This is a genomic window from Streptomyces boetiae (assembly GCF_031845405.1).
In the GTDB taxonomy this organism is placed as follows: Bacteria; Actinomycetota; Actinomycetes; order Streptomycetales; family Streptomycetaceae; genus Streptomyces; species Streptomyces boetiae.
Genome location: NZ_JAVREN010000032.1, coordinates 1 through 57,057, shown reverse-complemented (window position 1 = coordinate 57,057; position 57,057 = coordinate 1). Strand labels below are relative to the sequence as shown.

At 74.6% G+C, this 57,057-nt stretch carries 51 protein-coding genes and 1 pseudogene; 14 read left to right on the top strand and 38 right to left on the bottom strand.

The window, feature by feature from the left end; genetic code table 11:
- Positions 1-123: 123 nt before the first annotated feature.
- Both RM780_RS19925 and RM780_RS19920 read right to left on the bottom strand, forming a co-directional pair.
- Complete coding sequence (locus tag RM780_RS19925) at positions 124-330, bottom strand: DUF397 domain-containing protein (RefSeq protein WP_311632165.1); 207 nt, start codon at positions 328-330, stop codon at positions 124-126.
- Positions 331-607: 277 nt separating this feature from the next.
- Positions 608-1,402 carry an SDR family NAD(P)-dependent oxidoreductase gene (locus RM780_RS19920; protein ID WP_311632164.1) on the bottom strand — a complete coding sequence of 265 codons (795 nt, stop codon included), beginning with the start codon at positions 1,400-1,402 and terminating at the stop codon, positions 608-610.
- 150 nt (positions 1,403-1,552) lie between these two features.
- On the opposite strand from RM780_RS19920, the gene RM780_RS19915 reads away from it, so the two are divergent.
- Positions 1,553-2,131: a TetR/AcrR family transcriptional regulator gene (locus RM780_RS19915; RefSeq protein WP_311632163.1), complete on the top strand. Its 579-nt coding sequence runs from the start codon at positions 1,553-1,555 to the stop codon at positions 2,129-2,131.
- A gap of 816 nt (positions 2,132-2,947) precedes the next feature.
- On the opposite strand, the gene hisF is transcribed toward RM780_RS19915, so the two are convergent.
- The 7 genes from hisF to hisD form a co-directional block, all read right to left on the bottom strand.
- A complete protein-coding gene (hisF, locus tag RM780_RS19910) occupies positions 2,948-3,718 on the bottom strand; it encodes an imidazole glycerol phosphate synthase subunit HisF (protein WP_311632162.1) in 771 nt (256 codons plus the stop codon).
- Complete coding sequence (gene priA / locus RM780_RS19905; RefSeq protein WP_311632161.1) at positions 3,715-4,479, bottom strand: bifunctional 1-(5-phosphoribosyl)-5-((5-phosphoribosylamino)methylideneamino)imidazole-4-carboxamide isomerase/phosphoribosylanthranilate isomerase PriA; 765 nt, start codon at positions 4,477-4,479, stop codon at positions 3,715-3,717. The genes hisF and priA overlap by 4 nt, the downstream gene beginning before the upstream one ends.
- A gap of 8 nt (positions 4,480-4,487) precedes the next feature.
- The gene (gene hisH / locus RM780_RS19900; protein WP_311632176.1) at positions 4,488-5,114 is read right to left on the bottom strand and encodes an imidazole glycerol phosphate synthase subunit HisH; all 627 of its coding nucleotides are present in this window, start codon (positions 5,112-5,114) and stop codon (positions 4,488-4,490) included.
- An 80-nt stretch (positions 5,115-5,194) separates the two neighbouring features.
- Positions 5,195-5,353 carry a hypothetical protein gene (locus RM780_RS19895; protein ID WP_311632160.1) on the bottom strand — a complete coding sequence of 53 codons (159 nt, stop codon included), beginning with the start codon at positions 5,351-5,353 and terminating at the stop codon, positions 5,195-5,197.
- Positions 5,354-5,356: 3 nt separating this feature from the next.
- The gene (gene hisB / locus RM780_RS19890; RefSeq protein ID WP_311632159.1) at positions 5,357-5,947 is read right to left on the bottom strand and encodes an imidazoleglycerol-phosphate dehydratase HisB; all 591 of its coding nucleotides are present in this window, start codon (positions 5,945-5,947) and stop codon (positions 5,357-5,359) included.
- The gene (locus tag RM780_RS19885; RefSeq protein WP_311632158.1) at positions 5,944-7,071 is read right to left on the bottom strand and encodes a histidinol-phosphate transaminase; all 1,128 of its coding nucleotides are present in this window, start codon (positions 7,069-7,071) and stop codon (positions 5,944-5,946) included. Before RM780_RS19885 ends, hisB begins: the two co-directional genes overlap by 4 nt.
- Positions 7,072-7,076: 5 nt before the next feature.
- On the bottom strand, positions 7,077-8,426 hold the full coding sequence (hisD, locus tag RM780_RS19880) for a histidinol dehydrogenase (protein WP_311632157.1): 1,350 nt from the start codon (positions 8,424-8,426) through the stop codon (positions 7,077-7,079).
- Positions 8,427-8,518: 92 nt separating this feature from the next.
- Between hisD and RM780_RS19875 the strand changes: the two genes are divergently transcribed.
- Complete coding sequence (locus RM780_RS19875; protein ID WP_311632156.1) at positions 8,519-9,262, top strand: LON peptidase substrate-binding domain-containing protein; 744 nt, start codon at positions 8,519-8,521, stop codon at positions 9,260-9,262.
- 42 nt (positions 9,263-9,304) lie between these two features.
- Complete coding sequence (ybaK, locus tag RM780_RS19870) at positions 9,305-9,796, top strand: Cys-tRNA(Pro) deacylase (protein ID WP_394813024.1); 492 nt, start codon at positions 9,305-9,307, stop codon at positions 9,794-9,796.
- Between the two features lie 317 nt (positions 9,797-10,113).
- Here ybaK and RM780_RS19865 read toward each other — a convergent pair whose 3' ends face one another.
- From RM780_RS19865 to RM780_RS19850, 4 genes are all read right to left on the bottom strand, one after another.
- A complete protein-coding gene (locus tag RM780_RS19865; protein ID WP_311632155.1) occupies positions 10,114-10,791 on the bottom strand; it encodes an ABC transporter permease in 678 nt (225 codons plus the stop codon).
- Positions 10,792-10,923: 132 nt separating this feature from the next.
- Complete coding sequence (locus tag RM780_RS19860; protein WP_311632154.1) at positions 10,924-11,709, bottom strand: ABC transporter permease; 786 nt, start codon at positions 11,707-11,709, stop codon at positions 10,924-10,926.
- Positions 11,706-12,668 carry an ABC transporter ATP-binding protein gene (locus tag RM780_RS19855; protein ID WP_311632174.1) on the bottom strand — a complete coding sequence of 321 codons (963 nt, stop codon included), beginning with the start codon at positions 12,666-12,668 and terminating at the stop codon, positions 11,706-11,708. Before RM780_RS19855 ends, RM780_RS19860 begins: the two co-directional genes overlap by 4 nt.
- A gap of 276 nt (positions 12,669-12,944) precedes the next feature.
- The gene (locus tag RM780_RS19850) at positions 12,945-14,240 is read right to left on the bottom strand and encodes an NYN domain-containing protein (RefSeq protein ID WP_311632153.1); all 1,296 of its coding nucleotides are present in this window, start codon (positions 14,238-14,240) and stop codon (positions 12,945-12,947) included.
- 179 nt (positions 14,241-14,419) lie between these two features.
- On the opposite strand from RM780_RS19850, the gene RM780_RS19845 reads away from it, so the two are divergent.
- Positions 14,420-14,569, top strand: a complete 150-nt coding sequence (locus tag RM780_RS19845) for a hypothetical protein (protein ID WP_311632152.1) — start codon at positions 14,420-14,422, stop codon at positions 14,567-14,569.
- Between the two features lie 97 nt (positions 14,570-14,666).
- Here RM780_RS19845 and RM780_RS19840 read toward each other — a convergent pair whose 3' ends face one another.
- Together RM780_RS19840 and dnaE are read right to left on the bottom strand one after the other, a co-directional pair.
- Entirely contained in the window at positions 14,667-14,831 is a 165-nt protein-coding gene (locus RM780_RS19840; protein ID WP_311632151.1) for a hypothetical protein, read from the bottom strand.
- 227 nt (positions 14,832-15,058) lie between these two features.
- On the bottom strand, positions 15,059-18,601 hold the full coding sequence (gene dnaE / locus RM780_RS19835; protein ID WP_311632150.1) for a DNA polymerase III subunit alpha: 3,543 nt from the start codon (positions 18,599-18,601) through the stop codon (positions 15,059-15,061).
- Between the two features lie 251 nt (positions 18,602-18,852).
- Here dnaE and RM780_RS19830 point away from each other — a divergent pair, with 251 nt between their 5' ends.
- The 3 genes from RM780_RS19830 (at position 18,853) to RM780_RS19820 (ending at position 22,180) form a co-directional block, all read left to right on the top strand.
- Positions 18,853-19,548: a hypothetical protein gene (locus tag RM780_RS19830; protein WP_311632149.1), complete on the top strand. Its 696-nt coding sequence runs from the start codon at positions 18,853-18,855 to the stop codon at positions 19,546-19,548.
- A 63-nt stretch (positions 19,549-19,611) separates the two neighbouring features.
- Entirely contained in the window at positions 19,612-20,457 is an 846-nt protein-coding gene (locus RM780_RS19825; protein WP_311632148.1) for a thioredoxin domain-containing protein, read from the top strand.
- A 115-nt stretch (positions 20,458-20,572) separates the two neighbouring features.
- The gene (locus RM780_RS19820; RefSeq protein ID WP_311632147.1) at positions 20,573-22,180 is read left to right on the top strand and encodes an alkaline phosphatase D family protein; all 1,608 of its coding nucleotides are present in this window, start codon (positions 20,573-20,575) and stop codon (positions 22,178-22,180) included.
- Between the two features lie 35 nt (positions 22,181-22,215).
- Here RM780_RS19820 and RM780_RS19815 read toward each other — a convergent pair whose 3' ends face one another.
- The gene (locus RM780_RS19815; protein WP_311632146.1) at positions 22,216-22,839 is read right to left on the bottom strand and encodes a dienelactone hydrolase family protein; all 624 of its coding nucleotides are present in this window, start codon (positions 22,837-22,839) and stop codon (positions 22,216-22,218) included.
- 80 nt (positions 22,840-22,919) lie between these two features.
- Here RM780_RS19815 and RM780_RS19810 point away from each other — a divergent pair, with 80 nt between their 5' ends.
- On the top strand, positions 22,920-24,098 hold the full coding sequence (locus RM780_RS19810; RefSeq protein ID WP_311632145.1) for a mechanosensitive ion channel family protein: 1,179 nt from the start codon (positions 22,920-22,922) through the stop codon (positions 24,096-24,098).
- 42 nt (positions 24,099-24,140) lie between these two features.
- On the opposite strand, the gene RM780_RS19805 is transcribed toward RM780_RS19810, so the two are convergent.
- The 3 genes and pseudogenes from RM780_RS19805 to RM780_RS19795 form a co-directional block, all read right to left on the bottom strand.
- Complete coding sequence (locus RM780_RS19805; protein WP_311632144.1) at positions 24,141-25,085, bottom strand: RluA family pseudouridine synthase; 945 nt, start codon at positions 25,083-25,085, stop codon at positions 24,141-24,143.
- A 64-nt stretch (positions 25,086-25,149) separates the two neighbouring features.
- Positions 25,150-25,764 (bottom strand): signal peptidase II, encoded by a 615-nt coding sequence (gene lspA, locus RM780_RS19800; protein ID WP_311632143.1) that lies wholly within the window; start codon positions 25,762-25,764, stop codon positions 25,150-25,152.
- A gap of 53 nt (positions 25,765-25,817) precedes the next feature.
- Positions 25,818-26,210: pseudogene (locus RM780_RS19795) on the bottom strand (TraR/DksA family transcriptional regulator); the annotation flags it as partial.
- Between the two features lie 587 nt (positions 26,211-26,797).
- On the opposite strand from RM780_RS19795, the gene ileS reads away from it, so the two are divergent.
- On the top strand, positions 26,798-29,956 hold the full coding sequence (gene ileS / locus RM780_RS19790) for an isoleucine--tRNA ligase (RefSeq protein WP_311632142.1): 3,159 nt from the start codon (positions 26,798-26,800) through the stop codon (positions 29,954-29,956).
- 84 nt (positions 29,957-30,040) lie between these two features.
- Here the strand turns inward: ileS and RM780_RS19785 are convergent, their stop codons facing one another.
- The 16 genes from RM780_RS19785 to rsmH all read right to left on the bottom strand — a co-directional run bounded on the left by RM780_RS19785 (position 30,041) and on the right by rsmH (position 48,092).
- The gene (locus tag RM780_RS19785) at positions 30,041-31,228 is read right to left on the bottom strand and encodes a DivIVA domain-containing protein (RefSeq protein ID WP_311632141.1); all 1,188 of its coding nucleotides are present in this window, start codon (positions 31,226-31,228) and stop codon (positions 30,041-30,043) included.
- A 49-nt stretch (positions 31,229-31,277) separates the two neighbouring features.
- A complete protein-coding gene (locus RM780_RS19780; protein WP_311632140.1) occupies positions 31,278-31,562 on the bottom strand; it encodes a YggT family protein in 285 nt (94 codons plus the stop codon).
- A gap of 72 nt (positions 31,563-31,634) precedes the next feature.
- Positions 31,635-32,258, bottom strand: coding sequence for a cell division protein SepF (locus tag RM780_RS19775; RefSeq protein WP_311632139.1), 624 nt, complete (start codon positions 32,256-32,258; stop codon positions 31,635-31,637).
- A gap of 122 nt (positions 32,259-32,380) precedes the next feature.
- A complete protein-coding gene (locus RM780_RS19770) occupies positions 32,381-33,121 on the bottom strand; it encodes a YggS family pyridoxal phosphate-dependent enzyme (RefSeq protein ID WP_311632138.1) in 741 nt (246 codons plus the stop codon).
- Positions 33,118-33,903, bottom strand: a complete 786-nt coding sequence (pgeF, locus tag RM780_RS19765) for a peptidoglycan editing factor PgeF (RefSeq protein WP_311632137.1) — start codon at positions 33,901-33,903, stop codon at positions 33,118-33,120. The genes RM780_RS19770 and pgeF overlap by 4 nt, the downstream gene beginning before the upstream one ends.
- Complete coding sequence (ftsZ, locus tag RM780_RS19760) at positions 33,900-35,144, bottom strand: cell division protein FtsZ (RefSeq protein WP_311632136.1); 1,245 nt, start codon at positions 35,142-35,144, stop codon at positions 33,900-33,902. The genes pgeF and ftsZ overlap by 4 nt, the downstream gene beginning before the upstream one ends.
- A gap of 282 nt (positions 35,145-35,426) precedes the next feature.
- Positions 35,427-36,242 (bottom strand): cell division protein FtsQ/DivIB, encoded by an 816-nt coding sequence (locus RM780_RS19755; RefSeq protein ID WP_311632135.1) that lies wholly within the window; start codon positions 36,240-36,242, stop codon positions 35,427-35,429.
- A gap of 25 nt (positions 36,243-36,267) precedes the next feature.
- The gene (gene murG, locus RM780_RS19750) at positions 36,268-37,359 is read right to left on the bottom strand and encodes an undecaprenyldiphospho-muramoylpentapeptide beta-N-acetylglucosaminyltransferase (RefSeq protein WP_311632134.1); all 1,092 of its coding nucleotides are present in this window, start codon (positions 37,357-37,359) and stop codon (positions 36,268-36,270) included.
- Positions 37,360-37,365: 6 nt separating this feature from the next.
- On the bottom strand, positions 37,366-38,727 hold the full coding sequence (gene ftsW / locus RM780_RS19745; RefSeq protein ID WP_311632133.1) for a putative lipid II flippase FtsW: 1,362 nt from the start codon (positions 38,725-38,727) through the stop codon (positions 37,366-37,368).
- Between the two features lie 138 nt (positions 38,728-38,865).
- Entirely contained in the window at positions 38,866-40,305 is a 1,440-nt protein-coding gene (murD, locus tag RM780_RS19740) for a UDP-N-acetylmuramoyl-L-alanine--D-glutamate ligase (protein WP_311632132.1), read from the bottom strand.
- Complete coding sequence (gene mraY, locus RM780_RS19735; RefSeq protein WP_311632131.1) at positions 40,302-41,366, bottom strand: phospho-N-acetylmuramoyl-pentapeptide-transferase; 1,065 nt, start codon at positions 41,364-41,366, stop codon at positions 40,302-40,304. Before mraY ends, murD begins: the two co-directional genes overlap by 4 nt.
- Entirely contained in the window at positions 41,363-42,793 is a 1,431-nt protein-coding gene (locus tag RM780_RS19730) for a UDP-N-acetylmuramoyl-tripeptide--D-alanyl-D-alanine ligase (protein ID WP_311632130.1), read from the bottom strand. Before RM780_RS19730 ends, mraY begins: the two co-directional genes overlap by 4 nt.
- Entirely contained in the window at positions 42,790-44,532 is a 1,743-nt protein-coding gene (locus RM780_RS19725; protein ID WP_311632129.1) for a UDP-N-acetylmuramoyl-L-alanyl-D-glutamate--2,6-diaminopimelate ligase, read from the bottom strand. The genes RM780_RS19730 and RM780_RS19725 overlap by 4 nt, the downstream gene beginning before the upstream one ends.
- 76 nt (positions 44,533-44,608) lie before the next feature.
- Positions 44,609-46,480 carry a peptidoglycan D,D-transpeptidase FtsI family protein gene (locus RM780_RS19720; protein WP_311632128.1) on the bottom strand — a complete coding sequence of 624 codons (1,872 nt, stop codon included), beginning with the start codon at positions 46,478-46,480 and terminating at the stop codon, positions 44,609-44,611.
- Positions 46,477-47,118 carry an FtsB family cell division protein gene (locus RM780_RS19715; RefSeq protein WP_394813022.1) on the bottom strand — a complete coding sequence of 214 codons (642 nt, stop codon included), beginning with the start codon at positions 47,116-47,118 and terminating at the stop codon, positions 46,477-46,479. The genes RM780_RS19720 and RM780_RS19715 overlap by 4 nt, the downstream gene beginning before the upstream one ends.
- Positions 47,115-48,092: a 16S rRNA (cytosine(1402)-N(4))-methyltransferase RsmH gene (gene rsmH, locus RM780_RS19710; protein ID WP_311632127.1), complete on the bottom strand. Its 978-nt coding sequence runs from the start codon at positions 48,090-48,092 to the stop codon at positions 47,115-47,117. The genes RM780_RS19715 and rsmH overlap by 4 nt, the downstream gene beginning before the upstream one ends.
- 211 nt (positions 48,093-48,303) lie before the next feature.
- Here rsmH and RM780_RS19705 point away from each other — a divergent pair, with 211 nt between their 5' ends.
- The 4 genes from RM780_RS19705 to RM780_RS19690 all read left to right on the top strand — a co-directional run bounded on the left by RM780_RS19705 (position 48,304) and on the right by RM780_RS19690 (position 54,172).
- Entirely contained in the window at positions 48,304-48,819 is a 516-nt protein-coding gene (locus tag RM780_RS19705) for a beta-class carbonic anhydrase (RefSeq protein WP_311632126.1), read from the top strand.
- A gap of 156 nt (positions 48,820-48,975) precedes the next feature.
- The gene (locus tag RM780_RS19700; RefSeq protein ID WP_311632124.1) at positions 48,976-49,977 is read left to right on the top strand and encodes an AAA family ATPase; all 1,002 of its coding nucleotides are present in this window, start codon (positions 48,976-48,978) and stop codon (positions 49,975-49,977) included.
- 420 nt (positions 49,978-50,397) lie between these two features.
- A complete protein-coding gene (locus RM780_RS19695) occupies positions 50,398-51,702 on the top strand; it encodes a DUF58 domain-containing protein (protein ID WP_394813025.1) in 1,305 nt (434 codons plus the stop codon).
- Between the two features lie 91 nt (positions 51,703-51,793).
- A complete protein-coding gene (locus RM780_RS19690) occupies positions 51,794-54,172 on the top strand; it encodes a transglutaminase family protein (RefSeq protein WP_311632123.1) in 2,379 nt (792 codons plus the stop codon).
- A 160-nt stretch (positions 54,173-54,332) separates the two neighbouring features.
- On the opposite strand, the gene RM780_RS19685 is transcribed toward RM780_RS19690, so the two are convergent.
- The 3 genes from RM780_RS19685 to RM780_RS19675 all read right to left on the bottom strand — a co-directional run bounded on the left by RM780_RS19685 (position 54,333) and on the right by RM780_RS19675 (position 56,244).
- Positions 54,333-54,728: a DUF3040 domain-containing protein gene (locus RM780_RS19685; RefSeq protein ID WP_311632122.1), complete on the bottom strand. Its 396-nt coding sequence runs from the start codon at positions 54,726-54,728 to the stop codon at positions 54,333-54,335.
- A gap of 204 nt (positions 54,729-54,932) precedes the next feature.
- A complete protein-coding gene (locus RM780_RS19680) occupies positions 54,933-55,730 on the bottom strand; it encodes a methyltransferase (protein ID WP_311632121.1) in 798 nt (265 codons plus the stop codon).
- 43 nt (positions 55,731-55,773) lie between these two features.
- The gene (locus RM780_RS19675; RefSeq protein ID WP_311632120.1) at positions 55,774-56,244 is read right to left on the bottom strand and encodes an SAV_6107 family HEPN domain-containing protein; all 471 of its coding nucleotides are present in this window, start codon (positions 56,242-56,244) and stop codon (positions 55,774-55,776) included.
- Positions 56,245-56,396: 152 nt separating this feature from the next.
- Here RM780_RS19675 and RM780_RS19670 point away from each other — a divergent pair, with 152 nt between their 5' ends.
- Positions 56,397-57,014, top strand: coding sequence for a TetR/AcrR family transcriptional regulator (locus RM780_RS19670; protein ID WP_311632119.1), 618 nt, complete (start codon positions 56,397-56,399; stop codon positions 57,012-57,014).
- The last annotated feature ends 43 nt before the right edge of the window (positions 57,015-57,057 follow it).

The following is a 57,057-nucleotide window of genomic DNA, read 5'->3' as shown; positions in this document are numbered from 1 at the left end:
CCCTTGCGCCTAAGCGCGCGTCGGGGCCCCCGGCGGAAGCGCCCCCGCCGCCGTCCGCAACCTGATGGTCATGCCGTTCCTTGGATGCGGCGTCGCAGCCCGTGGCCGGTCGCATGCCCTCGCTCACCGCTCCGCTCCCCTCAACAGTCTTCCGCGCACCGCGGCCTGGAACTCCTGCCACGCCTCCGGGTGGAAGCGGATGACCGGGTCCGGGCGCTTGGTGTCACGGGCGAGTACCCCCTGGCGCGTGATCGCCACCTCGACGCATTCCTCGGGAAGGCAGGCGCTGCTTCTGCGCCATAACCACCCCGATCCCTCCCCCTCGCGCACCGTCGTCTCCTCCACGCACGCTGCGACCGCGCCGACGCGTTCCCCGAGATCATCACCGTGCCGCCGTAGCGTACCTCTGCGAGGAGCCGAGCTTCGACCAAATCGCTGGATTCACAGGGGAGTTGGCGACGTCTGCGCGGGTCGTTCCACGGATGTGCACACTTCCGTCTGCAGGCTTACCCCGGCTCCGCCCCCCTGATGCCCGGAAAACGCCCGGGATTCGGCCAACATGAGGCCGCTTCCCGGGCGTTGCCCGCTGGGTTCAGGTACGCGCTGTTCAGAAGGCGGACTTGACGATGCCGCCGTCGATGAGGATGTCGGCGCCGTGGACGTTGTTCGGGGCGGTGGCGAAGACGACGAGGCGGGCGACCTCCTCGGGGGTGGTGACGCGGCCGGTGGTGGCGCCCATCTCGCCCAGGAAGCGCTCCACGAACTCCTGGTGGCCCAGGCCCTCGGCAGCGGCCAGGCGGCCCATGGCCCCGTCCGGGTCGGTCCACACGCCCGTGGAGACGGGGCCGGGCGAGACGCTGAGGACGCGCACGCCCTTCGGGCCGAACTGCTCGGCGAGGACCTTGGTCAGGGAGTTGAGCGCCGCCTTGGAGACGTTGTAGTCGAACGGCCCCTGGCCGGCGAGGCGGGCGGCGATCGAGGAGACGTTGACGACGACGCCCGAGCGCTCCACCAGGCTCGGCAGGGCGGCCCGGGTGACCCGCAGGGCGCTGTAGAAGTGCAGGTCGAAGGTGTGCTGCCAGGCGCTGTCGGGCAGGTCGAGGAACCCGGTCAGCGCGCCGCGCGTGATGTCCTCCGGGTCCCCTACGCCCACGTTGTTGATCAGTATGTCGATGCCGCCCAGCTCCTCCAGAGCGCGGTCGACCAGGGCCGTGGCGCCCTCGGCGGTGGTGAGGTCCACGGGAATGTGCACGGCGCCGGTCTCCTTCAGCTCCGGCGTCGGCCGGCGCGAGGCGGCGACCACCCGCACGCCCTCCTCCTCCAGCAGGCGGACGACGGCCAGGCCGATCCCCTTGCTGCCCCCGGTGACGACGGCGGTCTTGCCGGTGAGTCCGAGCTGCATGGCGTTCTCCTCGGGTCGCGAGTGTGGTGGACCGATTGGTCCGGGACCGATCGGTCCGTATCCTTGCGAAGAGAGGAGCCCGCTGTCAACCGCGGTGGACCGCCCGGTCCGCTACTCTCGGGCGGAAGCGGGCGGAAGGAGGTGCGCGCCATGGCGAGGAAGCCCGATCCGGGCACGCGCGACCGCATCCTGGACGCGGCGTGCCGGCTGTTCGACGAACGCGGCGTGCGGGCCGTGGGGATGCAGCAGATCATCGACGCGGGCGGCTGCGGGAAGAACCTGCTCTACCGGGAGTTCCCCAGCAAGGACGAGCTGGTCGTGGCCTGGCTCGAACGCTGCTCGCAGGGCTGGCCGCAACTGCTGGAGGAGGCGGAGCGGCGGGCGCCGGGGGACCCGGCCGAGCAGCTCGCCACGGTGATCGGCCTGGCCGTCGAGGGCATCTCCGGGCCGGGCTTCCGCGGCTGCGCCCTGCGGAACGCGCACGCCGAGTTCCCCGACCCCGAGCACCCCGCCCACCGCTTCGTGGTGGAGCACTACGGGCAGCGCCGCGCGGACCTGTGCGCGCTGGCGGAACGCGCCGGAGCGGACGACCCCGAGGCCCTGGCCGACCGCCTCTCCCTGATCCTGGACGGCGCCTCCGCCAACGGCGCCATCCTCGGCCCCACCGGCGCGGCCCCCACGGCCACGGCCTTCGCCCGCGCGGTCATCGCCTCCGCGACGGAGGCCTAGCCGGCCGGTCACCTCCACGGACGGCGGATGGCCGCGAGGGGCGGGCCGCGCCGGGGCCGCCTTGTCCCCCTGGTCACGGGCGCCTGACGGCGCGGTGCGCCGTAACGCTGGGCGTTCGGATGGCGCCGCAACCTGGAGGCGGTGTTTCCGGCTCGGCGTCCCTCGGGCCTCGGGCGGAGACCGGCGTTGTCCCGGCGGGCCCGCTCGCGCGGCGGGCTCGTGCGCCGGTGGAGTCCTGGGCGTTCGCGCGGGGGCGCGATCCAGTGGCCGTCTGCGCGGCTTGCGCCGCGTGCCCGGTACGACGGCCGCCGGGCGGTCGTTGCACCGTCCCACCCGGATGGGCGCGGGAGCCCCAGCGGCCTTACCCGCCCGGGCCTTCGAGGGCTCTTGGCGCTCGGCGCGGAGATGGCGCGCGGCCCCTTGCGCAGTCCGGGCCGGCCGTCCGGCGGAAAGGGCCCGCGGGTCCGTGGCCCGTCCGCCCCGGCCAGGCGCCGGGCGGCCGGCAGCGGCGCGAGCCCGCGCGGCGGCGCTCAGGGGGCGGGGCGCCCGGATTCAGCCATGCGCGGCGCTCTCGGGCCGAAGGCCCGTCGCACCCGCCCCGCGGCGAAGCCCCCGAGTGCAGCCGCACGGCGACGCCCTCGGGCCGAGGGCCCGCCGCACCCGGCCGGGGGCGAACTCCCGCGCGCAGCCGCGCCACAGCGCGGCGCTCCGGGGCCGAGGGCCCGCCGCACCCGCCCGGGGCCGAGCCCCCCGCGCGCCGCCGCGCGGGGGCCCCGCAGGGCAGACGCCGTCGGTCCCCGCCCAGGGGAGCGACGGTCAGCGGACGGGGTGGCCCGAGTCGCGCAGGGCCGTCTTGACCTCGCCGATGCGGAGGTCGCCGAAGTGGAAGACGGAGGCGGCCAGGACCGCGTCCGCGCCCGCCGCCACGGCGGGCGCGAAGTGCTCGCGGCGGCCCGCGCCGCCCGAGGCGATCACCGGGACCGTGACGCGCGCCCGCACGGCCGTGATCATGGCCGTGTCGTAGCCGTCCTTCGTGCCGTCCGCGTCCATGGAGTTGAGCAGGATCTCCCCCGCCCCCAGCTCCGCGGCCCGGTGCGCCCACTCCACCGCGTCCAGGCCCGTCCCGCGCCGCCCGCCGTGCGTGGTCACCTCGAAGCCGGAGGGCGTGCTCGTCCCCTCCGGGGTCCGCCGCGCGTCCACCGAGAGCACCAGCACCTGGCTGCCGAACCGCTCCGCGATCTCCCGGATCAGCTCCGGCCGGGCGATGGCCGCCGTGTTCACCCCGACCTTGTCCGCGCCCGCCCGCAGCAGGCGGTCCACGTCCTCGGCCGAGCGCACCCCGCCGCCGACGGTCAGCGGTATGAACACCTGCTCCGCCGTGCGCCGCACCACGTCGTAGGTCGTCTCGCGGTTCCCCGAGGAGGCCGTGATGTCGAGGAAGGTCAGCTCGTCGGCGCCCTCCGCGTCGTACACCCGGGCCATCTCCACCGGGTCGCCCGCGTCCCTGAGATTCTGGAAGTTGACGCCCTTGACCACCCGCCCGGAGTCCACGTCCAGGCAGGGGATCACCCGCACCGCCAGGCTCATGCCGCGCCCCCGGCTCCGGCCCCCGCCACCACGGCCAGCGCCTCCTGGAGCGTGAACGCCCCCGCGTACAGCGCCTTGCCCACGATCGCGCCCTCGACGCCCTCCGGCACCAGGCCGGCCAGCGCCCGCAGGTCCTCCAGCGAGGAGACGCCTCCGGAGGCCACCACGGGCCGGTCCGTGGCGGCGCAGACCTTGCGCAGCAGCTCCAGGTTGGGGCCCTGGAGGGTGCCGTCCTTGTTGATGTCGGTGACCACGTACCGCGCGCAGCCCTCGCGGTCCAGCCGCTCCAGCGTCTCGAAGAGGTCCCCGCCGTCCCGCGTCCAGCCGCGCCCGCGCAGCGTCGTGCCGCGCACGTCGAGCCCGACCGCGATCCGGTCGCCGTGCTCGGCGATCACCCGGGCCACCCACTCGGGGGACTCCAGCGCCGCCGTGCCGAGGTTGACCCGGGTGCAGCCGGTGGCCAGGGCCGCGGCGAGCGAGGCGTCGTCGCGGATACCGCCGGACAGCTCGACCCGGATCTCCATGGCCCGCACGACCTCGCCGATGTGCTCCCGGTTGTCCCCGGTGCCGAAGGCCGCGTCCAGGTCCACCAGGTGCAGCCAGGCCGCCCCGGCCCGCTGCCAGGTCAGCGCGGCCTGGAGGGGGTCGCCGTAGGAGGTCTCGGTGCCGGACTCCCCGTGCACCAGGCGCACGGCCTGGCCGGCGCGGACGTCGACGGCGGGGAGGAGTTCGAGCTGCTCGGGCTTCACGGCGGGCTCCACGGCGGGCATCACAGGGTCTCGATCCAGTTGGTCAGCAGGCGGGCACCGGCGTCGCCGGACTTCTCGGGGTGGAACTGCGTGGCCCACAGCGGGCCGTTCTCCACGGCGGCGACGAACGGCTTGCCGTGCGTGGCCCAGGCCACCCGGGGCGCGGCCAGCGCGCCGCTGCCGCCGGGGGCGGGCAGCTCCCAGTCGTGGACGGCGTAGGAGTGGACGAAGTAGAACCGCTCCTCCGGGCCCAGGCCGGCGAAGAGCGCCGAGCCCTCGGGGGCCTCCACGGTGTTCCACCCCATGTGGGGAACGATGTCGGCCTGGAGCGGCGCGACCGTGCCGGGCCACTGGTCCAGGCCCTCGCAGGAGACGCCGTGCTCGATGCCGCGCGCGAAGAGGATCTGCATCCCGACGCAGATCCCCAGCACGGGCCGGCCGCCGGCCAGCCTGCGCCCGACGACCCAGTCCCCGCGGGCCTCGCGCAGCCCCTTCATGCAGGCGGAGAACGCGCCCACGCCCGGCACCAGCAGCCCGTCCGCCGCGAGCGCGGCATCCAGGTCGCGCGTGATCTCCACCCGCGCCCCGGCGCGGGCCACGGCGCGCTCGGCGGAACGCACGTTGCCGAAGCCGTAGTCGAAGACCACGACGCTCTTCGGGCGCGCGCCCGAGCCCGCGGCGCCGCCACCGTCACCGAGGCCGTTACCCCTGCCGTTGTCCGTCACGCTCACCACTCCAGCCTCAGCACGCCCGCGAGCAGGCACAGGGCGCTGGCCACGGCCAGCAGGACCACCACGCCCCGCGGCAGGCCCTGCTTGTGGAACGAGTACACACCGGCGCCCAGGAAGAGGCCGGCGGCGATCAGCAGCGTCGACGCGCCGTTCACCGGCTACAGCGCTCCCTTGGTGGAGGGCACGCCGGTCTGCCGCGGGTCGATCTCGCTGGCGTACCGCAGGGCGCGGGCCAGGGCCTTGAACTGGCACTCCACGATGTGGTGGGCGTTGCGCCCGTAGGGGACGTGGACGTGCAGGGCGACCTGGGCCTGGGCGACGAAGGACTCCAGGATGTGCCGGGTCATGGTGGTGTCGTAGGAGCCGATCATCGGGGCCATGCCCTCGGGCTCGCGGTGCACCAGGTAGGGGCGCCCCGACAGGTCCACGGTCACCTGGGCGAGGGCCTCGTCCAGCGGCACCGAGGCGTTGGCGAAGCGGACGATGCCGCGCTTGTCCCCCAGCGCCTGGCGGAACGCCGCGCCCAGGGCGAGCGCGGTGTCCTCGATGGTGTGGTGGCTGTCGATGTGCAGGTCGCCCTCGGTCTTGGCGGTGAGGTCGAACAGGCCGTGCCGCCCGAGCTGGTCCAGCATGTGGTCGAAGAAGCCGACGCCGGTGGCGACGTCGACCCGTCCGGTGCCGTCGAGGTCGATCTCGACCAGCACCGAGGTCTCCTTGGTGGTGCGCTCCACGCGGCCCACGCGGGTCATTCGGCAATCTCCTTCATCACTGCGCGTACCGCGTCCAGGAACGCGTCGTTCTCCGCCCGGGTCCCGGTGGTGACCCGCAGGCGGCCGGGCACGCCGTTGTCGCGGACCAGGACGCCGTGGTCCAGCAGCCGCCGCCACACGGCCTGGGCGTCGGCGAAACGGCCGAACTGCACGAAATTCGCGTCGGATTCGGTCACGTCGCAGCCGAGCGCGGTCAGCTCGGCGACGATCCGGTCCCGCTCGGCCTTCAGCTCCTCCACGTACCCCAGCAGCGTATCCGCGAACTCCAGCGCGGCGTGCGCCGTGGCCTGGGTGATCGCGGAGAGGTGGTAGGGCAGGCGCACGAGCTGGACGGCGTCCACCACGGCCGCGTCGGCGGCCAGGTACCCCAGGCGCAGCCCGGCCGCGCCGAAGGCCTTGGACATGGTCCGGGTGAGGACGAACGTCGGGCGGCCCTCGATCAACGGCAGCAGCGAGGGCCGGTGGCTGAACTCCGCGTACGCCTCGTCCACCACGAACAGCGCGCCGCGCCGGTCGCGGGCCGCCTCCTGCGCCGCCTCGTAGAGGGCGAGGACGGTCTCGGGCGAGACGGCGGTGCCGGTGGGGTTGTTGGGCGAGCAGACGAACACCACGTGCGGGCGGTGCTCGCGGATCGCGGCCACCGCCGCGTGCGTGTCGATGGCGAACTCCTCGGTGCGCGGCCCCGAGACCCAGCCGGTGCCGGTGGACCGGGAGATGAGGGCGTGCATCGAGTAGCTCGGGTCGAAGCCCAGGGCGGTGCGGCCGGGGCCGCCGAACGCCTGGAGGAGCTGCTGGAGGACTTCGTTGGAGCCGTTGGCGGCCCAGACGCGGTTGGGCCCCAGGCGCAGCCCGGCGGTGCGGCTGAGGTAGTCGGCCAGGCGGGTGCGCAGGACGACGGCGTCGCGGTCGGGGTAGCGGTTGAGGCCGCGGGCGGCCTCGGAGACGCGCTCGGCGATCCGCCGGACCAGGTCCTCGGGGGCGGGGTAGGGGCTCTCGTTGGTGTTCAGCCGCACGGGCACGTCGAGCTGCGGGGCGCCGTAGGGGCTCTTGCCGCGCAGCTCCTCGCGCAGGGGCAGGTCGTCGATGCGGGTGGTGGTGCTCACGGGCGTCACCGCTCCCCCGCCGCGGAGGCGGCTTCCGGCCCGGCGCCGGGCGCAGGGAAGCGCACGCTGACGGCGGTGCCGTGCGCGGGCAGGTCCTCGGCCTCGGCCAGCGTGACCACGTGGTCGGCGACCCCGGCCAGCGCCTCGCGGTCGTAGTCCACGACGTGGATGCCGCGCAGGAAGGACTGCACGGACAGGCCGGAGGAGTGGCAGGCGCAGCCGCCGGTGGGCAGGACGTGGTTGGAGCCGGCGGCGTAGTCGCCCAGGGAGACGGGCGCCCAGGGGCCGACGAAGACCGCCCCGGCGTTGCGCACGCGGGCGGCCAGGGCGGGGGCGTCCGCGGTGAGGATCTCCAGGTGCTCGGGGGCGTAGGCGTCGGTGACGGCCAGGCCGTGGTCGAGGTCGTCCACGAGCACGGCGCCGGACTGGCGGCCGGTGAGCGCGGCGGTGATCCGCTCGTGGTGCTTGGCGGCGGCGGCCTGGACGCGCAGCTCGGCCTCGACGGCGTCGACGAGCGCGGGCTCGGGGGTGACGAGGACGGCGGCGGCCAGGACGTCGTGCTCGGCCTGGCTGACGAGGTCGGCGGCGACCAGGCGGGGGGCGGCCGTGGCGTCGGCGAGGACGGCGATCTCGGTGGGGCCGGCCTCGGCGTCGATGCCGACGATGCCCTTCAGCAGCCGCTTGGCCGCGGCCACGTAGACGTTGCCGGGGCCGGTGACCAGGCGGACCGGGGGGCACTCCTCGGTGCCGTGGGCGAACATCGCCACGGCCTGGGCGCCGCCGGCGGCGTGGACCTCGGTGACGCCGAGCAGGGCGCAGGCGGCCAGGATGGTGGGGTGGGGCAGGCCGCCGTGCTCGCGCTGCGGCGGGGAGGCGACGGCCAGCGAGCCGACGCCGGCCTCCTGGGCGGGGACGACGTTCATCACCACGGAGGAGGGGTAGACGGCCCGGCCGCCGGGGACGTACAGGCCCACCCGCTCGACGGGGACCCAGCGCTCGGTGACGGTGCCGCCGGGCACGACGCGGACGGTGGAGTCGGAACGCCGCTGGTCGCGGTGGACGAGCCGGGCGCGCCGGATGGACTCCTCCAGGGCGGCCCGCACGGCCGGGTCCAGCTCCTCCAGCGCGGAGGCCAGGGCCGCCTCGGGCACGCGGATCCGCTGGATGTCGGCGCCGTCGAACCGCCGCGCGTACTCGATCAGCGCCGCGGTCCCGCGATGGCGCACGTCGTCGCAGATGGGCCGCACCTTCTCCAGGGCGGCCTCGACGTCGAACTCGGCGCGGGGCAGCAGGCCGCGGTCCACGACGCCGCCGGTGGCGGGCGAGGAACCGCGCAGATCGATTCGGTTCAGCACGCCCCCAGTCTCGCAGACGGCCGTCACCGGCCGGGTCCCCGTTTCACGATGCGGGCCCGGTACCAGGGCGCGGGCGGATAGGCTGACCGGCCGTGACGACCACGCGCCTGCCGCTGTTCCCGCTGAATACCGTGCTGTTCCCCGGGCTGGTGCTGCCGCTGAACGTCTTCGAGGCGAGATACCGGGCGATGATGCGGGACCTGCTGGAGCTGCCGGCCTCGGGGCCGCGGCCGTTCGGCGTGGTCGCGATCCGGGACGGGCACGAGGTCGCGCCGCGCGGGCTGGGCCTGCCGGACGGCTCGGGGCCGCCGGAGGCCGGGCCGGGCTCGGGCTTCGCGCCGGACCCGAAGGACTCCTTCCACCCGGTGGGCTGCATCGCGGACGCCTCCACCATCCGGCCGCGCCGGGGCGAGGAGAGCTACGAGGTGCTGGCCACGGGCACGACGCGGTTCCGGCTGCTGTCGGTGGACAAGAGCGGGGCCTACCTGACGGCGGAGGTGGAGCCGCTGCCCGAGGAGTCCGGGGAGGGCGCGGGGGCGCTGGCGGCGGGCGTGCTGCGGGCGTTCCGCGCCTATCAGAAGGTGCTGGCGGGCGCGAACGAACGCACGCTGGCCCCGGGCCAGGACCTGCCGGACGACCCGTCGGTGGTCTCGTACCTGGTGGCGGCGGCGACGATGCTGTGCACGGCGGACAAGCAGCGGCTGCTCCAGGCCCGGGACACCGCGACGCGGCTGGCGGAGGAGCTGAGAATTCTGCGGCAGGAGACCGCCCTGATCAGTAAGCTCCCGTCGGTGCCGGGCGCCGAGTACACGATCCGCCCCACCAGCCTGAACTGACTCGGCAGCAGGACCGAGCACGAGCCGACGGAGGGGCTGCCCGTGGGGAGGAAGCGGGACGCGGGGGGCGCAACGCCCGCGACGGTGGCCGCGAGCCGGGCGGGAGTGGCGTTCACCCTGCACTCCTACGAGCACGACCCGGCCGCCGCCTCCTGGGGCGAGGAGGCCGCCCAGGCGCTGGGCGCGGACCCGCGGCGGGTGCTGAAGACGCTGGTGGTGTCCGTGGACGGGGAGCCGGCGGTGGCCGTGGTGCCGGTGTCCTCCTCGCTGGCGCTGAAGGCGGTGGCCGCGGCGGCGGGAGGCAAGCGGGCGGAGCTGGCGGACCCGGCGGCGGCCGAGCGGACCACCGGCTACGTCCTGGGCGGCATCTCCCCGCTGGGCCAGCGCAAACGCCTGCGAACGGTGGTGGACGCCTCGGCCGCGGGCCACGAGACGGTCTTCGTCTCGGCGGGCCGGCGCGGCCTGGAGATCGAGCTCTCCCCCGCCGACCTGATCGCCCTCACCTCCGCGGTCACGGCCCCGATCGCCCGCTGAGCACCGCCCTGCCGGGGGAAGCCGCACGGCAGGAGGGCGACGGCCGGCCGCCGGGTCCCGCGCCCCGCGGTGCCGCCCCGTCCGAGCCGGGCGCACGGCCTGGGGCCCGCCCGTCACGCGGGACCGGCCACGGTCGGCGGGCGGCGCCCGTCCCGGCGAAGCCGGGCGTGGGGCGCGGTCTCGGCGCCGGTTCGCTCGCGTGCGGCGCGAACGCGGCGGGTACGCCCCGTCCGAAGGGCGTCCTGGCGCCGGGGCGCGAGCCGAGGGGCAACGTCCCCGGCGCAGGCCGTCACGCTGGGGCCGTCAGGCGCGGGCCGTCACGCGGGGGGCGGGCCGCCCGGCTCGTTCGCGGCCGGGGCCTGGCCCCAGGGCAGGGCAGCGGGCGGGACGGGGCGCGGCTCGCGGGGACCGAAGAGGGCGACGCAGATCAGGTGGGCGGCCACGGCGGCGAACGGCAGCCCGAGCAGGACGCCGCGGGCGCCGAGGTCGAGGGGGCCGTCGAAGATCTCGCCCTCGCCGGCCTCGCGGGCGTGCGCGGCGACGTCGTCGGTCGGGCCGAGCCACACGCCCAGGCGCCAGGCAAGCCAGGAGCCGAGCAGGGCCCCGGCCGCCAGGCCCAGCACGGTGCCGAGGCCCCCGGCACGGCGCAGCAGGAAGACGGCCACGCCCGCGAGGGCGCCCGCCCCGAGGCCCAGGAGGAGGAAGGTGCCGTCGGCGCCGATGGCCTGCTGCCCCTCGGAGTTGGCCAGGAGCACGGCCTGCCCGTCGGAGACCAGCGGGACGCGCGGGGCCAGCCACAGCCACAGCAGCCCCACGGCCAGGGCGGTCGGCGCGGCGGCCACGGCCAGGGCGAGCAGCCCGTCGCGTATCTCCCGTCCCCAGGGCCGGGGGGTCGGCCCCTCCTCCGCCGGGGTCAGGGGCGGGGCCGCCCACGGGTCGTGGCCCGCGGTCGAGTCGGCGGCGCGGTGGTCCGGTGCGGGCTGGGGAACGGTCACCCCGTCATCCTGCCAGGTCCGCCCGGGTGTTCGGCTCACGGCACGGCCGTTCGGGCGTATGAGCGTATCGACATACGGACACGGGCCGTCTCACGCCCGCGGGCCCGCCCGGCCGGGCGGCGGCCGTCGAGCTCAGGCCCGGGCCGCGCGGCGGTACGCCCAGGTCGCCAGGGCCAGGGCCGCGGCTCCGACCGCCCCGCAGACGGCGAGGTCCGCGGCGGCGGCGGCCCAGTCGGGGGCGGGGGCGAGGGCGGCGGCCAGCGCGTCCACGCCATAGGTGGAGGGCAGCAGCTCGCGGGCCCAGCGCACCGGCTCGGGCAGGCGGCCCGGCGGCAGGACGCCGAGCAGCAGCGCCGCGGACATGCCGAGCTGCCCGCAGAGGGTGGCCAGCTCGGGCCGGGGCGCCAGCAGCCCGAGCGCGGCGCCGAACCCCGCGAGCGCGGCCCCGGCCAGCGGCAGCACGGCCGCCAGCACCCACAGCCCGCCCAGCGGCAGCTCATAGAGCAGGGCGCCGGTCACGGCCGTGACCAGCACGCCGGGCACGGTGAACGAGGCGTACGCCGCCGCGGTCCCCAGCGCGACCGCCGCGGCGGGCACCGGGAGCGTGGCGTAGTGGTCCAGGCCGCCGCCGGCGCGCAGGGCGCCGAAGTACTGGGCGAGGAGGTTGAGGCCGACGAACGCCACCACCAGCACCGCGGACCCGGCCACCACGGCGCGGGCCTCGGCGCCGTCGCCCGCGTCCACGACCCCGCGCATCAGGACCATGATCCCGATGGACTGGAAGGTGGCGACGAACAGCAGCGGGATGCGCGCCACCCGGGCCCGGGAGAGCTGGGCGCGGTAGACGGCGGCCAGCGCCCCGGGCAGGGGCGCGGCCGGGGCGAGGGGCGCGGGCAGTGGCGCGGCGGGGGCGTTCACGAGCGCTCCAGGCCGGGGCCCCGGCCGCCGAGCGCGAGGTAGACGTCCTCCAGGCTGGGGGTGGCGAGCGTGAAGTCGTCCAGCGCGGCGAAGGCGGGGCCGTGGGTGACGGCGGCGACCAGGTCGCGGGCGCGCTCGGGGGGCAGGCGCAGCGTCCAGCGGCGGCCGGAGACGGTGGCGCCGGAGCGCAGGGCGGCGATCTCGGGCACGTGCACGGGCGGGTCCTCGCGCCAGACCAGGTCGAGGCGGACGTCGGAGCCGACCATGCCCTTGAGGCCGCCGGGGGTGTCGCAGGCGATGACCCGGCCGCTGTCCAGGACGGCGACGCGGTCGAGGACGGTCTCGGCCTCGGTGACGTTGTGGGTGACCAGGACGACGGTGGTGCCCTCGCGGGTGCGGCGGCGGTCGATGGCGGACCAGACGGCGCGGCGGGCCACGGGGTCCATCCCGGCGGTGGGCTCGTCGAGGACGAGCACGGGGCGGCGGCCGGCGAGGGCGGCGGCCACGCAGGCCAGGCGGCGCTGCCCGCCGGAGAGGCGCTTGAGGGGGCGGGCGGCGAGCGGGGTCAGGCCCAGCTCCTCCAGCACGGCGTCCCGCTCGGCGCGGGCGGCCTGCGGGCCCAGGCCCCGCAGGCGGGCGGTGGTCTCGGCGGCGAGGGCGACGGTCAGCTCGTCCAGGGCGGTGGACTCCTGGCCGAGGTACGCCAGGAGCCGGGCGGCGCGGCGCGGGTGGCGCACGAGGTCGTGGCCGAGGAGGGTGATGCTTCCGGCGTCGGGGCGCAGCAGGCCGGTGAGCTGCCGCACGAGGGTGGTCTTGCCGGCACCGTTGGGGCCCAGCAGGCCGAAGATCTCGCCGGGGGCGACGTCCAGGGCGATCCCGTCGCTGGCGCGGACGGGCCGCGGGGCGGGGTCGCGGCGACGGCCGCGGCGGGCGGGGTAGGTCTTGGTCAGGCCGCGCACGGTGAGCGCGGGGCGGGCGGCGGCGGTGCTCTCCGGTCCGAGCGGCGCCGAGGTGGTCCGGGACCCGGCCCGTGCGATGGATGAGGCCACGGTGGTGAGCCTACGCGGCGCGGCGGCGAGCCGGGGTGCCGGGGTACGTTTCGGACACCCCGCCGCCGGGAAGGAACGGCCTTCCGCCCGGGTCCCCCGGCGCGGGAACGCCCTCGCCCCGGCGGCCCGGAAACGGGCCGGGACCTGCGCGGCCCGCGGTCGCGCGGCGGGCTCCCGGCCGGCGTTTCAGGAGGCGCGTTCGGTGTCGGTCCTGGCGTCCAGCTCACGCCAGAAGCCCGCCCGGATGGCGTACCTGTCCTGCTCGTCGATCTGGTCGTCCTTGTGGGCGAGGAGGCCGAACCGGGCGGCGTAGCGCAGCAGTTCGCCGTCGATCCGGTGCGGGATGCGGGGGTACTCGGCGGAGAGGCGGTCCAGGTGGGCCGTGGTGCCCAGGCGCTCGGCCCAGCGGCGGGCGAAGACCTGGCCGACCTCGAAGGGGTCGCCGCTGACGGCGGTGATGTCCTCCTCGCGGTCGGCCCAGCGCTGCTCGGCGGTGGTGAGCTGGGAGAGCATCGGCAGGGAGGCGATCTCCGGGGGCTCCTCGGGGGCACCGCGGTCCACCCAGCCTCGGTCGGAGGACCAGCGCAGGGTGGCGGTGGGGGCGGAGACGGAGCCGCTGTGGCCGGAGGGGGCCGGGCGGCCCAGGGAGGCGAGGTCCTTGGGGGTGGGGACGCCGCGGGGGGCGGGGGCCGCGCCGTCGCGGGGGGCGGGCGGCGCGTCGGGGTCCTCGGCGGAGCGGGCGGCGCCGTTCCGGGTCCCGGCGGCCGATCCGCCCTCGGGCGCCGGCCCCTCGCCGACGCTCTCGACGGCCGTGACGGGCAGGGGGCGTGCGGCGGGGCCGGGGCGGCCCCCGGGGCCCTCGCGGTGCGGGGCGGCGAGGATGGCGGCGATCTCGGGGCGGGTGGCCACCCGGGGGGCGTCGCCGGGCGGGGCGTCGGAGAGGCGGACGGCGCGGGTGATCCAGGCGCGGTCCAGCACCCGGCGTTCGTCGGCCTCGGCGACGAGGTCCTCGGACTGGTTGTAGTCGCCGTCGGCGGCCTGGACGGCCCAGAGGTGGACGGCGACGCCGTGCTCCTTGGCGGACATCAGGCCGGGCAGCAGGTCGCCGTCGCCGGTGACGAGGACGATGTCGGCGCAGGCGCGATTGCGTGCCAGCTCGGTGAGTTCGGCGTGCATCGCGGCGTCCACGCCCTTCTGCGCCCAGCGCCCGTCGCTGCGGGTGAGGGCGCCGAGGCGGACGGTGACGCGGGGCATGACGCGCAGCCGCCGGTGCTCGGGCTGGGGAACGCGGTCGGGGGCGCCGTCGAACCAGTAGATCCGCAGCAGATCGCAGCCCGTGTCCGCCTCGGCGCGCTCGCGCAACGCCTGGATCAGCGCGGCGTGGTCCACGGCGATGCGGGGGCGGGAGGGCTCTCCGGCGAGCAGACTCGCGGCGGCGCCCAGCAGATACCCGGCGTCCACCAGGACGACGCAGCGGTCCACGTTGCACCTTCTTTCACCGGAGCGTTTCCTGTGAGTCTGCCCGACCCTGCGGCCGTTATCTGTGCCAACTCGATCTTCGGCGTGGCGAGTCCACCCACGGCGCCGCCCGGAATGCGAACTATGGTGCGGCGTGCGAATCTGGTCGCGAACCGGCCTTCCGCAGCCCCCAGGAGGCGATCATGGCCAAGAACAGGAACCGCGGCGACTCGCAGGAGCGGCAGGACGCGGGGCGGGAACGACAGGAGCGGCCTCCCGAGCGGACCGCGGCCGACGTCCCGGCGGACCAGCAGAAGTCGAAGAAGCGCGAACGGCGCTTCGGCCACAACTGAAGTCCCCGGCCCGGGGCCACGGGCCCGGCACGACGGAGGGCGCGCCCGACCGGGGCGCGCCCTCCGCGCGTTGTGTGCCGAATTCCTTCAGGTGCCCTCAGGTCCTGTGGAGTTCCCGCTGGCGCACGATGTCCCACGCCTCATGAACACACCGCAGCCGGTCCTCGAACGCGGCCCCCGGGAAATAACTCTCCAGGGCGTGCACGGCCTCCTGGCGGGAGGCGTGCACATAGCGCAGAAGAAAGACGGCTTTCTCTACCATCCGGACGTCCACAACAGCCACCCCTCTTGCGGCGGATTGGCTTTGTTCCCTCGTTGCCGAAGGTAGTGGCGGCCGGGCCTTATTCGGGTAAAGCGCCTGCCATCTTCGGGCCAATAGGCCCCATCATCCGGCCAAGGCCCCCGGTGAGCGCGTGGTAACCGCCCCGACACGCAACCCGGCCAAAGCCCCGGCGCCGGGCCCCGCGAGGGGCCCGGCGCCCGCCCCGGTCAGCCCGCCGCCAGGCAGGCCGGCCCGAGGAGGGCCTTGAGGTCGCCGAAGAGCGCGGGGTCGGCCTGGACCCGGTGCCGGTCCAGCCGCAGCAGGGTGGTGGTCCGGGTGCCCTGGAGCCGGACGCGGACCTCGGTGGGTCCGCGGTGCTGCCCCAGCACCTCGCCCAGCCGCTCCACCAGCGGCGGGGTGACCTTCACGGTCGGGATGGTGATGGTCACGGGCGCGTCGGAGGCGGCATCGGAGAGGTCGGGCACCATCAGCTCCATCGCCACCAGGCGCGGGACGTCCTCCCGCTTGTCCAGCCGTCCCTTGACGAACACCACGGCGTCCTCGAGGAGTTGGGTGGAGACGAGCTGGTAGGTGGCGGGGAAGAACATGCAGTCGATGGAGCCGGCCAGGTCCTCGACGGTGGCGATGGCCCAGGGGTTGCCCTGCTTGGTCATCTTGCGCTGGAGGCCGGAGATGATGCCGCCGATGGTGACGATCGCCCCGTCCGAGTGATCGCCGCCGGTCAGCGCGGAGATGGCGGCGTCGGCCTTCTCGTCCAGCACGTGCTCGATGCCGAAGAGCGGGTGGTCGGAGACGTAGAGGCCGAGCATCTCCCGCTCCTGCGCGAGGAGATACGTCTTCTCCCACTCCTCCTCGGAGAAGATCACGTCCATGCCGAAGCCGGGCGAGTCCCCGCCCGCGCCGTCGTCCAAGCCGCCGAAGAGGTCGAACTGTCCCTCGGCCTCCTTGCGCTTGACCTGCACGACGTTGTCGATCATGGACTCGAAGTGCGCGGTCAGGCCCTTGCGGGTGTGGCCCAGGGTGTCGAACGCCCCCGCCTTGATCAGCGACTCGACGGTCCGCTTATTGCAGACCACGGCGTCCACCTTGTCGAGGAAGTCGGGGAAGGAGGCGTACTTCCCCTTGGCCTTGCGGCAGGCGACGATCGAGTCCACCACGTTCTGGCCGACGTTGCGCACGGCGGTCAGGCCGAAGACGATCGTGTCGTCGCCGCGCGGCGTGAAGTGCGCCTCGGATTCGTTGACGTCCGGCGGCAGCACCTTGATGCCCATGCGGCGGCACTCGTTCAGGTAGACGGCGGACTTGTCCTTGTCGTCCCGGACGGAGGTGAGAAGGGCCGCCATGTACTCGGCCGGGTAATTCGCCTTGAGATAGGCCGTCCAGTAGGTGACGAGGCCGTAGGCGGAGGAGTGCGCCTTGTTGAACGCGTATCCCGAGAAGGGCACCAGAACGTCCCACACGGCCTGGATCGCCTCGTCGGAATAGCCGCGCTCCCGCATTCCCTTCTGGAACGGGACGAACTCCTTCTCCAGAATCTCCTTCTTCTTCTTGCCCATCGCCCGGCGCAGCAGGTCCGCCTGTCCCAGCGAGTACCCGGCGAGCACCTGCGCGGCCTTCTGCACCTGCTCCTGATAGACGATCAGGCCGTAGGTGACGTCCAGCACGTCCTTGAGCGGCTCCTCCAGCTCGGGGTGGATCGGGGTGATCTCCTGCTGGCCGTTCTTCCGCAGCGCGTAGTTGATGTGCGAGTTCATGCCCATCGGGCCCGGCCGGTACAGGGCGCCGACGGCGGAGATGTCCTCGAACTCGTCCGGCTTCATCATGCGCAGCAGCGAACGCATCGGGCCGCCGTCGAACTGGAAGACCCCCAGGGTGTCGCCGCGGCCCAGGAGTTCGAAGGTCTTCTTGTCGTCCAGCGTCAGGTCGAGCAGCTTGATCTCGACGCCCTTGTTCCGCTTGATCAGCTTGACGGCGTCGTCCATGATCGTCAGGTTCCGCAGGCCCAGGAAGTCCATCTTCAGCAGGCCGAGCGCCTCGCAGGTGGGGTAGTCCCACTGCGTGACGACCACCCCGTCGTTCTTCGGGGCGAACAGCGGCACGTGGTCCACCAGCCGCTCGCTGGACATGATCACGCCGGCGGCGTGCATGCCCATCTGCCGGACCAGGCCCTCCAGGCCCTTGGCCGTGTCGATCACCTTGCGGACGTCGGGCTCGTTCTCGTACATGCCCCGGACCTCGGCCGCCTCGCTGTAGCGCGGGTGGTCCTTGTCCGTGATGCCGGAGAGCGGGATGCCCTTGCCCAGGACGTCGGCGGGCATGGCCTTGGTGATCCGGTCGCCCATGGCGTAGGGGTAACCCAGCACGCGGGAGGCGTCCTTGATGGCGGCCTTCGCCTTGATCGTTCCGTAGGTGCCGATCATGGACACCTTGTCGGCGCCGTACTTCTCGGTGACGTACCGGATGACCTCGCCGCGCCGGCGCTCGTCGAAGTCGATGTCGACATCGGGCATGGAGACGCGCTCGGGGTTGAGGAACCGCTCGAAGATCAGCCCGTGCTCCAGGGGATCGAGGTCCGTGATGCCCAGGGCGTAGGACACGATCGAGCCGGCCGCCGAGCCTCGGCCCGGGCCCACGGCGATGCCCTGCTCCTTGGCCCACATGATGAAGTCCGCGACCACGAGGAAGTACCCGGGGAACCCCATCTGGATGATGACGCCCATCTCGTACTCGGCCTGCCGCTGCCGGTCCTCCGGCACCCCGCCCGGCCAGCGGCGGGCCATGCCCTTGCGGACCTCCTCCTGGAACCAGGTCACCTCGGTGTACCCCTCGGGCACGTCGAAGCGCGGCATCAGGTCCCGCGCCTCGAACCAGCCCGTGGTGTCCACCTGCTCGGCCACCAGCAGGGTGTTGGCGCAGCCCTCCTGCCAGGCGTCGGAGGAGTCGATGGCGTACATCTCCTGCGGCGACTTCAGGTAGTACCCGGTGCCGTCGAAGCGGAAGCGGTCGGGGTCGGAGAGGTTCTTGCCGGTCTGCACGCACAGCAGCGCGTCGTGCGCCCCGGCCTCGTGCGCGTGCGTGTAGTGGCTGTCGTTGGTCACGATGGGCCGGATGCCGAGCTTGCGGCCGATCTCCAGCAGCCCGTCCCGCACGCGCCGCTCGATGTCCAGGCCGTGGTCCATCAGCTCCAGGAAGTACCGGTCCCGGCCGAAGATCTCCAGGTACCCGGCCGCCGCCTTCAGGGCCTCCTCCTCCTGCCCCAGCCGCAGCCGGGTCTGCACCTCGCCCGAGGGGCAGCCGGTGGAGGCGATCAGGCCCTCGGACCACTGGGCGATGGTCTCCTTGTCCATCCGGGGCCACTTGACGAAGAAGCCCTCGGTGTAGGCGTCCGAGGAGAGCCGGAAGAGGTTGTGCAGACCCGTCTTGTTGTACGCCCAGATCGTCTTGTGCGTGTAACCGCCGGAACCGGAGACGTCGTCCTTCTTCTGGTGCGGCTGGCCCCACTGCACGCGCCGCTTGTGCCGCCGCGACTCGGGAGCGACGTACGCCTCGATGCCGATGATCGGCGTGATCCCCGCGCCCGTGGCCTGCTGGAAGAAGTCGTACGCCCCGTGCAGGTTGCCGTGGTCGGTCACGGCGATGTGGCTCATCCCCATGTCCTGGCAGGCCTTGAACATGTCCTTCAGCCGTGCCGCTCCGTCCAGCAGCGAGTACTGAGTGTGCACGTGCAGGTGGGTGAAGGGCTGGGTCACTCCACGGGCCTTTCGCAGCAGGGGCGGGATCACCCCAGACCCTACATCCGCACCGGCCGCCCCGAGGGGCCCTTCCCACGCCTCGCGCACCGGACGTTTCCCCAGGTCACAGGGGGTGCGCGGGGCAACCTCCAAGGTCAGCGCCGTCCCGTTTTTCCGCGCCCTTCGCTGGCCGGGCACCGCACGTTTTCCGCCGTCCGCGCACCCCGCCCTTACCGCCGCCTTATCCGGGCGTGGCACACTCGGCGGCGATGGGCAGATGGGGTGCCGGATTGGCCGGCTCGTTCTCCGGGATACGCGTGGCGCGCGCGGCGGTGTTCGCCGCGCTCACCGTCACGCTCTCCGCCGGTGCCCACGTCCTGCTCTCCGGCACACCGCTGCCGCTGCCCGCGGTCGCCGCCGTGACCGCCGCGGTCTTCGCCCTCGCCTGGTCCCTGGCCGGCGAGCACGAGCGCGGGTACCGCGCGATCGCCGCGCTGCTGCTGCCGCTCCAGCTCGGCGCCGACACTGTCTTCACCACCGGCCAGGAGACCTGCTACGGCCCCGGCGGGGGACCGGTCACCGGCCCGCTGCGGCTGATGGGCGTGGACCTGCTGTGCGCCGGCGGCGACGTCGGCACTCCGCTGGCCGGCCTGGCCGCCCCGCACCAGGCCGCCGACCCGGCGGGCCCCTGGCTGCTGCTGTCCGCCCACCTGGTGGCCGGCCTGGCCGCCGCCGCCTGGCTGCGCTGCGGGGAGCGCGCCCTGGCCCGCCTGCTGCGCTCGGCCGCGGCGGCGACGTTCCGCCCGCTGCTGCTGGCCGTGGCCGCGCTCGGCGCCGCCCGCGCCGCGCACCCCGCGCCGCGCCTGCCGCGCCCCCGCGCCTCGCGCGCCGCCCTCCCCGGGCTTCCGCTGCTCAGCCACTCCGTCCTGCGACGCGGCCCTCCGGCCCCGGTGCCCGCTCGCTAGGACCACTCCCCCGGGCCGGTCCCCCGGAACTCACCCCTTTTCTCACGGAAGACGAAGACCACCATGAGCAAGCGCAACTCCGCCGAGGCCAAACGCGCCGCCCGCGAGCGCCTGCGCGCCGAGCGCGAACGCCAGGCCCGCCGCGACAAGATCCGCCGCCAGCTCGTCGTCGGCGGCTCCGTCCTCGCCGTCCTGGCCCTCGCCGCCGGCATCGGCGTGGCCGTGGCCAACCGCGACAGCGGCGGCGAGGGCGACTCGACGGACTGGGAGGCCGTCCTGGCCCAGGTCACCGAGGACGCCGACGAGGGCTTCCCGACCGCCGCCCCCGCCAACACCTCGGGCGAGAACGGCCGCACCATCCGCATCGGCCCCGAGGACGCGGCCAACACCGTCACCCTCTACGAGGACCCCCGCTGCCCGATCTGCGCGCAGTTCGAGCAGCAGGTGGGCGAGGCGATCCAGCAGGGCGTGGACGACGGCGACTACGCCGTGGAGTACGTCTTCGGCACCTTCCTTGACCGCGCCGGGGCCACCGGCTCCAAGAACGCCCTCAGCGCGCTGGGCGCCGCCCTGGACGTCAGCCCCGAGGCGTTCCTGGGTCTGCACGAGCAGCTCTACTCCGAGGAGAACCACCCGCCGGAGACCCTGGACGAGTACGCCGACGACGAGCGGCTGATCGAGATCGCCCAGTCGGTCCCCGAGCTGGAGGGCAACGACCAGTTCGCCGCGGACGTCCGGGACAGCACCTTCGCGGTGTGGGCCCTCCAGATGTCCGCGTACTTCAACTCGGCCGAGGATGTCGAAGGCACCCCCGCCGTCCGCTTCAACGAGGACATCGTGGACACGCCGCGCTCCCCGGCCGACTGGGAGGACATGGTCGAGGCCAACAGCGAGCAGGCCGCGGAATAACGACCGGCCCGGCGAGGACGCCGGGGTCCCGCGGGGGAAGCGGTGGGCGACGAAACGGCGAACTCTCGTCCGTGGCCTACCGCTTTCCCCGTTGTTCTCCCTAGCATCAGCGGTCGTGACGCACACCGCACCCACCCGACGCACCGTGGTCACGGCCGCCGCCGCTGCCGCCGCCGTGCTGCCGATGGCCGCAGCGACCACGGCGAGGGCCGCCGACGGGCCCGCCTTCCACCACGGGGTGGCCTCCGGCGACCCGCTGCCCGACGGCGTCCTGCTGTGGACGCGGGTGACCCCGACCCCGGCCGCCGTGCCGGGCTCCGGGGAGGGCCCGGACACCGAGGTGACCTGGGAGGTGGCCCGGGACGCGGAGTTCCGCACGGTCGTGGCCTCGGGCAGCGTCACCGCGAGCGCCGCCTCCGACCACACGGTCAAGGCCGACGTGCGGGGGCTGGAGGCCGACACGGCCTACCACTACCGTTTCGCCGCCGGGGGCGCGCAGTCCCCCGCCGGGCGCACCCGCACCGCGCCCGCCACGGGAGCGGCCCCGGCCGGCCTGCGCCTGGGCGTCGTCTCCTGCTCCAACTACGAGGCGGGCCACTTCGCCGCCTACCGGCACCTGGCCGCCCGCCGGGACCTGCACGCCGTGCTGCACCTGGGCGACTACCTCTACGAGTACGCCACCGGCTCCTACCCCGCCGACCCGGTCCGCCCCCACCGGCCCGCCCACGAGATCGTCACCCTGGCCGACTACCGCGTCCGCCACGGCCACTACCGCACCGACCCGGACCTGCGGGCCCTGCACGCCGCCCACCCGGTGATCGCCATATGGGACGACCACGAGACGGCGAACGACGCCTGGCGCGAGGGCGCGCAGAACCACACCCCCGGCGAGGAGGGCGACTGGGCCGCCCGCCGCTCGGCCGCCGTGCGGGCCTACTTCGAGTGGATGCCCGTGCGCCCGGCGGTCGAGGGCACCACCTACCGGCGGCTGCGCTTCGGCACGCTGGCCGACCTGCACCTGCTGGACCTGCGCTCCTTCCGCGACCAGCAGGCCGGCATCGGGAACGGCGCCGTGGACGACCCGGCCCGCACGCTGACGGGCGCCGCCCAGCTGGACTGGCTGACCTCCGGCCTGTCCGCCTCGGACACCCGCTGGCACCTGATCGGCAACTCGGTGATGATCTCGCCGGTGGCCTTCGGCTCCGTGCCCGCCTACCTGCTGGGCCCGATCGGGGAGTGCCTGGGCCTGCCCGCCGGCGGCCTGGCCGTCTTCACCGACCAGTGGGACGGCTACACCGCCGACCGCGACCGCCTCCTGGGCCACCTGCACGAGCGGCGCGTGACCAACACCGTCTTCCTGACCGGCGACATCCACATGCACTGGGCGAACGACGTCCCGCTGCGCGCCGCGACCTACCCGCTCTCGCCGTCCGTGGCCACGGAGTTCGTCGTCACCTCCGTCACCTCGGACAACGTCGACGACCTGCTGGGCGTCCCCCCGCACACCCTCTCCGGCGTGGCCGAGACCGCGATCAAGGCCGCGAACCGGCACGTGCGCTGGCTGGACATGGACTCCCACGGCTACGCGGTCCTCGACGTGACGCCCGAGCGGGCCCGGATGGACTACTACGTCCTCTCCGACCGCGCCGACCCGGCGGCCACCAGCACGCTGGCCCGCTCATACCAGACCCTGGACGGGACCCAGCGCGTCACGCGGGCCTGACGCCCCGGGCCGGGAGCGGACCGGGAGGAACGCCCTCAGCCGAGCCCGTCGAGGAAGCCGAGCGCCGTCCGCCAGGTCGCCTCCGCCGCCTCCGCGTCGTGGTCGGGGAGCCCGGGGTCGGTGTAGAGGTGCCCGGCCCCGGGGTGGCGGAAGACCTCCACGTCGGCCCCGGCCCGCCCCATCCGCAGGTACCAGGCGGTCAGCCAGTCGTGCGGCTCGAAGGCGTCGGGGTCGGCCACGTGAAGCTGGACGGGCAGCCCGTCGGCGGAGGCGTCCTCGGGTACGTCCGAGGTGCCGTGCAGCAGGAGCAGTCCGCGCGCCTTCCGGTCCCCCAGCGCAACGGTCTGGGCCAGGGCCGCGCCCAGAGAGAACCCGGCGTAGACCAGGCCGCCGTCGGACAGGGGCGCGCTGGCGGCCACCGCGCGCCGCAGCAGCTCGTCGCGGCCGATGCCGTCCGCGATCTCCATGCCCTCCTCCACCTCCCCGGCCGTGCGGCCCTCGAAGAGATCGGGCACGGTCACCGCGTGCCCGGCCTCCCGCAGCCGGTCGGCGGCCTGGTGCACAGCGGGCCGCAGCCCGTATACGGAGTGGAAGAGCATGACATTGCTCACGGACTTCTCCGGCCTTCCGGTGGTAGTCGGGGTTCTTGGTCCGCCCATCCTGCCAGCTAGCCTGGCGGGCGGGTCGGACCGGAGGAGTCCGGAAAGCGAACGCGACGACGGAGAGGCTGACGCATCCCATGGACGCTGTGCTGCGCCCGCTCCTGGTGCTGTTCGGCACGGTGGCGCTGACCGCGGTCATCGGCTGGGCGATCGACCGGGCCCTGCACGCCGCCGACACCCGGCACCCGGACACCCGGCTGTGGGGGCTGCTGCGGCGCTGCCGGGCCCCGGTCCAGCTCCTGCTGGCCTCGGTGACGATGCGGGTGGCGTACACCGCGTTCAACCTGGACCTGCGGCGCAACGACATCGTCCTCACCATGCTGGCCTCGGTGGCGATCTTCTCGGCCGCGTGGCTGACCATCCGGGCGGCCGGCGCGGTGGCCGAGAACTCCCTCGCCCACTACGAGGCCCGCACCACCGACCTGGCCCGGGTGCGGCAGTTCCGGACCCAGCTCGCCATGATCCGCCGGGTGATCACCGGCGTCCTGGCGCTGGTCGCGGTCGCGGTGTCGATGCTGCTGCTCTTCCCCGGCCTGCGGACCCTGGGCGCCTCGATGCTGGCCTCGGCCGGCGTGATCGGCATCATCGCGGGCGTCGCGGCCCAGTCGATGCTCAGCAACCTCTTCGCCGGGCTCCAGATAGCGTTCGGCGACTCCGTGAAGATCGGCGACACGGTGGTGGTGGACGGCGAGTGGGGCACGGTGGAGGAGATGTCCCTGGCGTTCCTCACGGTGCGGATCTGGGACGACCGCCGCCTGACGATGCCGGTGTCGTACTTCAACAGCAAGCCCTACGAGAACTGGTCCCGCGGCGGCAACCAGATCACCGGCACGGTCTTCTTCCACCTCGACTACGCCACCCCCGTCCCGGCGCTGCGCGAGCGGCTGCGGAAGTTCCTGCTGACCCGCAAGGACTGGGACGGGCGGCACTGGGGTCTGGTGGTCACCGACACGACGCCGACCACCCTCCAGGTGCGGGCCTCGATGTCGGCGCGCAACGCGGACGACGCGTGGACGATCCGGTGCGCGGTCCGGGAGGAGCTAATCGCCTGGCTGCGCGAGCACCACCCCTACGCGCTGCCCCGCGTCCCCACCTCCCCGGCGGCCGTCGCCCCGGAGGCCGCGAGGGCCCTCCCCGCCCAGGCCGCGCCCGGACGCCCGGCCGAGGCTGCGCGGCGCGAGGAGGACGCGAAGGCCGGCGAGGACGCGAAGGCCGGCGAGGACGCGAAGGCCGCGGAGGAGACCGGCGGGCGCTGAGCGGGGCAACGCCCCCGGCGGGCGCCTCCGGTCGGCTGCCGGTCAGCCGCCGCTCTCGGCGCGCAGCCGGTCCAGGGCCCCCCGCAGGTCCTCGGGGTAGTCGGTGGCGAACTCCACCCACCGCCCGTCCGCCGGGTGCGCGAAGCCGAGGCGGACCGCGTGCAGCCACTGCCGGGTCAGGCCCAGCCGACGGGCCAGCACCGGGTCGGCCCCGTAGGTGAGGTCCCCGGCGCAGGGGTGGCGGTGGGCGGACATGTGCACCCGGATCTGGTGGGTGCGGCCGGTCTCCAGCTTGATGTCGAGCAGGCTCGCGGCGCGGAAGGCCTCGATGAGGTCGTAGTGGGTGACGGAGGGCTTGCCGTCGGCGGTGACCGCCCACTTGTAGTCGTGCTGCGGGTGGCGGCCGACCGGGGCGTCGATGGTGCCGCTGAGCGGGTCGGGGTGCCCCTGCACCAGCGCGTGGTACCGCTTGTCCACGGTCCGGTCGCGGAACTGCTGCTTCAGGCGGGAGTAGGCGTTCTCCGACTTGGCGACGACCATCAGGCCCGAGGTGCCCACGTCCAGGCGGTGCACCACGCCCTGCCGTTCGGCCGCGCCGGAGGTGGCGATCCGGTACCCGGCGGCGGCCAGGCCGCCCACCACGGTGGTCCCGCTCCAGCCGGGGCTGGGGTGGGCCGCGACGCCGACCGGCTTGTTCACCACGATCAGGTCCTCGTCGTCGTGGACGATCTCCATGCCCTCCACGGGCGTGGCCTCAAGCCGCACCGGGGCCGCCGGGGCGGGCATCTCGACCTCGATCCACGAACCGCCCGTCACCCGCTCGGACTTGCCGACCTCCGCGCCGTCGATCCTGACCTTCCCGGCGGCGGCAAGCTCGGCCGCCTTGGTCCGGGAGAAGCCGAGCATGCGGGCGAGGGCGGCGTCGACACGCTCACCCTCCAGGCCCTCGGGGACGGGCAGCGCGCGGGTTTCGGGAAGGGTGCTCACAAGGTCCGAGTATGCCGGACGGGGGACGCCCCGCCGCCCGCCAGGAGCGGCGGGACCCGGCCGTTCAGTCCCGGTGGACCGTGCCGTCGGGGTCCAGGCCCCGGAAGGACAGCAGCACGATGAGGATGCCGCCGCAGACGATCGCGGAGTCCGCGAGGTTGAAGACGGCGAAGTACTTGGGGGCGATGAAGTCGACCACGTGCCCCTCCAGCGTTCCGGGGGCGCGGAAGATCCGGTCGGTGAGGTTGCCGAGCGCGCCGCCCAGCAGCAGCCCCAGCGCGATGGCCCACGGGGTGCTGTAGAGCTTTCTGGCCAGCCGGACGATCACCACGATCACGGCGGCGGCGATGCAGGTGAAGACGACGGTGAGGGCCTCGCCGACGCCGAAGGCGGCGCCGCCGTTGCGCACCGCCTCGAAGCGCAGCCACGCCCCGAGGATGTCGATGGGCTCCTCGTGCTCCAGCCACTCCACGACCATGATCTTGGTGATCAGGTCCAGGATGTAGGCGAACGCGGCCACCCCGGCCAGCACCGTGACCCGCCGCCCGCCGCGCGGCCGGTCCCGCGGCTCGGCGCCGTCCGCGTTCTCCGGCTCGGTCCCCTCGGGCTCCGCTCCCCGCGCGGGCTCCGGCTCGCCGGGCTCGTCCGGGGTTTCGATGGTCCGCTCCGCCTCGCTCACGGGACGAGGGTACGCCACGCCCGCGCGCTCGCCCGAGGGGTCACCGGGGCCGGTCAGAGCCGGCGCTCCTGCTTCTGCTTGCAGTCCACGCACAGCGTGGCCCGCGGGAAGACCTGCATCCTGGCCTTGCCGATCGGGTCCGCGCAGGTCTCGCACAGCCCGTAGGTCCCGGCCTCCAGGCGGGCGACGGCCCGCTCGGTCTGGTACAGCATCTCCCGGGCGTTGGTGGCCAGCGCCATCTCGTGCTCGCGGGTGACGTTCTTGGTACCGGTGTCGGCCTGGTCGTCGCCCGCGCCGTCGCCGGAGTCCCGCATCAGGCCCGTCAGCGCCGCCTCCGAGGCGGCGATCTCCGCGCGCAGCCGGCCGGCCTCGGCCACCAGACCGGAGTGCGCCTCGGTCACCTCGTCCGGTGTCCAGGGCTCCTCACCGGGCCGGACGGCCAGGTCGTGGGAGAGCGACGGAGCGGTGAGGCGGGAGGGGCCCACCGGCAGGGACGGTTCGTCGGCCGTGCTGTTCATCGCTGGCACCTTCTGGGGCTCCCGTCTTCCGCTGCGGGCCGGACGCGTGGCGTGCCGCCCGCCCTGAGGGACGAATCGTGACCGGAACGATAAATCGACCGAAATGGGGCGGCAATGAGGGCACGCCGGTCTGCCTGCGTTGTGCCCCGCCCGGCGGGCGGATAAGCCGGTCATCCGGTCGTCGCCCGCCCGCCGCGGCCCGTACACTGGACCCCGGCGAACGGCGAGGATGGGGACGAGTAGCGTCGTCAGGCAGCCGCGAGCGACCCGGGGACGGTGTGAGCCCGGGGGCGAGCGCGACGCGAAGATCACCCCGGAGCCGCCGGAAGAAAGCCCGCGTCCTCGCGGCCGGGCGAGTAGACCCGGCATCGCACCCAACGGAGCGGGCCACGGGCCGCCGGGACCTCCGGCGTCACCCCGGCCAAGGAGGGTGGTACCGCGGGAGCGCACGCGCTCTCGTCCCTCCGACGGATAGCGCACCGAGAACGCACGTGTGTCCGCCGGAGGACGATCCGATGACGCAGTACCGCCCCGTACCGGCCCAGGTCGACTTGCCCGCGCTCGAGCACGGGGTGCTCGCGCTGTGGGCGGAGAAGCGGACCTTCGCCCGGAGTTTGGAGCAGTCCGAGGGCCGCCCCGAGTGGGTGTTCTACGAGGGCCCGCCCACGGCCAACGGCATGCCCGGCGCTCACCACATCGAGGCCCGGGTCTTCAAGGACGTCTTCCCCCGCTTCCGCACCATGCGCGGCCACCACGTGGTCCGCAAGGCCGGCTGGGACTGCCACGGCCTGCCCGTGGAGCTGGCCGTGGAGAAGGAGCTGGGCTTCACCGGGAAGCAGGACATCGAGGCGTACGGCATCGCCGAGTTCAACGCCCGCTGCCGCGAGTCCGTGACCCGCCACACCGACGCCTTCGCCGCCCTGACCACGCGGATGGGGTACTGGGTGGACCTGGACGCCGCCTACCGCACCATGGACCCGGAGTACGTGGAGTCCGTGTGGTGGTCGCTGAAGGAGATCTTCGGCAAGGGCCTGCTCGTGCAGGACCACCGGGTGGCGCCCTGGTGCCCTCGCTGCGAGACCGGCCTGTCGGACCACGAGCTGGCCCAGGGCTACGAGACGGTCGTCGATCCCTCTGTCTACGTCCGCCTCCCGCTGCTCTCGGGCCCGCTGGCCGGCGAGGCCGCCCTGCTGGTGTGGACGACCACCCCCTGGACCCTGGTGTCGAACACCGCGGTCGCCGTCCACCCCGAGGTGACCTACGCCGTCGTCACCGACGGCAGCGAGCGCCTGGTCGTCGCCGAGCCCCTGATCGGCAAGGCGCTGGGCGAGGGCTGGGAGCCCACGGGCCGCACCTTCACCGGCGCGGAGATGGAACGCTGGCGGTACCGGCGGCCGTTCGAGGTGGTCGACTTCGGCGGCGCCGAGGCGCACTTCGTGGTCACCGCGGACTACGTCACCACCGAGGACGGCACCGGTCTGGTGCACCAGGCCCCCGCCTTCGGCGAGGACGACCTGGCCACCTGCCGCCGCTACGGCCTGCCGGTGGTCAACCCCGTGCTGGCGAACGGCACCTTCGAGGCCGGACTGCCGCTGGTGGGCGGGCAGTTCTTCAAGAAGGCCGACGAGGCGCTGACCGCCGACCTCGCCGCCCGCGGCCTGCTGCTGCGCCATCAGCCGTACGAGCACAGCTACCCGCACTGCTGGCGTTGCCACACCCCGCTGCTCTACTGGGCCCAGCCGTCCTGGTACATCCGCACCACCCAGATCCGCGACGCCCTCCTGCGGGAGAACGAGGCCACCACCTGGTATCCCGAGTCCGTGAAGCACGGCCGCTACGGCGACTGGCTGAACAACAACGTGGACTGGGCCCTCTCCCGCAACCGGTACTGGGGCACCCCACTGCCCATCTGGCGCTGCCCCGAGGGCCACCTGACCTGCGTCGGCTCGCTGGCCGAGCTGAGCGAGCTGACCGGGGCCGACCAGTCGGGCCTGGACCCGCACCGCCCGTACATCGACGAGGTCACCTTCGGCTGCACCGCCGAAGGCTGCGCCCTGACCGCGGCCCGCGTCCCCGAGGTCATCGACGCCTGGTACGACTCGGGCAGCATGCCGTTCGCGCAGTGGGGCTACCCCTACCGCGACCGCGAGGCGTTCGAGAAGCGGTACCCCGCGCAGTACATCTGCGAGGCGATCGACCAGACCCGCGGGTGGTTCTACACGCTGATGGCCGTGGGCACGCTGGTCTTCGGCCGCTCCTCCTACGAGAACGTCGTCTGCCTGGGCCACATCCTGGCCGAGGACGGCCGCAAGATGTCCAAGCACCTGGGCAACATCCTGGAGCCCATCCCGCTGATGGAACGCCACGGGGCGGACGCCGTGCGGTGGTTCATGGCGGCCGGCGGCTCGCCCTGGTCCGCGCGCCGGGTCGGGCACGGCACGATCCAGGAGGTGGTCCGCAAGACCCTGCTGACCTACTGGAACACCGTCGCCTTCCAGGCCCTGTACGCCCGCACCGGCGGCTGGGCCCCCGGAGGGAGCGACCCGGCCCCGGCCGACCGCCCGCTGCTGGACCGCTGGCTGCTGAGCGAGCTGAACGCCCTGACCGAGATGGTCACCACGGCGATGGAGTCCTTCGACACCCAGCGCGCGGGCAAGCTGGTCTCCACCTTCGTGGACGACCTCTCCAACTGGTACGTCCGCCGCTCCCGCCGCCGCTTCTGGCAGGCCGACCCGGCGGCGCTGCGCACCCTGCACGAGACGCTGGAGACCCTGACCCGGCTGATGGCGCCGCTGGTGCCGTTCATCACCGAGCGGGTCTGGCAGGATCTCGTCGTCCCGGTCACGCCCGGCGCCCCGGACTCGGTGCACCTGGCCTCCTGGCCCGAGGCCGACCCGGGCCTGATCGACCCGGACCTCTCCCGGGACATGCTGCTGGCCCGGCGGCTGGTCGAGCTGGGCCGCGCCACCCGCGCCGAGTCCGGCGTCAAGACCCGCCAGCCCCTGTCCCGCGCGCTGGTCGCGGCGCAGGGCTTCGAGCTGCTGAGCGCGGAGCTGCGCGAGCAGATCGCCGAGGAGCTGAACGTCACGGCCCTGGACGCGCTCTCCGGCATGGGCGGCTCCCTGGTCGACACCTCGGCGAAGGCCAACTTCCGCGCGCTGGGCGCCCGTTTCGGCAAGCGCACCCCGCTGGTGGCCAAGGCCGTGGCCGCCGCGGACGCCGCCGAGCTGTCGGCCGCGCTGCGCGAGGGGAGCGCGGCGGTGGAGGTGGAGGGCGAGCGGGTGCCGCTGGGCGCGGAGGAGGTCATCATCACCGAGACCCCGCGCGAGGGCTGGTCGGTGGCCTCGGACGCGGGCGCCACGGTGGCGCTGGACCTGACGATCACGCCGGAGCTGCGACGGGCCGGGGTCGCCCGGGACGTGGTGCGGCTGGTGCAGGAGGCGCGGAAGAAGAGCGGCCTGGACGTGGCCGACCGGATCGCGCTGCGATGGCGGGCCGGGGACCCGGAGACCGCCCGGGCCCTGGCCGAGCACGAGTCCCTGATCCGCGCCGAGGTGCTGGCGACGGACTACGGGCCAGAGCCGGAGGGGGCCGGAGAGGCCGCGGACGACGGCTTCGGCGAGACCTTCGGGGACGAGGCCCTGGGCGCCTCCTTCCGGCTGCGCCGGGTGTGAGCGCACGAGCGAGGGGCGGGTCCGTGTGGACCCGCCCCTCGCTCGGTAGCGTGTGCGCGTCGCCTTGAGCGGCGCGCGCCGCTGCTAGTTGTCGTCCTCGTCGATCAGGAAGCCGCGCATCGGCGACGGGGCCTGCTGCATCGGCTGCGGACCCTGCGGCCGGACGGGCGCCATCGGCTGGGTCATCGCCGGGGACATCTGCTGCTGGCCGCCGTAGGAGGACGGGCCGTTCGGCGCGGAGTGCCCGCCGTGGGTGGCGTGGCCGCCCATGCCCTGGCCGCCCAGCGGCTGGTGCCCGGCCATGGTGCCGCCGCCGGGACCGGCCGGCGCACCCGCGGAGGCCAGCGACGGCTGCGGGGACGGCGGCAGGGAGGGGGCGGCGGGGGACCGCGGCGGTGCCAGCGAGTCGTCGGACTGGCTCTCCAGCTGACGGAGCTGGCTCTCCAGGTACGACTTCAGGCGGGTGCGGTACTCGCGCTCGAAGCCGCGCAGGTCCTCGACCTTGCGCTCCAGCGTCGCGCGGGCGGACTCCAGGGAGCCCATGGCCACGCGGTGCTTCTCCTGCGCGTCCCGCTCCAGCGCGTCGGCCTTGGCGCGGGCGTCGCGCTCCAGGCCCTCGGCGCGGCTGCGGGCCTCGCCCACGATCTTGTTGGCCTCGGAGCGGGCCTCGGCGATGGCCTGGTCGGCCGTCTGCTGCGCGAGGGAGAGAACGCGGGCGGCGCTCTCGTTGCCCACCGGCTGCGGCTGGGGGGGCTGGGGCTGCATCTGCTGGGGCATCTGCTGCGGGCCGCCCATGCCCAGGCCGGGGGCGCTCAGGCCCTGGCCGCCGTGGGTGCCCATCGGCACCGGGGCGCCGGGGTGGCCCTGGGGGCCGCCCATCGGGCCGCCGTGACCCATCGGGCCGGGGCCGTGCCCGGGGTTGTGGCCGGGGCCGCCGGGACCACCGGGGCCGGCCGGAAGCTGCGGAGGACCGCCCATCGGCTGGTGCTGCTGATGCTGCTGGTGCTGCTGGGGGCCCGGTCCCGGTATGGCCGACATGGGGCCGCCCGGGCGCTCCTGCGGGTCGGGCTTGCGCATGTTCTGCTGGTTCTGGGCCGCCGCGCGGGTGGCCGCCGCCAGCTTGGCGCGCAGGTCCTCGTTCTCCCGGAGCAGCCTGGTCAGCTCTGCCTCGACCTCGTCGAGGAAGGCGTCGACCTCGTCCTCGTCATAGCCTTCTCGGAGACGGACGGTCGTGAACTGCTTGTTCCGCACGTCCTCGGGGGTCAGCGGCATCTCTTCACCTCAAGGTAAATCGTCGGCATACGACCATGACCGTACCCGTTCACAGGCTGGCCACGACGTTGATCAGGATGTAGACGATGATCATCAATACGAAGAAGGACAGATCAAGCGCCACACCCCCGAAGCGCAAGGGAGGGATCACCTTCCGTAGCGCCTTCAGCGGCGGATCCGTGACAGTGTAAGTCGCCTCCAGGGCAACGACCATCGCCTTGCCGGGGTTCCAGGAGCGCGCGAACATGAACACGTAGTCCATCACCAGGCGGAAGAAGAGCAGGACCAGAAAGCAGCCCAACAAGACCTGGATCCCGTCGAAGGCGGTGTCCATCGCGCTGGTCCCTCTCCCCTGCCTGTCGTGCCCGGCCGGTGGGCCGGGAGTGCTCTTCCGTCTGTCCTGCCGTCAGCTCTGGTTGAAGAACCCGCCCTCGGCGATCCGGGCCTTGTCCTCCGCCGTTACATCGACGTTAGCAGGCGAGAGCAGGAACACCTTCTGCGTCACGCGCTCGATGCTGCCATGGAGACCGAAGACCAGACCAGCCGCAAAGTCGACAAGTCGCTTCGCGTCGGTGTCGTCCATCTCGGTCAGATTCATGATCACGGGCGTACCCTCGCGGAAGTGTTCCCCGATGGTACGGGCCTCGTTGTAGGTCCGCGGGTGGAGCGTCGTGATGCGGTAGGGCTCCCGCTCGGACACGACCTTGGGCATGATCACCGGTGCGCTCTTCTCCAGGCTCTGGCGGTCGGATGTGATGGAAGACACGGGAGCGATCCTCCCGGGTCGTCTGCTTTCGGCCAGGATGGGGGCGGGCGTGGGCTCGGGCTCCCGCTGCGCCGGGGGGTGCACGACCCGCATCGGCTCGTCCGCGCGCTCCCGGGCGGGAGGCTCGTGGGCCGGCTGCCGGCGGCTTCGCTCCGGCTCGGGCTCCGGCTCGAACTCGTCATCCGGGCCGTAGCCCGGCCGGTCATAGCCGTCGTCCTCCACGAGGCCGAGGTAGACCGCCATCTTGCGCATCGCGCCAGCCATCGACTGCGTCCTCCGCTCTGTGGTGGATCGGCTCCGCCCGCCGGCGTGGATCCACGTCGTAACCTGCCCGAATTCTTCGGGATTGACCATATTTTCGACTCTGGTTCCCCCGCTTGGCGACGTTACCGGAGGGCGGGGCGGACTCCGAGTACCGCAGTCCCCACACGTACGTGTGTCGCTCCGGCGGCGATCGCCTCCTCGAGGTCCCCGCTCATCCCCGCCGAGACCATGGTCGCAGCAGGATCCACCCGGCGCAGGTCCCTTGCGAGGTTCACCAGCCGGGCGAAGGCCGCGGCGGGCGCCCCCGCGTAGGGACCCGACAGCGGCGCGACCGTCATGACGCCCGCCAGTTCGAGGCCGGGGGCCTCGGTCACGGCCGCGGCCACCGCCGCGGCGCCGCCCGGCGGAGCGCCGCCCCGGCCGGGCCCGTCCTCCGCGCCCGCCGCCCCCTCCTCCTTCTCCAGGGCGACCTGGACGAAGCACTTCAGGGGCGCGCGCCCGGCGTTCACCACCGCCGAGGAGAGGGCGGACACCAGCCGCACGCGGTCGACAGAGTGCACATAATCCGCATAACGGACCACGGATCGCGCCTTGTTTGTCTGGAGTTGTCCGACAAAGTGCCATTTCAGGGGCAGGTCCGCGCAGGCCGCCGCCTTGGCCGCGGCCTCCTGGTCCCGGTTCTCCGCCACGTGCCGGACGCCGAGCCCGGCCAGCAGCCGGACGTCCTCGGCGGGGTAGGTCTTGGTGACCACGACCAGCGTGACCTCCTCCCGCGCGCGCCCCGCGGTGACGCACGCGCGGGTCACGCGCTCCTCCACCCGGGCGAGGTTGGCCGCAAGCTCGGCCGCGCGTGCGCCGTTCACCGGGTCTCCCCGTCCCCTTCTTCGTCTTCCTCGTCGCCCTGGCCGCCGCCGATCCAGACGTACGAGGCCATCCGGCCCGTGGCCGGGGCGGCGCGGTAGGAGAAGTGTGCGGGCGACTCCCGGGTGCAGACCGGGGAGAGAGCGGTGCCGGTGACGCCGGCGGCGGCCAGCTGGAGGGCGACCCCGGCGGGGATGTCGACCGCGGGGGTGCCGGCCCGGGTGGTGGTCCCGCAGCCGGGGACCGCGCGCTCCGCGTCGGCGCGCATCTCCTCGGGGACCTCGTAGCACCGGCCGCAGACGGCGGGGCCGGTGCGGGCGAGGATGCGGGCGGGGTCCGCGCCGAGGGCGCGCATCGCTGCGACGGTGGCGGGGACCACTCCGGCCAGCAGGCCCGGGCGCCCCGCGTGGGCGGCGCCGACGACCCCCGCGACCGGGTCGGCCAGCAGCACGGGCACGCAGTCGGCGGTCAGCACCGCCAGGGCCACACCCGGCTCGGCCGTGACCTGGCCGTCGGCGGTGGGGGGTTCCTCGCCCGGCGCGGGCCGGACGCCGGCGCGGACGACCTCGCGGCCGTGCACCTGCCGCATCCAGCGGACCGCGGAGGGGGCGAGGCCGAGCGAGCGGGCGGCCCGCTCGCGGTTGACGGCGACGGCGGCGGGGTCGTCCCCGACCGCGTCCCCGAGATTGAGCGTGTCGAAAGGAGCGGCGCTCACCCCGCCCCACCGTCCGGTGAAGGCGAAGTGGGCGCCGCCCACGGTGCTCTCTTCGGCTATCGGGCTCACTTCAGGAAGTCGGGCACGTCGAGCTCCTCGACCTGCCCGCCGTCGTACGGCCGGGCCGAGGGCACCTGGGGGCTGGTGCCGCGGGATTCGCGGTCCGGGGAGGTGACCGGCTCGGCGCTCGCGCCCACCGTGTCGCGGTCGCCCAGGAGGCCGGAGTCGCGGGAGGGCAGGGAGCCGAGGCCGCTGAAGGCGGGCCGCTCCGGCTCGGGCTCGGGGCGCTCCGAGGCCGCGGGCGCCGGCTCCTCCTTGGCGCCGTAGCCGCCGAGGGCCTTCTCCCGGGTCCGGGCGGGGGGCTGGCCGCCGTCGAAGCCGGCGGCGATCACGGTGACTCTGACCTCGTCGCCCAGCGCGTCGTCGATGACGGCGCCGAAGATGATGTTGGCCTCGGGGTGAGCGGCCTCGCTGACGAGCTGCGCCGCCTCGTTGATCTCGAACAGGCCGAGGTCGGAGCCGCCGGAGATCGACAGCAGAACGCCGCGGGCGCCGTCGATGGACGCCTCCAGCAGCGGGGAGGAGATCGCCATCTCGGCCGCGGCCACCGCGCGGTCGTCGCCGCGGGCCGAGCCGATGCCCATGAGGGCCGAACCCGCCTCGGACATCACGGACTTGACGTCGGCGAAGTCGAGGTTGATCAGGCCGGGGGTGGTGATCAGGTCGGTGATGCCCTGGACACCGGAGAGCAGCACCTGGTCGGCGGACTTGAAGGCGTCCAGCACGCTGACCTGGCGGTCGGAGATGGACAGCAGCCGGTCGTTGGGGATGACGATGAGGGTGTCGACCTCGTCGCGGAGGCTCGCGATGCCGTCCTCCGCCTGGTTGGCCCGGCGGCGGCCCTCGAAGGTGAACGGGCGGGTGACCACGCCGATGGTCAGCGCGCCCAGGGAGCGCGCGATGTTCGCCACGACCGGCGCGCCGCCGGTGCCGGTGCCGCCGCCTTCGCCCGCGGTCACGAAGACCATGTCGGCCCCCTTGAGGACCTCCTCGATCTCCTCGCGGTGGTCCTCGGCAGCCTTGCGGCCCACCTCGGGGTTGGCACCGGCGCCAAGCCCCCGGGTGAGCTCCCGGCCGACGTCGAGCTTGACGTCGGCGTCGCTCATCAGCAGCGCCTGCGCATCGGTGTTGATCGCGATGAACTCGACGCCCTTGAGACCGACCTCGATCATCCGGTTGATGGCGTTCACGCCACCGCCGCCGATACCGACGACCTTGATGACTGCGAGGTAGTTCTGCGGTGCTGCCACGTCGAAGGCCTCTCGCCTCGATTTACGTGTCGCCGCTCCGCGAGTGTCGCAGTGCGCCGACTGATGCCGATGGGACGGGAGGTTAAGCCGCCCCGAACCCTAACGCTTCAGTTTAGGGTTACCTGTGCTTGCGGTTCCTTGGATTCCTCGGAACGGACACTAAGTCGACAAGTGCTACGCGTTCAACGAACACGCCGAACCTCCCGTTTTTCTTTTCACCCTATGTGATCGCGGGCGTCGGGCGTCAACCAGGGGGCCGGGCGTCCGCGCCCGCGACGGGTGTCAACCCCCGGCCGCCGCCGGTGCGGTGGGGACGCTGACGTCGAAGTACCGAGCGTCACCGGCCGCGTTCATCACCGCCGCGAGCGCCTCGGCCTTGGCCTCCGAGTCCTCGGCGCTGCCCCACCGCACGGTCCGGCCGTCCGACAGCTCCAGGGTGATGGAGTCGTAGGTGGTGACGCGGATGACGCGGGTGGCGCGGCGCAGGTCCCCGGGGAGGGCCACGGCCACCGAGACCGCCTCCCGGCGAATGCGGTCCTCGCCGAAGCGGCGGAGACTCGCGTTCTCCTCGAGTCGCAGTTCCAGCAACGGTACTCCCGTGGCGGCCCGATCGGTCTCCCCGAACACCACTCCGTTCCGGTCCACCTCGGAAAAGCCGTCGCCTTCGGGAAGGAGGACGGCCGCGCGGCGCTCCGTCACCTTCAGCGTCACGCCGTGCGGCCAGCCGCGGACCACCTCCGCCCCGGCCAGCCGCGGCAGCCGCTCCAGCAGCCGCGCGCGGATGGCCCCCTTGTCCAGGGAGGCCATCGGCGAGCCGAGCGGAACGCCCGCGGCCTGGAGGATCTGCTCCTCCGTCAGGCGGCGCGGGACGCCGTCCTGCCAGTGCACGGTGACCCGCTCCACGCGCAGCCAGTCCGAGCCGTACAGGGTCCAGCCGCCGAAGCCGCCGAGCAGGAGGGCCAGGACCAGGGCGGCCAGCAGCAGCCGGGGGCGGCGCGCGAGGCGGAAGCGGGCGGGGCCGGGGCGCCGGGCGGGCGGGCGGCGGGCGGGGTCCGCGCGCGGTCGCTCGCGCCGCCTGTCGGTCTGGACTCCGGCCACGCTCGCCTCAACTCCCCACTGCGGCCTACGCCCTGACGGCCGCGATCGCTTCGTGCACCATGCCGACGAGCAGCTCGTCCGCGTCCCTGCGGCCGAACTCGGCGGCGGCCCTGGACATCGCCACGAGCTGGCCGGGGTCGGTCAGGGCCGGAAGCACGTGGGCCCTGACCCAGTCCGGGGTCAGCTCGGCGTCGTCGACGAGCACCCCGCCGCCCGCGTTGACCACCGGCAGGGCGTTCAGCCTCTGTTCGCCGTTGCCGATGGGAAGCGGGACGTACGCGGCGGGCAGGCCGACCGCGGACAGCTCGGCCACGGTCATCGCGCCCGCGCGGCAGAGCATCATGTCGGCCGCCGCGTACGCGAGGTCCATGCGGTCCACATACGATAGCGGGACGTACGGCGGCATCCCGGGCATCGTGTCGACCTGCGGCAGCTCGTTCTTCGGGCCGACCGCGTGCAGCACCTGGACGCCGGAGCGCTGGAAGTGCGGAACGACCGCGGCGATGACCTCGTTCAGCCGCCGGGCTCCCTGCGAGCCGCCGGAGACCAGCAGCGTGGGGACGTTGGCGTCCAGCCCGAAGAACGCCCGGGCCTGCTGGCGCATCGCGGCGCGGTCCAGGGTGGCGATGGAGCGGCGCAGAGGGATGCCGATGTAGCGGGCGTGGCGCAGCTTGCTCTCCGGGGTGGCCACGCCGACGAAGCGGGTGTAGCGGGCGCCGATCTTGTTGGCCAGGCCCGGGCGGGCGTTGGCCTCGTGGACCACGATCGGCACGCGCTGCCGCTTGGCGGCCAGGTAGCCCGGGAGCGCCACGTAGCCGCCGAAGCCGACGACGCAGTCGGCCTTGGTGCGCTCGATGATCTCCTCGGCGGCCTTCACCGTGCCGCGCAGGCGGCCGGGGACGGTGAACAGCTCGGGGGTCGGCTTGCGCGGCAGCGGAACGGCCGGGATCAGGCCCAGGTCGTAGCCGCGTTCGGGCACCAGGCGGGTCTCCAGGCCACGTTCCGTGCCGAGGGCCGTGATGCCCACGGTCGGGTCCTGCCTGCGCAGGGCGTCGGCGAGGGCCAGCGCCGGCTCGATGTGGCCGGCGGTCCCTCCGCCGGCGAGGACAACATGCACCGAATTTCACCGCTCTCCGGACGGCCGCGTCGTGACGCGCCGCCTCATCGTCTTCCATACCGACCGTGGTCTCCGCATGGCCAGGGCCGCCCGGGCCGCGGGCTCGCCGCGCGCGAAGGCGATGAGCAGACCGACGGCGAACATCGTGGGCAGCAGGGCGGAGCCCCCGTAGGAGAACAGCGGCAGGGGCACTCCGGCAATGGGCAGCAGGCCGAGGACCGCGCCGATGTTGATCACGGTCTGCACCATCAGCCAGGCCGTCACCCCTCCCGCGGCGTACCTCACGAAGGGGTCCTCCGTGCGTCCGGCCACGCGGATACCCGCATAGCCTAGAGCGGCGAAGAGGGCGAGGACGGACAGCGTCCCCCCGAGTCCCAGTTCCTCACCGGTGATGGCGAAGATGAAGTCCGTGTGCGGCTCGGGCAGTTCCCCCCATTTCTCCACGCTGGCGCCCAGACCGGAGCCGAACCAGCCGCCGGAGGCCAGGGCGTAGATGCCGTGGACGGCCTGCCAGCAGCGGTCGTTCTCGCCGGGCTCGGTGGCGCCCAGGCAGGCCAGCCGGTCCACCCGGTGCGGGCTGGTCGCGATGAACAGGGCGCCGGCCGCGGCGGCGGCTGCCAGCACCCCGCCGAAGAGGCGGGTGGGCGCGCCGGCCAGCCACAGCAGGGCGAAGACGATGGCGGAGAGGATCATCACGGTGCCCATGTCGCCGCCGACCATGACGAGTCCGAAGACGAGCAGGGCGCCGGGCACCAGCGGGATCAGCAGGTGGCGCCACTGGGTCAGCAGCCGGCGTTCGCCCTTGCGGGCCAGCAGGTCCGCGCCCCACAGGACGAGGCCGAGCTTGGCGAACTCGCTGGGCTGGAGCTGGAAGGAGCCGCCGACGGCGATCCAGTTGGTGCTGCCGTTGACCTCGACGCCGATGCCCGGGATCTGCACGAGGACCAGCAGGACCACGGTCAGCGCGAGGAAGGGGTAGGTCAGGGCGCGCAGCAGCTTGACGGGGACGCGGGAGGCGATCAGCAGCAGGCAGGTGCCCAGGGCGGCGGCCAGGAGCTGCTTGCGGAAGTAGAAGGTGGCGGGCAGGTCGTAGCGCAGCGCCTGGATCTGGGAGGCGGAGAAGACCATCACCAGGCCGAGGAAGGTGATCAGCAGGCCGGTGCCCAGGATGACGTAATACGCCGTCAGCGGGCGGTCCCAGGCGCGGCGCAGGCGGGTGATCGGGGAGGGGACGCGGGGCGGCGTGGCGCCGCCGGTGGCGCGGGGGCCGCGCGGGGGGCGTGCGGTGGGCGCCGGGCGCCGCTGTGGGGCGGGCGCGGGGCGGGCGCGCTGGGTGCCGCCGCGCAGTGCGGGCTGATCGGCTGTCATCGGTCCCCTCCTGGTGCGCCCACGGGCCACGTCACGAGGCACGGTATCCGACCGGCCCGGCGAACGGCCGGGACCGGCCGGACCGTGCCCCGAGCGTGTCCGGGCTCGGGGCGCGCCGGGCTCGGGGCGCGGCGGCTCTCAGGGCGCGGCGGGCAGGGCGCGGACGGCGGCGGCGAAGCTGTGGCCGCGCTCGGCGTAGTTGGCGAACATGTCCATCGAGGCGCAGGCCGGGGCCAGCAGGACGGTGTCGCCGGGGGCGGCCAGGCCGGTCGCCTCGCGGACGGCCTCGGCCATGGCGCCGGTGCCGGCCTCCGTCACCTCGACGACGGGGACGCCGGGCGCGTGGCGGGCCAGGGCCTCCGCGATCAGCGGGCGGTCGGCGCCGATGAGGACGGCGCCGCGCAGCGTCTTGGCGGCCTCCCGCACCAGGTCGTCGAAGGTGGCGCCCTTGGCGAGCCCGCCCGCGATCCACACGACCGAGGGGTAGGCGGCCAGGGAGGCCGCCGCCGCGTGGGTGTTGGTGGCCTTGGAGTCGTCCACGTAGGCCACGCCCCCCACGTCCGCGACGTGCTCGATGCGGTGCGGGTCGGGGCGGAAGGCGCGCAGGCCGTCGCGGACGGCGCGGGGCTCCACGCCGTAGGCGCGGGCCAGGGCGGCGGCGGCGAGGGCGTTGGCGATGTTGTGCGGGGCGGGCGGGTCGACGTCCGCGACCCCGGCCAGCTCCTGGGCGCGGTGCAGCCGGTCGGGCAGGAAGGCGCGGTCGGCCAGGACGCCGTCCACGACGCCGAGTTGGGACAGGCCCGGCGGGCCGAGGGTGAAGCCGATGGCGCGGCAGCCCTCGGTGACGTCGGCCTCCCGGACCAGCGCCTCGGTGGCGGGGTCCTCGGCGTTGTAGACGCAGGCGGCGACGTTGCCCTCGTAGACGCGGCCCTTGGCAGCGGCGTAGGCCGCCATCGAGCCGTGCCAGTCGAGGTGGTCGGGGGCGAGGTTGAGGACGGCGCCGGAGTGGGCGCGGACGGAGGGCGCCCAGTGCAGCTGGTAGCTGGACAGCTCGACGGCGAGGACGTCGTAGGGCGGGTCGGCCAGGACGGCGTCCACCAGGGAGGCGCCGATGTTGCCGACCGCGGCCGTGCGCAGGCCCGCCGCCGTGAGGATGGCGGCGAGCATGCGCACGGTGGTGGTCTTGCCGTTGGTGCCGGTGACGGCGAGCCAGGGGGGCCCGGCCGGGCCGCGCAGCCGCCAGGCGACCTCGACGTCCCCGATCACCTCGGCGCCGGCCGCCGAGGCCGCGGCGAACAGCGGGCTGTCGGGGCGCCAGCCGGGCGAGGTGACGACCAGTTCGGTGCCCGGGGGCAGCGTGTCGCCGTCCCCGAGGCGGACGTCGACGCCCTCCCCCGCCAGCTCGGCGGCGCGCGCCCGGGGGCGTTCGCCGTCGCCGCCGTCCACGGCGGTCACGTGCGCGCCGGCGCGGGCCAGGGCGCGGGCGGCGCTGACCCCGCTGACGCCGAGCCCGGCCACGGTCACCCGCCGCCCGGCGAAGGCGGCGGCCCCGGGCAGATGGGCAAGAAGGCCACTCACCAGTCCGCCACCCAGGTCCCGTAGAAGATGCCGATGCCGACGATCACGCACATGCCCTGGATGATCCAGAAGCGGACGACGACCAGGACCTCGCTCCAGCCCTTCAGCTCGAAGTGGTGCTGGAGGGGCGCCATCTTGAAGACGCGGCGGCCGGTGAGGCGGAAGGAGCCGACCTGGATCACCACGGACATGGTGATGAGGACGAACAGGCCGCCGAGGACGGCCATCAGCAGCTCGGTGCGCGAGACGATCGCCAGGCCGGCCAGGGCCCCGCCCAGAGCCAGGGAGCCGGTGTCACCCATGAAGATCTTGGCGGGCGAGGTGTTCCACCACAGGAAGCCGAAGAGGGCGCCCATCAGCGCGGCGGCGACCACGGCCCCGTCCAGCGGATCTCGCACCTCGTAGCAGGAGGCCCCGGCCGTGGCGGTCTCGGCGCAGGTCTGGCCGTACTGCCACACGCCGATGAAGACGTAGGCGCCGAAGACCATCACGGAGGCGCCCGTGGCCAGGCCGTCGAGGCCGTCGGTGAGGTTCACGCCGTTGGACATCGCCAGGATCATGAACAGCGCCCACAGCACGAACAGCACGGGCCCGATCGTCCAGCTGAAGTCCTGGGTGAACGACAGGTGCGTGGAGGCCGGGGTGAGGCCGCGGGCGTCCGCGAAGTTGAGGGACAGGATGGCGAAGGCGACGCCGACGAGGAACTGCCCCAGCATCTTGGCGCCGGCCCGCAGGCCCAGGCTGCGCCGCCGCACGATCTTGATGTAGTCGTCGAGGAAGCCGACCAGGCCCATGCCGGCCATCAGGAAGAGCACCAGCAGCCCGGAGATGGTGGGCTCCTCGCTGGTGATGACCTTGGTGGCGGCGTAGGCGACGAGCGTGGCCAGGATGAACGCGATGCCGCCCATGGTGGGCGTGCCGCGCTTGCTGTGGTGGTCGCGGGGGCCGTCGTCGCGGATGTACTGGCCGTAGCCCTTGCGGGCCAGCAGCTTGATCAGGAGCGGGGTGCCGATCAGGGTCAGGAAGAGTCCGATGGCGCCGGAGAAGAGGATCTGCCTCATCGGGCGGCGACCTCGCCCTCGCCGTCGGCGGCGCCGGGGGCGTCCGCGAGGATTCCGAGGGCGACCTGTTCGAGCCCGGCCGCTCTCGACGCCTTCACCAGCACGACGTCTCCCGGCCGCAGCTCCTCGCGCAGCAGCGCGAGCGCCGCCGCGGCGTCGGACACGTGCACCGACTCCTCACCCCACGAACCCTCGTTCTTCGCGCCCGCGTCCAGCCACGCGGCCTCCCGGCCGCCCACGGACACGAGCCTGCTGACGTTCAGCCGGACGGCGAGCCGCCCGATCGCGTCGTGCTCGGCGAAGGAGTCCTCGCCCAGCTCGGCCATCCGCCCCAGGACCGCCCAGGTGCGGCGACCGCCTCCCATCGCGGCCAGCGCCCGCAGCGCGGCCCGGGTGGAGTCGGGGTTGGCGTTGTAGGCGTCGTTGACGACCATGACGCCGTCGGGCCGTTCGGTGACCTCCATCCGCCACTTGGACAGCGGGCGGGACGCGGCCAGCGCCTCGGCGATCGCGGCGGCGGTCAGGCCGGCCTCGTGGGCGACGGCGGCGGCGGCCAGGGCGTTGGAGACCTGGTGCGCCCCGTACAGGCGCAGGGTCACCTCGGCCTCGCCGGTGGGGGTGATCAGGCGGAACGCCGGGCGTCCGTCGTTGGTCAGCCGCACCTGCTCGGCGCGGATGTCCGCGGCGGAGTCCTCCCCGAAGAGGAGGACGCGGGCGCGGGTGCGCCCGGCCATGGCGCGGACCAGCGGGTCGTCGGCGTTGAGGACCGCGACGCCGCCCTCCTCGGCCGGGGGCAGGGCCTCGACCAGCTCGCCCTTGGCGGTGGCGATGGCCTCCTTGCCGCCGAACTCGCCGATGTGGGCGGTCCCGACGTTGAGGACCACGCCGACGCGCGGAGGGGTGAGGGAGGTGAGGTAGCGGATGTGGCCGATGCCGCGGGCGCCCATCTCCAGTACGAGGAAGCGGGTGGTGTCGGCGGCGCGCAGGGCCGTCAGGGGCAGCCCGATCTCGTTGTTGTAGGAGCCGGGGGTCCACACGGTGGGACCGGTGCGCTCCAGGAGCTGCGCGATGAGGTCCTTGGTGCTGGTCTTGCCGGCCGACCCGGTCAGGCCGACGACGGTGGTGCCCAGGCCCTGGACGGTGTGGCGGGCGAGGGCCCCGAGCGCGGCGGTGACGTCCTCGACGACGACCGCGGGCACGCCGACGGGGCGGGCGGCCAGCACTGCCGAGGCGCCGGCGGCCACGGCGGCGGCGGCGAAGTCGTGGCCGTCGACGCGCTCGCCGGGCAGCGCGGCGAAGAGGGAGCCGGGCTCGGCCAGCCTGGAGTCGATGACCACGGGCCCGGTGATGCGGGGTGGTGACTCCGGTATGTCGTGGGGCTCTCCCCGCACGACCGTGATGAGCTCAGCAACGGAAAGGGGGATCACTGCAGCGGGCCTCGCCTGGCTTCGGTTTCTGAGTGGGACTCTGCGGGGGAAGGCGTGGGGGTGCCGGGGGTGGGGGAACGCTCGGCGCGGCGCCGGATCGCCGCGCGCAGCTCCTCGCGGTCGTCGAAGGGCCGGATGACGCCGGCGATGTCCTGGCCGCGCTCGTGGCCCTTGCCGGCGATCAGTACGGCGTCGCCGGACTCGGCGCGGGCCACGGCGGCGGCGATGGCGGCGGCGCGGTCCTCCTCGACCAGGACGGTGCCGCGCTCGTGCGCGGGGACCTCGGCTGCGCCGGCCAGCATGGCGGCCAGGATGGCGAGCGGGTCCTCCGAACGGGGGTTGTCCGAGGTCAGCACGGCGGTATCGGCCAGCCGGGCGACGGCGGCGCCCATCCGGGGGCGCTTATGCGGGTCGCGGTCGCCGCCGCAGCCCAGGACGGCGTGCACCCGGCCGGGGGTGACGCGGCGCAGGGCGTGCAGGACGGACTCCACGGCGTCGGGCTTGTGGGCGTAGTCCACGACGGCCAGGTAGGGCTGGCCCACGTCGATCCGCTCCAGCCGGCCGGGGACGCCGGGGACGGCGGCGACGCCGCCGGCTGCGGCCTGTGGGTCCAGGCCGGCGACGGCCGCGGCGGCGATGGCGGCCAGGGCGTTGGCCACGTTGAACGGCCCGGGCAGGGGCGCCGCGGCGGCCACGCGGGTGCCGTCGGGGCCCAGGGCCGTGAAGGTGGAGCCGAGGGGGCCGATGGCGACGTCGGCGGCGCGCCAGTCGGCGTCGGGGTGGCCCTCGGCGGAGTAGGTGGTGACGGGGATTCCGGCCTCGGCGGCGAGGCGGCGGCCGTGCTCGTCGTCGAGGTTGACCACGCCGAGCCGGGCGAACTGGGGGGTGAACAGCCGCGCCTTGGTGCGGTAGTAGTCCTCCATGTCGGGGTGGAAGTCCAGGTGCTCGGGGCTGAGGTTGGTGAAGACGGCCACGTCGAAGCGGCAGCCGTCCACCCGGCCCAGGGCGATGGCGTGGCTGGAGACCTCCATGGCGACTGCGCGGACGCCGCGCTCGCGCATCACGGCGAACAGGCCCTGGAGCTCGGTGGCCTCGGGGGTGGTGCGCTCGGACTTCACGCGCTCGGCGCCGATGCGGGTCTCGACGGTGCCGATCAGGCCGATGGACGCGGCGGCCTCGCCGGCGGCCCCGGACGGATCGGCGGGGTCGGCGGGGTCCTTGGCCGCGGCGCGGCGCAGGGCGCCCTCCAGCAGGTAGCTGGTGGTGGTCTTCCCGGAGGTGCCGGTGACGCCGATGAGCAGCAGGTCGCGGCCGGGGTCGCCGTAGACGGCGACGGCCAGGGCGCCGGTGCGGGCGCGGGGGTTGTCGACGGCGAGGACGGGCAGGCCGGTGGCGGCGGCGCGCTGCGCGCCCTCGGGGTCGGTGAGGACGGCGACGGCGCCCAGGCCCGCGGCCTGGGTGGCGAAGTCGGCGCCGTGGAAGCGGGCGCCGGGCAGGGCCGCGTAGAGGTCGCCGGGGCGGACGGCGCGGGAGTCGTGGGTGATGCCGGTGACCTCGGGGAGCGGGCCGTGGGGGGCGGGGGTGCCGAGCAGCCCGGCCAGCTCCGCCAGGGGCACGGGCTCGACGTACTCGGGGCGCGGCACCGGACGGGCGTGATCAGCGTGGGGCACGGCCGTGAGCGTACCGGGCGCGGCGGGGGTGGGGCGAAACGAGGTTGACCCGTCGGTGATGGTTCTCACGTGCCTTCTCCGCCTCCTGGTGCGGGGTCGTGCCGGGTGGTGCGCGGCCCGCCGGGCGCGGCGGTGCGGGGGCCGTTCATGCGTCGGGGTCGAAGGTGACCGGGAGGCCGTCGAAGGACTCGCCGGTGGGCGGGACGCGGAGCGCGGCCAGGGAGAACCGCATCACCTCGTTGAAGACGGGGCCGCAGACCTCGCTGCCGGTGTACGGGCCCTCGGTGGGGTTCTGCACGACGCAGTAGACGGTCAGGCGGGGGTCGTCGGCGGGCGCGAACCCGGCGAAGGAGGAGGTGTAGCCCTGGTAGCGACCGGTGTCGGGGTCCACCCGGTTGGCGGTTCCGGTCTTGCCGGCGACGCGGTAGCCGGGGATGCGGGCGGCGGAGCCGGTGCCCTCGGGGGAGGCGACGACGGTCTCCAGCATCCGGGTGAGCTGTTCGGCCGTCTCCTCGCTGACGACCCGGCTGCGTTCGGGCTCCTCGGCGGGGCGGTACTCGCCGTCGGGCCCGGTGGTGCCGCGGACCAGGCTGGGTGCGATGCGCTCGCCGGCGTTGGCGACGGTGGAGTAGATCGAGGCGGCCTGGACGGCGTTGACGGACAGGCCCTGGCCGAAGGGGATCGTGTACTGCTGGGAGGCGTTCCAGTCCTCGGGGCCGGCCAGGATGCCGGGCGTCTCGCCGGGGAAGCCCAGGCCGGTGGGCCGGCCGAAGCCGAAGGCGGAGAGGTAGCGGTGCAGGACCCGGTTGGCCTCGGGCTGGGTCTCCCCCAGCTCCTCGGCGGCCAGGATGGTGCCGATGTTGCTGGACTGGGCCAGGACGCCGGCCAGGGTGAGGGAGAGCGTCTCGTGCTCGTTGTGGTCGGCGAAGCTGCGGTCGGCGCGCGGGAGCCGGTTGGGGACGGTGACATGGGTGGAGGGGGTGGCGGCCTCCTCCTCCAGCACGGCGGCCATGGTGATGACCTTGCTGGTGGAGCCGAGTTCGAAGGCGTCCTCCAGGGCCGGGTTGCCCAGGTTCTCGGCGGAGGCGGCGGCGATGTCGTTGGGGTCGTAGCCGGGGGCGCTGGCCAGGGCGAGGAGTTCGCCGGTGACGGTGTCCTGGACGACGACGGAGCCGCCGTCCGCCTCCGAGGCGGCCACCTGTTCGGAGATGGCGCGCTGGGCGGCCCACTGGATGTCGCGGTCCAGCGTCAGCTCGACGTCGGTGCCGGGCACGGCGGGCTGCTCGCTCTCGCCGGCGGTGGGAACGCGGCGCCCGCCGGACTGGGCATAGGTGGCGGTGCCGTCCTCGCCGGCCAGCTCCCGGTCGAGCTGGGCCTCGAGGCCCGCCCCGCCCTGGCCCTCGTCGTTGACGAAGCCCAGGACGGCGGCGGCGAGTTCGTCGTTGGGGTAGACCCGGACGGTGGTGTCCTCGGCGAGGACCCCGGCCAGGACCTGGGTGCCGGTGCCCTCGGCCTCCTGCTCGTCGAGGATGCGGCGCAGGTCCTGGATCTGGCGCCAGGTCTGGGGGGTCTGGCGGCGGGCGAGGACCTCGTAGCGGGAGCCCTCGTTGTCCAGGAGGTCGGCCAGCTCGGCCTCCTCGCGGCCGAGAATGGGGGCGAGGAGGGCGGCGGCCTGGCGGGGGGCGTCGGGAACGCCCGTCTGCTCCTCGGTGAACAGCAGCGGGTCGGCGGTGATGTCGTAGGCGTCCACGGTGGTGGCCAGGGCGTGGCCGTCGCGGTCGGTGATGTCGCCGCGCTCGGCGGACAGGGTGACCTCGACGATGCGGTTCAGCTCGGCCTCCTCGCTGTAGGAGGCGGCGCCGACGGCCTGGACCTGCACGAGCCGGATGGTGAAGGCGAGCATCACGAGGGTGAGGCCGAGGCCGATCAGCCGCAGCCGGGGGCGCGGGCTGCCCAGCCGCAGGGGCGCGCCCTCGGGGCGCGGGCGCCGGGGCCCGGGGGGCGTGGGGGCGCTCACGGGGCGTCACCCGCCGGGGTCTGCGCGGGGGCGGACGGGGTGGGGGGCGTTGCGGCGGCCGTCGTCGCGGCGCCGGCCGGGGCGGGCGCGGGCTCATCGGGGGCCGCCGCCGGGCCGGAGGCACCCCGGGTGCCGGGCGTGCCGGACTCCCCCGGCTCGTCGCGTTCGCCCGCTTCGCCGGGCTGCCGCGCGGTCGCGGACGCCGTCGCCTCTTCCGGCCCCTCCCCCAGCTGAGGCTCGGGCTGGGTCTCCGCGTCGGGCTCGGGCTCGGCCGCGGGCGAGGGGTTCGTGTCGCCGAGGAGGGTGCCGTCCGGGCCGAGGAACGCGGGGGGGCCGGCGGGGACCATGCCCAGCTCGCGGGCGCGTTCGGCCAGGGCGTCGGGGTCGGCGTAGCCGTCCACCTCGGCCTGGAGCTCCTGCTGCTCATCGGTCAGCTCGCGGGTCTCGCGGCGCAGTTCGCTCTGCTCGAAGGAGCCCTCGTTCAGGGAGGCGTTGAGAAAGAGGAGGCAGAGCATCCCGCCGGCCAGCAGCAGGACGATCAGCAGCGCGAAGGGAGTGCGGGCCGCGGCGCCGCCGCCGGGGCGGCCCAGGCCCGTCAGGCGGGCCAGGCGCTGGGTCGGGGTGGGGCCGGGGCTCACGGCAGGGCCTCCCGGACGCGCTCGGCCGCGCGGAGGCGGGCGGGGGCGGCGCGCCGGTTCTCCGCGACCTCCTCGGGCCCGGCCTGCTCGGCGCCGCGGGTGAGCAGGCGGAAACGCGGCTGGTACTGCTCGGGGATGACGGGCAGGCCGGGCGGGGCGGTGGACCTGGCGCCCTCGGCGAGGACGCGCTTGACCAGGCGGTCCTCCAGGGAGTGGTAGGAGAGGACGGCCACACGGCCGCCGACGGCCAGGGAGGCCAGGGCGGCGGGCAAAGCGCGTTCCAGGACGGCGAGTTCGCCGTTGACCTCGATGCGCAGGGCCTGGAAGGTGCGCTTGGCCGGGTTGCCGCCCGTGCGCATGGCGGCCTGCGGCAGGGCCTCGCGGATGAGATCGACCAGGCGCGCGCTGGAGGCGAGGGGCGTGCGGGAGCGTTCGGCGACGATGGCCTCGACGATGCGGCCGGCGAAGCGTTCCTCGCCGTAGACGCGCAGGACGCGCACCAGCTCGCCCGGCGGGTAGGTGTTGAGGACCTCGGCGGCGCTGGGACCTGAGGTCTGGTCCATTCGCATGTCCAGGGGGGCGTCGCGGGCGTAGGCGAAGCCGCGGTCGGGCTCGTCGAGCTGGAGGGAGGAGACGCCGAGGTCGAACAGGACGCCGTCGACCCGGTCGAGGCCGAGGCGGGCGAGGACGGCGGGGAGTTCGTCGTAGACGGCGTGCGCCGGGGTGAAGCGCTCCCCGTGGCGGGCGAGGCGGCGGCCGGCCAGCTCCAGGGCCTGGGGGTCGCGGTCGAGGCCGATGAGGCGCAGTCGGGGGTGGGCGTCGAGCAGGGCGTCGCTGTGGCCGCCCATGCCGAGGGTGCAGTCGACGGCGACCGCGCCGGGGGCCTCCAGCGCCGGACCGAGAAGCTCCAGGCAGCGCCGCAGCAGCACGGGGCGGTGCCGGGCTTCCGGTGGCCGGTCGTTGCTGGTCGTCATGTGCCTTCCGGAGGGGAGGTGAGACAGGTGACGGGCGAAGACGGCGGCCTGGTGCACGCCTCCCAGTGCGCGTCACATTAGCCCACCAGTTCCGGCGGTCAATCACTGAGCCTGACCGGGTGCGGCGTTTCGGGTGACCGCCGCGGGGCTGTGAGCGGCCTCACTCTGCCCGCTGAGGCGGGCTCTTGACGTTTCTATTACCGTCACAGATATGACGGAGAGCGTGACAGATCAGCTGGTCAGGGCCAACGAGAAGTACGCCGGGGGGTTCACGGACCCCGGCATGGACGCCCGGCCCGTGCGGAAGGTCGCCGTGGTGGCCTGCATGGACGCCAGGCTCGACCTGCACGAGGCCCTGGGCCTCGCGCTGGGCGACTGCCACACCATACGCAACGCGGGGGGTGTCGTCACCGACGACGTCATCCGCTCCTTGACCATCAGTCAGCGGAAGCTGGGCACCGAGGCCGTGGTGCTCATCCACCACACCGGCTGCGGCCTTCAGCAGCTGACCGAGAGCTTCCGGCACGAGCTGGAGCTGGAGGTGGGACAGCGCCCGAGCTGGGCCGTGGAGTCGTTCACCGACGTCGACCAGGACGTGCGGCAGTCCATCGCCCGCGTGCGCACCTCCCCTTTCCTCCCGCACACTGAGGACGTGCGCGGCTTCGTCTTCGACGTGACCACCGGGCTCCTCCGCGAGGTCGACCCCGTCGGGGCGCCGGCCGCGTGACGCGCGGCCCCCGGTGCGTGAGAATGCGGCGGGGGTGCAACTGTCCGGATGCCTGCCGGTGTCGGGTCTCTCGACGCCGGCAGTTCGCCGCCGGGCGGATCAGTGCGACCGGGCCCGCGCGCCGCGCGGGCCCGGACCTGGGGCCGAGGAGGGCCGGTGACGACGTATGACACCTACGAGGGGCACGACAGGCTCACGGACCTGAGCGCCACCGCCGAGGGGGTGCGGCGCGCGGTCGAAAGCGTGATCGAGGGCAAGCCCGAGGTGGTGCGGCTCTCCCTGACGGTCCTGCTGGCGGGGGGCCACCTGCTGCTGGAGGACGTCCCCGGGGTGGGCAAGACGATGCTGGCCAAGGCCCTGGCGCGGTCGATCGACTGCACGGCGCAGCGCATCCAGTTCACGCCTGACCTGCTCCCCACGGACATCACCGGGGTCAGCGTCTACGACCAGGAGCGCAAGGAGTTCGAGTTCATGCCGGGCGCGGTCTTCGCGCAGATCGTGATCGGCGACGAGATCAACCGCGCCTCGCCCAAGACGCAGTCCGCGCTGCTGGAGGCGATGGAGGAGCGGCAGGTCACGGCGGACGGCCGGACGTTCGAGCTGCCGAGCCCGTTCATGGTGATCGCCACCCAGAACCCGGTCGAGATGGAGGGGACCTACCCGCTGCCCGAGGCGCAGCGGGACCGCTTCATGGCGCGGGTCTCGGTGGGGTACCCCAGCCCGGACGCGGAGCTGCGGATGCTGGAGGCGCACGCCGGGTACTCCCCGCTGGACGCGCTCCAGCCGGCCGCGCACGCGCACGACGTCGTGAAGCTGATCGAGGCGGTGCGCGAGGTGCACGTCTCGGAAGGCGTGCGGCGGTACGCCGTGGACGTGACGGCCGCGACCCGGGCGCACCCGGAGCTGCGGCTGGGGGCCTCGCCGCGGGCCACGCTGCACCTGATGCGGGCGGCGAAGGCGGCGGCGGCGCTGGCCGGGCGCGGCTATGTGCTGCCCGACGACATCCAGCAGCTGGCCGTTCCGGTGCTGGCGCACCGGCTGCTGCCCACGGCGCAGGCGCAGGTGCACCGGTACGCCAGCGAGCACGTGGTGACGGACATCCTGCGGCGGACGCCGGTGCCCGACCCGTACGCGGCGCAGCGCCCGCGGGGCCTGTAGATGCGCCCGCGGGAGACTTCCGGGCCGCCCCCGATGCCGTCGGCTCCGCCGGTGGTGCCGTCGGCTCCGCCGGTGGTGCCGTCGGCTCCGCCGGTGGTGCCGTCGGCTCCGCCGGTGGTGCCGCCCGCGGGCGCGGGGCCGCCGCCCGGCGGGGCCGGGGGCTCTCCCGCGCCGCCGGGGGCGGGCCAGGCCCCGGCCGTCGCGCCGGGGTTCCCGGGAGCGGCCGTGCCGCCGGGTGCTCCCGGTTTCCCCGGCGGGCACGTGCCCGGGGGCAGTGCGGCGCCTCCCGGGCCCCCGGGACAGACAGGCCCGGCCGGGCCGGCGTTTCCCGGGGCGCTGGGACCCACCGGCGTGACCGGGCCGACGTACCCCGGGGCGCTGGGACCCACCGGCGTGACCGGGCCGACGTACCCTGGGGCGCTGGGCTACCCCGGTGGGGCCGGGTACGCCTATCCCGGGGAGGCCGGGGCGCGGGGGGAGAGTGAACGGGGGCCGCTGCGGGCGGCGTTCAGTGGGCTGACCACGCGGGGGCGGTCGTTTCTCGCCGCGGGCGGGGCGGCGGCGGTCTGCTCGTACCTGCTGGGGAAGGCCGACCTGCTGCGCGTCGGCGTGCTGCTGGCCGCGCTTCCCGTGCTGTGCGTGCTGGTGCTGCACAGCACCCGCAGCCGGGTGACCGCGGCGCGGCGCCTGGCGCCGGACCGGATCGAGCCGGGCGCGGAGGCCCGCGTGCACCTGCGCCTGGAGAACGTCGCGCGCGTGCCCAGCGGGATGCTGCTGCTCCAGGACCGGGTGCCCTACGTGCTGGGTCCCCGGCCGAGGTTCGTGCTGGACCGGGTGGAGCCGGGCGGGCGGCGCGAGGTGACCTACCGCATCCGCTCGGACGTGCGCGGGCGTTACCCCGTGGGGCCGCTGCAGCTACGGCTGGCCGACCCGTTCGGGATGGTGGAGCTGAGCCGCTCCTTCCACGACGTGGACGTGATGACGGTGCTGCCGCGTACCGAGCCGCTGCCGGGGGTGCCGCTGCCGGGCAGCGCCCACGGGCAGGGGGACGGCAGGCGGCGGAAGCCGGCCGTGGCCGGGGACGACGACGTGATCCCGCGCGACTACCGGCACGGCGACGACCTGCGCCGGGTGCACTGGCGCGCGACCGCCCGGCGGGGAACGCTGATGGTGCGGCGCGAGGAGCAGCCGCGGCGGGCCCGGTGCACGGTCCTGCTGGACACCCGGCGCACGGGATACGCCCTGGGCGGGCCGTACTCGCCCTTCGAACGGGCCGTGAGCGGCGCGGCCTCGGCCGTGGCGCACCTGAGCGCCCGGGGCTACGCGGTGCGCCTGCTGAGCGAGGCCGGGCCACTGGCGCCGGGGGCCGAGGCGGCGGCGGGCGACTCCTCGGCTGCGATGCCGATGATGGACGCGCTGGCGGGGGTCGTGCCCTCCTACGTCCCCGGCTTCGAGGGGGCGCTGGACGCGCTGGGCGGCGACACGGGCCTGGTGATCGCGTTCCTCGGGCTGGTGGACGACGGGCAGGTCGCGGTGCTGGCGCGGCTGCGTCAGCGGGCGGCGGGCGGGATGGCGTTCCTGGCGGCGGGTCAGGTGTCCCCCGCTCTGGAGGCCGCGCGCGAGGAGGCCGTGCGGCGGGCCGGGTGGTCGGCGGTGCCGCTGACCCCGGGCGTTCCGCTGGGACGGCTGTGGGAGCAGGCCGCCGCGGGACGCGGGACGCGCTGAGGAGGGGCGTCGCGGCGGCCGGACGGCGGCGACGCCGGGGAGACGGCGCCCGGGCACTCCGGGTCCGGGACGCGGGGAGAGGAACGGCAGGATGGACAGCAGGACGCGGATCGCCGCCGCGGCGTGGCTCGCCACGCTGGGCGCGGCCGGTGCGCTGCTGCCGCTGATCGAGGGCGCCGACTGGTTGGTGCAGGCGGGCGTGCTGCTCGCCGCGCAGAGCGGCACGGGGGTGCTGCTGCGCCGCCCGCCGGTGCCCGCGGTGGTGCCCCCGCTCGCGCAGGCGGCCGTTTCGCTGCTGCTGCTGACGGTGGTGTGCGTGCGGGAGGAGGCACTGGGCGGGCTGCTGCCGGGGCCAGCGGCCTTCGACGCGTTCGGGCGGCTGCTGTCGGCCGGGGCCGACGACATCGGGCACTACGCGGCGCCCGCACCCGCCACGGACGGCATCCGCCTGATGGTCTTCGGCGGGGTGCTGCTGGTCGGGCTGCTGGTGGACCTGCTGGCGGTGACGCTGCGCAGCGCGGCCTCGGCCGGGCTGCCGCTGCTCGCGCTGTACTCGGTGGCGGCGGGCGTGGCCCAGGAGGAGGGCGGCTGGCAGTACTTCGCCTGCGCGGGGACGGGCTTCCTGGTGCTGCTGCTGGTCGAGGGGCGGGACCGGCTGACCGGCTGGGGGCGCTTCTTCGGCGGTCCCGGCGTTCCCGCGTGGATGCCGGGGGCGCCCCCGCCGGGGGCCGCGCCCGCGGTGGCCGGGCCGCGGGTGCGCGCCGGGCGGCGGATCGGCGCGCTGACGCTGGGCGTGGCGGTGCTGGCGCCGCTGCTGCTGCCCCAGCTGGGCAGCGGGCTGCTCGACCCCGAGGGCGAGCGCGGCGCGGGCGGGCCGGGCGGGTCGACCTCCCTGGACCCGCTGGTGGCCCTGCAGGACCACCTCGTCCGCGGCGAGAACCGGACCGTCCTGACCTACCGCACGGACGGCGGGGACACCCCGTCGATGTACCTGCGGCTGGCCGCGCTGGACGAGTTCAACGGCACGGCGTGGAGTTCCTCCCGCTGGTGGGAGGCGAACGTCCCGCCCGCGCCCTGGCCGGTCTTCGGACTGGCCTCCTCGGTGGCGGCCCGGGAGGTGACCACGCGGATCTCCGCGGCGCCCGACTACGCGCAGCCGTCGCTGCCGGTGCCCTATCCGGCGACGTGGATCGAGACCCCGGGCGACTGGAGCTTCGACCAGGGGTCGCAGACGCTGGTCTCGGCGGACGGGGAGCTGAGCAGCCAGGGCCGCGAGTACCGGGTGGACCACCTGCTGGTGGAGCCCACCGCCGAGCAGTTGGCGAACGCCCCGGCCGCGCCCGGCGACATCGCCGAGTACTACACGCGCGTGCCCGCCGAACTGCCGGCCGAGGTGGGCGAGACGGCGGCGGAGGTCACCGCGGGGTCGGCCAACGCCCTGGAGCGGGCCGTCGCGCTGCAGCGGTGGTTCGTCCGCGAGGGCGGCTTCCGCTACGACACCTCGGTGGCCTCGGGGACGGGGCCGGACGCCGTCGCGGCCTTCCTGCGCGACCGGGAGGGCTTCTGCGTCCACTTCGCCTTCGCCATGGCGGCGATGGCCAGGACTCTGGACATCCCTGCGCAGGTCGCGGTGGGCTTCACGGGCGGCGTACGGCAGGCGGACGGCACGTTCCAGGTCGGGACGCACAACGCCCACGCCTGGCCCGAGCTGTACTTCGAGGGCGTGGGCTGGGTGCGCTTCGAGCCGACGCCCGGGCAGGGCAGCGTCCCCCCGTACGCCCTGCCCGAACGCCAGGAGCCCGCGCCCGGCCCGACGCAGCCGGAGGAGGACCCGACCGAGCGCCCCTCGCCCTCCCCCTCGCCCTCGCCTTCGCCCTCGGAGCGGGAGGCGCAGCCGCGGACGCCGGAGAGCGACGAGGACGAGGGCGGCTTCCTGGGGTGGCCGTGGTTCCCGTGGATTCCGTGGACGGCGGTGCTGTGGACCGCGGGCGGGACGCTGGTGCTGGGCCTGCTGGCCTGGCCGGCGGTGTGGCGGGCGCGGGCCAGGGCGGCGCGGCTCGCGCCGGGAGCCGGGGTGCCGGCGGCCTGGCGGGAGCTGACGGACACCGCCTGGGACCTGGGGATCGCGCCGCTCGGGTGGGAGACGCCGCGGCAGGCGGCGGAGCGGATCATGCGGGTCTGCCCGCTGGACGAGGAGGCGTCGGCGGCGCTGACGCGGGTGGCGCTGGCGTTCGAGGAGGAGCTGTACGCGCCGGACCCGCCCGCGCGCGCGGCGGCGCCGGACGTGATCGCGGTGTCCGCGGCCCTGCGCGCCTCGGCGGGGCGCCGGCAGCGGCTGCGCGCGCGGCTCCTGCCCCGCTCGGCCGTGCGGGTGATCCACGAGAGCCTCTCCGGCGCGTCCTCCACCGCCCGGACCCGCCTCAGCCCCGCCCGGCGGGGAGCCACCGCTCCTCCCGGCACGGGGGCCTGAACGGCCCCCGGCGCGGCACCGCGAGGGCCGGCCGCCGGGGAGGGCCGGGCCGCGGGCCGAGCCGTGCGTCGGTCCCGCCCGGGGACGGGACGGACGAACGGGGGCCGCCCGGCGTGGGCGGCCCCCGTTCGGAAGGGAAGGGAGAGGGAGGGTGCGGGGGTCAGTCGTCGCGCTCCTCGCGGCGGCGCTGCCAGCGCTCCTCGATGCGGGTCATCATCGAGCGCCGGCGCCGCTGGGGGCGGCGGCCCGCCTGTCCGGCCTGCGGTCCGCGCCCGGGCTGCTGGGCCGGGGGGCGGCGCCAGCCGGTGAGGACGACCACGGCGCAGCCGAGCATGATCAGGAAGCCCACCACGCTCAGCGCGATGACCTGGACCACCATGCCCCCCATGAGGAGGCAGATACCGACGAGGAACCCGGCGATCGCCTGGTAGACCCGCTTGCGGGTGTACGTGCGCAGCTCGTTCCCCTCAAGCGCTGTCGCGAATTTGGGATCTTCGGCGTACAGCGCTCGCTCCATCTGCTCGAGCATGCGCTGCTCGTGGTCCGAGAGCGGCACGGAGTCCTCCTACTCGTCGGTCGCGGCGCGACCCGATCCGACTCTTCCAAGGATAGGCAGGGACGCGTCCCTGTGAAACCCACCCCTGTACGCCAATTTCGCCCACCACGCCCGGCCCGCCGGGTCCGGCGAGGTGGAATTTTCCTTCCCGCGCCGACCCCGGATCATGCCGCAGGGCTCACCCCGATGATACGAGGAACCGCCCTACATCTCGTCCGGTACCTCCGCCCGCACGTGGAGCTGGGCGGCCACGGCCTGGAAGGCGGGCCGCCCGGCCGCCTCGGCCTCCAGCCGGGTCAGCTCCTGCAGGGCCTCCGGCTCGGTGTCCACCAGCGAACCCGGGACCAGGTCCGCGAAGATCCGCACCCCGTGGACGGGCCCCGGCACCAGCCCCGCCTCGGCGACCAGCGCGGTCAGGGCGGCCGGGGTGAACCGGCGCGGCAGCGGGTCGGCCCCGCCCCAGCGCCCGGCCGGGTCACCCAGCGCCCGCCTGGCCTCGGTGAAGCGCCCGGCCAGGGCCCGGGCCAGCACCGCGCCTCCCACGCCGGCGGTCAGCAGGCTGAGCGTGCCCCCGGCGGGGCGCAGGGCCCCGGCCACGGACCGCAGCGCCGCCGCGGGGTCCTCGACGTACTCCAGGACGCCGTGGCACAGCACCAGGTCGAACGCCCCGGCGCCGGCCACCTCCAGCAGGTCCTGGGTGTCGCCCTGGACCGCGCGCACCCGCCCGGCGACGCCCTCCTCGCCGGCCCGCCGCTCCAGCGCGAACAGCGCGTCGGGGCTGGGGTCGACGACGGTGACGCGGTGTCCGAGCCCGGCCACGGGAACGGCGAGGCTGCCGCTGCCGCCGCCGGTGTCGAGCACGTCCAGCTCCTGCCTCCCGGCCGCGGCGGCCCGGTCCTGGAGCGCCTGGCGCAGGACCTCCCACACCACGCCCGCGCGCAGCGCGGCATGGGGGCCCGTCAACGCTCCTGCCGCCCCCCGGGGGCTCGGTCCTGACGGCATGGCGGATGGCCTCTCGTGCGGGTGGTGCCGGGCGGGGCCCACCCTACTCGGCGGCGGGCCCGCCCGGCTCGTCCCGGGGCCGCAGCATCGGCCGTCGCAGCAGCATCTCCTCCACCAGCCGCAGGAAGAAGGCGGCGGCCCGGCGCAGCTCGTCCGCGTCGCCCTGGGCGACCACGCCGCGTATCCCCGCCTCGATCCGGGCACGGCGCCCGGCGCTGGCCGCGAACAGCACGCCCCACTCGGCCAGGTCGGGCGCTATCTCCGGGAGCACCTCCCAGACGCTCCGGATCCGCCGCCGCCCCCGCGAGGTGGGCTCGGGACGCCCGCGGACGGCCAGCACGGCCGCCGCGGTGCGCAGCGCGGCGAGGTGGGCGGCCACGTACGCGTCCCCGGGGTCGGCCAGGGCCGCGGCCTCCTCCAGACCGCGCTCGGCCTGGGTCAGAAGGTCCAGTGCGGCGGGGGGCGCGGGCGCCCGGCGCGGCACGGGGTGCACGTCGGTCGGGAGTCCGGTCATGACGAGCCTCCAGTCAGTCAGTCGTCACTCAACGGTCCAGCGGTGCTATGGTTCTGCGCGGTATGCGCATCTGGGCACATGGTGACCCATGGCACTGACAATTCCCGCCGTGTGCCGCCCGCCGACGAGGCGGTGAGGCAAGGGACCGCCGCATGAGAAGCACCAGCACCCGCCGCAGCGCGACCCGGCGGCGGCTCTACGAGGCGGCGGTGGCCCTCATCGCGGAGCAGGGCTTCTCCTCCACCACCGTGGACCAGATCGCCGAGCGCGCCGGGGTGGCCAAGGGCACCGTCTACTACAACTTCGCCAGCAAGACCGAGCTGTTCGAGGCGTTGCTGCGCGACGGCGTGGCCCCGCTGGTGCGCGGGCTGCGGCAGGCGGCGCGCGCCGAGCTCGACCGCGGCGGGCGGTGCCTGGACGCGCTGGACGCGATGACGGGCGCGGGCCTGGCGTTCATCGCGGCGCACCCCGACGTCACCCGCCTCCTGGTGTCCGAGCAGTGGCGCACCGGCCGGGCCTGGTCCCCGACGGTGGGTAAGCTGCGCGCCGAGGTGGCAGGGGTCGTCGAGGACGTGCTCGAACAGGGCGTCAAGGCCGGCGAGTTGGATGAGGGGCTGGACGTTCCGCTGACGGCGGGCGGGCTGGTGGGGCTGGTGATGGCCGGCGCCCTCGACTGGCGCTCGTTCTACCCCGCGCGCCCCCTGGAGGACGTGCACGCCGCCCTCTCCGCGCTGCTGCGCGGCAGGCTCGCCGGGGGCGGGCGCGCCTGAGCGCCCCGCCCCCGGCGAGCTTTCCCCCCGGTCCCCCCACTCG

What these genes read in the sequence shown, in the direction of transcription:
- RM780_RS19920 (WP_311632164.1), bottom strand. Translation starts at nt 1,402, where the DNA reads ATGCAGCTCGGACTCACCGGCAAGACCGCCGTCGTCACCGGGGGCAGC.
- RM780_RS19915 (WP_311632163.1), top strand. Translation starts at nt 1,553, where the DNA reads ATGGCGAGGAAGCCCGATCCGGGCACGCGCGACCGCATCCTGGACGCG.
- hisF (WP_311632162.1), bottom strand. Translation starts at nt 3,718, where the DNA reads ATGAGCCTGGCGGTGCGGGTGATCCCCTGCCTGGACGTGGACTCCGGG.
- hisB (WP_311632159.1), bottom strand. Translation starts at nt 5,947, where the DNA reads ATGACCCGCGTGGGCCGCGTGGAGCGCACCACCAAGGAGACCTCGGTG.
- RM780_RS19845 (WP_311632152.1), top strand. Translation starts at nt 14,420, where the DNA reads ATGGCCAAGAACAGGAACCGCGGCGACTCGCAGGAGCGGCAGGACGCG.
- RM780_RS19840 (WP_311632151.1), bottom strand. Translation starts at nt 14,831, where the DNA reads ATGGTAGAGAAAGCCGTCTTTCTTCTGCGCTATGTGCACGCCTCCCGC.
- RM780_RS19830 (WP_311632149.1), top strand. Translation starts at nt 18,853, where the DNA reads ATGGGCAGATGGGGTGCCGGATTGGCCGGCTCGTTCTCCGGGATACGC.
- RM780_RS19825 (WP_311632148.1), top strand. Translation starts at nt 19,612, where the DNA reads ATGAGCAAGCGCAACTCCGCCGAGGCCAAACGCGCCGCCCGCGAGCGC.
- RM780_RS19815 (WP_311632146.1), bottom strand. Translation starts at nt 22,839, where the DNA reads ATGGGCGGACCAAGAACCCCGACTACCACCGGAAGGCCGGAGAAGTCC.
- RM780_RS19810 (WP_311632145.1), top strand. Translation starts at nt 22,920, where the DNA reads ATGGACGCTGTGCTGCGCCCGCTCCTGGTGCTGTTCGGCACGGTGGCG.
- ileS (WP_311632142.1), top strand. Translation starts at nt 26,798, where the DNA reads ATGACGCAGTACCGCCCCGTACCGGCCCAGGTCGACTTGCCCGCGCTC.
- RM780_RS19785 (WP_311632141.1), bottom strand. Translation starts at nt 31,228, where the DNA reads ATGCCGCTGACCCCCGAGGACGTGCGGAACAAGCAGTTCACGACCGTC.
- RM780_RS19780 (WP_311632140.1), bottom strand. Translation starts at nt 31,562, where the DNA reads ATGGACACCGCCTTCGACGGGATCCAGGTCTTGTTGGGCTGCTTTCTG.
- RM780_RS19775 (WP_311632139.1), bottom strand. Translation starts at nt 32,258, where the DNA reads ATGGCTGGCGCGATGCGCAAGATGGCGGTCTACCTCGGCCTCGTGGAG.
- ftsW (WP_311632133.1), bottom strand. Translation starts at nt 38,727, where the DNA reads ATGACAGCCGATCAGCCCGCACTGCGCGGCGGCACCCAGCGCGCCCGC.
- mraY (WP_311632131.1), bottom strand. Translation starts at nt 41,366, where the DNA reads ATGAGGCAGATCCTCTTCTCCGGCGCCATCGGACTCTTCCTGACCCTG.
- rsmH (WP_311632127.1), bottom strand. Translation starts at nt 48,092, where the DNA reads ATGACGACCAGCAACGACCGGCCACCGGAAGCCCGGCACCGCCCCGTG.
- RM780_RS19705 (WP_311632126.1), top strand. Translation starts at nt 48,304, where the DNA reads ATGACGGAGAGCGTGACAGATCAGCTGGTCAGGGCCAACGAGAAGTAC.
- RM780_RS19690 (WP_311632123.1), top strand. Translation starts at nt 51,794, where the DNA reads ATGGACAGCAGGACGCGGATCGCCGCCGCGGCGTGGCTCGCCACGCTG.
- RM780_RS19680 (WP_311632121.1), bottom strand. Translation starts at nt 55,730, where the DNA reads ATGCCGTCAGGACCGAGCCCCCGGGGGGCGGCAGGAGCGTTGACGGGC.
- RM780_RS19675 (WP_311632120.1), bottom strand. Translation starts at nt 56,244, where the DNA reads ATGACCGGACTCCCGACCGACGTGCACCCCGTGCCGCGCCGGGCGCCC.
- RM780_RS19670 (WP_311632119.1), top strand. Translation starts at nt 56,397, where the DNA reads ATGAGAAGCACCAGCACCCGCCGCAGCGCGACCCGGCGGCGGCTCTAC.